Annotated in this window: 36 protein-coding genes; 26 read left to right on the top strand and 10 right to left on the bottom strand. The window is 45.1% G+C overall.

The genetic code is table 11. From position 1 onward, the window contains the following. Both QUA77_RS03030 and ychF read right to left on the bottom strand, forming a co-directional pair. Positions 1 to 174, bottom strand: a 174-nt coding sequence (locus tag QUA77_RS03030; RefSeq protein WP_333449262.1) for a phage holin family protein, incomplete at its 3' end; no start/stop codon positions are given. Positions 175 to 195: 21 nt separating this feature from the next. Beyond that, positions 196 to 1,287: a redox-regulated ATPase YchF gene (gene ychF, locus QUA77_RS03025; protein ID WP_333449223.1), complete on the bottom strand. Its 1,092-nt coding sequence runs from the start codon at positions 1,285 to 1,287 to the stop codon at positions 196 to 198. Positions 1,288 to 1,408: 121 nt separating this feature from the next. On the opposite strand from ychF, the gene QUA77_RS03020 reads away from it, so the two are divergent. The 13 genes from QUA77_RS03020 to QUA77_RS02960 all read left to right on the top strand — a co-directional run bounded on the left by QUA77_RS03020 (position 1,409) and on the right by QUA77_RS02960 (position 17,894). Next, positions 1,409 to 1,765 (top strand): hypothetical protein, encoded by a 357-nt coding sequence (locus QUA77_RS03020; protein WP_333449222.1) that lies wholly within the window; start codon positions 1,409 to 1,411, stop codon positions 1,763 to 1,765. A 184-nt stretch (positions 1,766 to 1,949) separates the two neighbouring features. Continuing rightward, positions 1,950 to 2,177 carry a hypothetical protein gene (locus QUA77_RS03015; RefSeq protein WP_333038366.1) on the top strand — a complete coding sequence of 76 codons (228 nt, stop codon included), beginning with the start codon at positions 1,950 to 1,952 and terminating at the stop codon, positions 2,175 to 2,177. A 495-nt stretch (positions 2,178 to 2,672) separates the two neighbouring features. Then, positions 2,673 to 3,206 carry a hypothetical protein gene (locus tag QUA77_RS03010; protein ID WP_333449221.1) on the top strand — a complete coding sequence of 178 codons (534 nt, stop codon included), beginning with the start codon at positions 2,673 to 2,675 and terminating at the stop codon, positions 3,204 to 3,206. A gap of 85 nt (positions 3,207 to 3,291) precedes the next feature. Next, on the top strand, positions 3,292 to 3,999 hold the full coding sequence (locus QUA77_RS03005; protein WP_333449220.1) for a M15 family metallopeptidase: 708 nt from the start codon (positions 3,292 to 3,294) through the stop codon (positions 3,997 to 3,999). Positions 4,000 to 4,071: 72 nt separating this feature from the next. After that, positions 4,072 to 4,950 carry a glycoside hydrolase family protein gene (locus QUA77_RS03000; protein ID WP_333449219.1) on the top strand — a complete coding sequence of 293 codons (879 nt, stop codon included), beginning with the start codon at positions 4,072 to 4,074 and terminating at the stop codon, positions 4,948 to 4,950. Positions 4,951 to 5,115: 165 nt separating this feature from the next. Then, complete coding sequence (locus QUA77_RS02995; protein WP_333449218.1) at positions 5,116 to 7,251, top strand: caspase family protein; 2,136 nt, start codon at positions 5,116 to 5,118, stop codon at positions 7,249 to 7,251. A 218-nt stretch (positions 7,252 to 7,469) separates the two neighbouring features. Further along, positions 7,470 to 11,999: an nSTAND1 domain-containing NTPase gene (locus QUA77_RS02990; protein WP_333449217.1), complete on the top strand. Its 4,530-nt coding sequence runs from the start codon at positions 7,470 to 7,472 to the stop codon at positions 11,997 to 11,999. A 199-nt stretch (positions 12,000 to 12,198) separates the two neighbouring features. Continuing rightward, the gene (locus QUA77_RS02985; protein ID WP_333449216.1) at positions 12,199 to 12,942 is read left to right on the top strand and encodes a basic secretory protein-like protein; all 744 of its coding nucleotides are present in this window, start codon (positions 12,199 to 12,201) and stop codon (positions 12,940 to 12,942) included. A gap of 477 nt (positions 12,943 to 13,419) precedes the next feature. Then, positions 13,420 to 13,782, top strand: a complete 363-nt coding sequence (locus QUA77_RS02980) for a hypothetical protein (protein WP_333449215.1) — start codon at positions 13,420 to 13,422, stop codon at positions 13,780 to 13,782. 496 nt (positions 13,783 to 14,278) lie between these two features. Further along, on the top strand, positions 14,279 to 15,850 hold the full coding sequence (locus tag QUA77_RS02975; RefSeq protein WP_333449214.1) for an aminotransferase class I/II-fold pyridoxal phosphate-dependent enzyme: 1,572 nt from the start codon (positions 14,279 to 14,281) through the stop codon (positions 15,848 to 15,850). Between the two features lie 99 nt (positions 15,851 to 15,949). After that, complete coding sequence (gene cbiT, locus QUA77_RS02970) at positions 15,950 to 16,543, top strand: precorrin-6Y C5,15-methyltransferase subunit CbiT (RefSeq protein WP_333038379.1); 594 nt, start codon at positions 15,950 to 15,952, stop codon at positions 16,541 to 16,543. Between the two features lie 280 nt (positions 16,544 to 16,823). After that, a complete protein-coding gene (locus QUA77_RS02965; RefSeq protein WP_333038381.1) occupies positions 16,824 to 17,741 on the top strand; it encodes a phosphatidate cytidylyltransferase in 918 nt (305 codons plus the stop codon). A gap of 6 nt (positions 17,742 to 17,747) precedes the next feature. Then, complete coding sequence (locus QUA77_RS02960) at positions 17,748 to 17,894, top strand: hypothetical protein (protein ID WP_333038384.1); 147 nt, start codon at positions 17,748 to 17,750, stop codon at positions 17,892 to 17,894. Here the strand turns inward: QUA77_RS02960 and QUA77_RS02955 are convergent. Together QUA77_RS02955 and QUA77_RS02950 are read right to left on the bottom strand one after the other, a co-directional pair. After that, a complete protein-coding gene (locus tag QUA77_RS02955) occupies positions 17,891 to 18,682 on the bottom strand; it encodes a DUF2993 domain-containing protein (protein WP_333038387.1) in 792 nt (263 codons plus the stop codon). The genes QUA77_RS02960 and QUA77_RS02955 overlap by 4 nt on opposite strands. Positions 18,683 to 19,031: 349 nt before the next feature. Beyond that, a complete protein-coding gene (locus tag QUA77_RS02950; protein ID WP_333038389.1) occupies positions 19,032 to 19,190 on the bottom strand; it encodes a hypothetical protein in 159 nt (52 codons plus the stop codon). A 109-nt stretch (positions 19,191 to 19,299) separates the two neighbouring features. On the opposite strand from QUA77_RS02950, the gene QUA77_RS02945 reads away from it, so the two are divergent. Beyond that, positions 19,300 to 20,094 (top strand): pseudouridine synthase, encoded by a 795-nt coding sequence (locus QUA77_RS02945; protein WP_333038391.1) that lies wholly within the window; start codon positions 19,300 to 19,302, stop codon positions 20,092 to 20,094. Next, positions 20,091 to 20,972, top strand: a complete 882-nt coding sequence (locus tag QUA77_RS02940; protein ID WP_333038392.1) for a RodZ domain-containing protein — start codon at positions 20,091 to 20,093, stop codon at positions 20,970 to 20,972. Before QUA77_RS02945 ends, QUA77_RS02940 begins: the two co-directional genes overlap by 4 nt. 378 nt (positions 20,973 to 21,350) lie before the next feature. Here the strand turns inward: QUA77_RS02940 and malQ are convergent, their stop codons facing one another. The 4 genes from malQ to QUA77_RS02920 form a co-directional block, all read right to left on the bottom strand. After that, a complete protein-coding gene (gene malQ / locus QUA77_RS02935; protein ID WP_333449213.1) occupies positions 21,351 to 22,859 on the bottom strand; it encodes a 4-alpha-glucanotransferase in 1,509 nt (502 codons plus the stop codon). A gap of 463 nt (positions 22,860 to 23,322) precedes the next feature. Next, the gene (locus tag QUA77_RS02930; protein ID WP_333038396.1) at positions 23,323 to 23,448 is read right to left on the bottom strand and encodes a photosystem II protein Y; all 126 of its coding nucleotides are present in this window, start codon (positions 23,446 to 23,448) and stop codon (positions 23,323 to 23,325) included. A 175-nt stretch (positions 23,449 to 23,623) separates the two neighbouring features. After that, on the bottom strand, positions 23,624 to 24,382 hold the full coding sequence (locus QUA77_RS02925; protein WP_333038399.1) for a MinD/ParA family protein: 759 nt from the start codon (positions 24,380 to 24,382) through the stop codon (positions 23,624 to 23,626). Between the two features lie 74 nt (positions 24,383 to 24,456). Continuing rightward, positions 24,457 to 26,241 carry a CHASE2 domain-containing protein gene (locus QUA77_RS02920; RefSeq protein ID WP_333449212.1) on the bottom strand — a complete coding sequence of 595 codons (1,785 nt, stop codon included), beginning with the start codon at positions 26,239 to 26,241 and terminating at the stop codon, positions 24,457 to 24,459. Between the two features lie 336 nt (positions 26,242 to 26,577). Between QUA77_RS02920 and QUA77_RS02915 the strand changes: the two genes are divergently transcribed. The 6 genes from QUA77_RS02915 (at position 26,578) to QUA77_RS02890 (ending at position 31,713) form a co-directional block, all read left to right on the top strand. Beyond that, positions 26,578 to 27,318 (top strand): DUF928 domain-containing protein, encoded by a 741-nt coding sequence (locus QUA77_RS02915; RefSeq protein WP_333449211.1) that lies wholly within the window; start codon positions 26,578 to 26,580, stop codon positions 27,316 to 27,318. A gap of 142 nt (positions 27,319 to 27,460) precedes the next feature. Continuing rightward, on the top strand, positions 27,461 to 28,195 hold the full coding sequence (locus QUA77_RS02910) for a DUF928 domain-containing protein (RefSeq protein ID WP_333449210.1): 735 nt from the start codon (positions 27,461 to 27,463) through the stop codon (positions 28,193 to 28,195). A gap of 245 nt (positions 28,196 to 28,440) precedes the next feature. After that, complete coding sequence (locus QUA77_RS02905; RefSeq protein WP_333449209.1) at positions 28,441 to 29,235, top strand: HAD family hydrolase; 795 nt, start codon at positions 28,441 to 28,443, stop codon at positions 29,233 to 29,235. A gap of 405 nt (positions 29,236 to 29,640) precedes the next feature. Continuing rightward, positions 29,641 to 30,858, top strand: coding sequence for a DNA double-strand break repair nuclease NurA (locus QUA77_RS02900; RefSeq protein WP_333449208.1), 1,218 nt, complete (start codon positions 29,641 to 29,643; stop codon positions 30,856 to 30,858). A gap of 144 nt (positions 30,859 to 31,002) precedes the next feature. Continuing rightward, positions 31,003 to 31,221 (top strand): hypothetical protein, encoded by a 219-nt coding sequence (locus tag QUA77_RS02895; RefSeq protein ID WP_333105450.1) that lies wholly within the window; start codon positions 31,003 to 31,005, stop codon positions 31,219 to 31,221. Positions 31,222 to 31,401: 180 nt separating this feature from the next. Next, positions 31,402 to 31,713: a hypothetical protein gene (locus QUA77_RS02890; protein WP_333449207.1), complete on the top strand. Its 312-nt coding sequence runs from the start codon at positions 31,402 to 31,404 to the stop codon at positions 31,711 to 31,713. 124 nt (positions 31,714 to 31,837) lie between these two features. On the opposite strand, the gene QUA77_RS02885 is transcribed toward QUA77_RS02890, so the two are convergent. Continuing rightward, positions 31,838 to 33,892, bottom strand: a complete 2,055-nt coding sequence (locus QUA77_RS02885) for an ABC transporter ATP-binding protein (RefSeq protein WP_333449206.1) — start codon at positions 33,890 to 33,892, stop codon at positions 31,838 to 31,840. A 445-nt stretch (positions 33,893 to 34,337) separates the two neighbouring features. Here QUA77_RS02885 and QUA77_RS02880 point away from each other — a divergent pair, with 445 nt between their 5' ends. Further along, entirely contained in the window at positions 34,338 to 34,856 is a 519-nt protein-coding gene (locus QUA77_RS02880; protein ID WP_333449205.1) for a GNAT family N-acetyltransferase, read from the top strand. A gap of 73 nt (positions 34,857 to 34,929) precedes the next feature. Here the strand turns inward: QUA77_RS02880 and QUA77_RS02875 are convergent, their stop codons facing one another. Beyond that, the gene (locus QUA77_RS02875) at positions 34,930 to 36,264 is read right to left on the bottom strand and encodes a tetratricopeptide repeat protein (protein WP_333449204.1); all 1,335 of its coding nucleotides are present in this window, start codon (positions 36,262 to 36,264) and stop codon (positions 34,930 to 34,932) included. A 21-nt stretch (positions 36,265 to 36,285) separates the two neighbouring features. Between QUA77_RS02875 and QUA77_RS02870 the strand changes: the two genes are divergently transcribed. The 4 genes from QUA77_RS02870 to hisC all read left to right on the top strand — a co-directional run bounded on the left by QUA77_RS02870 (position 36,286) and on the right by hisC (position 40,416). After that, positions 36,286 to 37,545, top strand: a complete 1,260-nt coding sequence (locus tag QUA77_RS02870) for an esterase-like activity of phytase family protein (protein WP_333449203.1) — start codon at positions 36,286 to 36,288, stop codon at positions 37,543 to 37,545. A gap of 177 nt (positions 37,546 to 37,722) precedes the next feature. After that, positions 37,723 to 38,574 (top strand): alpha/beta hydrolase, encoded by an 852-nt coding sequence (locus QUA77_RS02865; protein ID WP_333449202.1) that lies wholly within the window; start codon positions 37,723 to 37,725, stop codon positions 38,572 to 38,574. Continuing rightward, complete coding sequence (locus tag QUA77_RS02860; protein WP_333449201.1) at positions 38,571 to 39,284, top strand: glycerophosphodiester phosphodiesterase family protein; 714 nt, start codon at positions 38,571 to 38,573, stop codon at positions 39,282 to 39,284. Before QUA77_RS02865 ends, QUA77_RS02860 begins: the two co-directional genes overlap by 4 nt. Before the next feature lie 73 nt (positions 39,285 to 39,357). Next, positions 39,358 to 40,416: a histidinol-phosphate transaminase gene (gene hisC / locus QUA77_RS02855; protein WP_333449200.1), complete on the top strand. Its 1,059-nt coding sequence runs from the start codon at positions 39,358 to 39,360 to the stop codon at positions 40,414 to 40,416. Positions 40,417 to 40,477: the final 61 nt, after the last annotated feature.

Raw genomic sequence — 40,477 nt, 5'->3', positions numbered from 1 at the left:
AAAACCCAAAACCACAAAAAGCGGCCGCACCAAAGCATTCAGCAATCCAAAAACCGCCGCCGAAATCATCGCTTTTCCAAAAGTGTCAATGTCCACCCCGATGGGCAACTTGGAAATAATAAAAAAGCTCACCGAAGTTACCAGCCAAGCAATTGCCAGCGAAACGATATCCATGTGTTCATCTCCTTAAAAAAGCTAAACATTAAATCGGAACAACAGCACATCCCCCTCTTGTACAATATACTCTTTTCCTTCACTGCGAACTAAGCCTTTTTCCTTAGCTGCATTCATCGCGCCCGTAGCAACCAAATCTTCATAACTCACAGTTTCGGCCCGGATGAAACCCCGTTCAAAATCAGAGTGAATCACCCCCGCAGCTTGCGGTGCTAACATTCCCGCGATAATCGTCCAAGCGCGAGTTTCTTTTGGCCCGCTAGTAAAATAAGTCCGCAAACCCAATAATTCGTAAGTAGCTCGAATCAGAGATTTCAAGCCCCCTTCTTTTACCCCTAGAGATTCTAGGAAATCCGTTCGTTCTTCCTCGGATAACTCCACCAATTCTGACTCAACTTGCGCCGAAACTATGACAACTTTAGCATTTTCTGCTTCTGCTACTTCCCGCACTTGTTCGACATAGCTATTTCCCGTTGCTAAATCGTCCTCAGACACGTTAGCCGCATAGATAATTGGTTTGTTGGTGAGTAATTCTAAACCTTTAACTAATTCAGCTTCTTCATCTGTGAAATTGTACTGCCGCGCCGGTTTCCCAGCATTCAAAACAGCGACCAATTTTTCGAGCACATCCACTTCTGCCTGAGCTTCCTTGTTGTTGCGGGCAAGCTTGCGAGTGCGATCGAGCCTGCGTTCAATTTGAGCTAAGTCTGCTAAAATTAATTCGAGATTGATAATGTCAATATCTCGGATCGGATCGACAGAACCCGCAACGTGAATGATGTCGTCATTTTCAAAACAGCGGACAACATGGACGATCGCATCTACGGCCCGAATGTGAGACAAAAACTGATTTCCCAGTCCTTCCCCCTGACTCGCCCCCTTCACCAAACCCGCAATATCGACAAATTCCATCCGCGTCGGCACAGTTTGCACGGAATTGGAAATATTGCTCAGCACCTTCAACCGTTCGTCTGGCACTGCCACGATACCCGTATTTGGCTCGATCGTACAGAAAGGAAAATTAGCAGCAGTCGCCTTGGCATTAGCAACCAGAGCATTAAACAAAGTAGATTTGCCAACATTAGGCAGTCCGACAATTCCGGCAGTAAGCATAGCTATTTAGAAACATATCACTGTTTCAAAATATCATAAGCAATAGCAATATATCTGACTTGTCCCTTCTAACTTCTACAGCTAAGCTTGAATAAATATCGAACTTGAGGTAGATGGCTCCATGGTTAACAAGTTGTTAAGCAAAGTAACGCTCGCTGTGGGGCTGTCGCTGCCCCTGTTAGCGCTGACAGCAGCTAGCGTTTTCGCTCAGATGGTCAAAATTTCGGTGGTTAACAACAGCGGTAAGACGATGACAGCAGTCTATATGTCTCCTCCCGATAAGGATACTTGGGGAGAAAACGAGCTAGAGGCCCCCATTGCCGATCGGGAAAAGGCAGATTTTGAGTGGAATCGAGCTGACTACGGTGGGTCGGAGGCGGGCTGTATTTTTGATGTCAGGGCCGAATACCTTGACGGCAAATCCACTGATTTGGAGGCTGTTGACCTTTGTAAAGAGACTGCGCTCAACTTCAATTAATCGATAATTTAGGCAAAAACCGAGTTTTTTCAAGTCTGATATTCAACAAAATGATTGGGGACTTGGGAGAAACCGGTTTTTGCGATCGACCTCACAAACAATCTTAAATTTCGCGATCGACTAAAACATAATTTAAACAGGTTCAGGGATTGTCTGAGGAATCGGCCCCGGAACTGTTTGAGGAATGGGAGAGGGTACAGTTTCCGGCACCGGTTCGGGAATGGGCTGCGGAATTGGCGCAGGTACCGGTTCCGGTACTGGCCCGGGAATGGGTTCGGGAACGGGGCCCGGCACTGGTGGCGATGCGGGTATAGTCGGCAGCCCCGGTTCGGTGCTGGGAATCTGCGGGCCGGGAAATGGAGTAGGGTTGGGAAAAATCACGACAATTCTATTAATAACTCGATACAATTAGCGTAGATAAAAAACTAAAAATACGGCATCTATCTAAATAGTGAAAATTTATTAAAGTTGATATTTTGCACCATTTTTAATCAGCTTTTTGGAGTAGACGAAAGCAACCGGGTTTATCTGTATTTAATTTTTTATGCTGACCGAAACAAATTTGGTCACAGGCTCACGGTACAGGCCGTGAACCCTTGAAAAAAGCATAGCGTACTCATCACCTGCGATCGCTACAGCCCGTGGGAGCCATTCTTTAATCTAAAATCTAAAATCTAAAATCGCGCAATCGATCGCCCTCCGAAAAGCCTTGCCAGCCTGTAGTTTTGGACGACACCTAGCCAAAAGTACAGGTTCTGTCCCGTACTTTCGGCCAGTTGGGAGCTGGCCTTTTGGCTAATTTAAGACTGAACTAAAAGCTAGGAACTTTTTGGGGACTGCTCTCTTAGAATCAAACCACGACCAGCCCCAAAATTTAGTTGAAATTCAACAACTAAAATTAAGCTTTATGACACAGAGTGATGAATTATATCAAAAGCTGTTAGAGCTTGATGAAGATAGTCTCAAGGCGCAGCTTGGAATCAGAGTTCAAGAAATAGCGAGAGATCCAACGGCAAGATCGGCTTCTTTAGAAAGTCTTGATGAGGCTCTAAGTGCTACTCCGAGAGGTGGAAGTCCCGATCGTGCTGATGTCAATTTTGGCGATCGCTATTTCAAGCAGCTAAACGTCAAAACTCATAACTTAATGTGTGGCGAACTGTTTGACGATCAAGAACTAAAAGCTAAAGTTCTGGCAAGCTTTAAAGAAAATTCTGATCAAGGAGTCGCACTTTTAGCGCCGATTTTAGCGAGTCACTTCAATATAGCTTTGTCCCTCGCTGTACTTGCTGCTACGTTGATTATCAAAACGCTTTGTTCAGCTACTTCTACAATTGCTTCGGCAACTTCAGAGACAATCTGCGGAGTTTGGAAAGAAAACTTAGGTGATGAAAAGGATACGCCAGACAGCAAGGAATTGCCAGTGGCAAATAGCCTTGCATAGAAACTGGTAAATTGAAGGGCGATCGCTTTGCTCTTTGGGTTGAAATGAGACAGCAAAAATATTAACTTTTTAAGGGTGCATGAACATGAATCAAGATAGTCTTTTAGTAACCACGCCTGCATACATTGAACCGTGCGATCGCATCAATGAAATAGATAATGACCCAGCTCAACGGCGAGCATTGGAAGAAGTAGGCGCTCGCGGTACAGTTAAACTTCAGGAGGCTCCCGGCTGTTCCACGGCTGTAGTCCGCCTGCTCGACAAGCAGCTCATCGAAGAGATGAACAAAATAGTCCCAAATTGCCTTGTAAGTTTCGCGGAGCTCAACGTAGATATGGGTGAAGGTGTTCATCCATTTCTTCAGTTGCCTGCACAAGAAGCTCTCGCTCGTGCTATTAGCGATCGGGGTGAAAAACTGATTGTAAACTCAGCTTATCGAACGATTGCTCAACAACTATTTCTCTACAACTGCTATCAAGCAGGACTGTGTGGGATTACTGCTGCTGCACCTCCAGGTCAAAGCAATCACCAAAGTGGATTAGCAATAGATATCGAAGACCCCGAAGCCTGGATAACCGATTTGGAAGCTCACGGCTGGCGGTGGCTGGGTGAATGGGATCGACCTCATTTTGATTTTGTTGGTGATGGCTTGCGGGACATTGGTGGTACTGCTGTGTTAGCGTTTCAGCGGCTTTGGAATCGACACAATCCCAACGAAAAAATTGACGAGGATGGTGCTTATGGGTCGCTCACTGAAGAAAAACTTAACAAATCACCTGTAGAGGGTTTTTGAATAGTTGAGAATCTCAATGAGAGTTGAGATTTGAGAATTGAGTCCACCTACAAAATGCCAGGATAAATCACGATGGAACGGGTGCTGGAAATCTTCCCTGATGGAAGTGTTTATGAAATAGAAGGCGAGGTAGCAGTAAAGGCGATCGCCACCAAAAGACAAGTGAAATTGCTCTCAAAAGCTTTGCGATTCACATTAGCTAAAACATTTAGTATTGCTCCTCCCGATAAAGTTCCTCCTCAAGTTATGGAAATAGCCGCTCGCGGAGGGATGACAATCAATCAAGACGGGGTGAATTTGATTAAATCCTTTGAGGGAATGTATCTGGATGCCTATCTTGACCCCGTTGGCATTCCAACGATCGGATACGGACACATCAAAGATGTAGAAATGGGCATGACAATTACCGAAGCAAAAGCTGAGGAGTTTTTGCGACAGGATTTGGCAGATGCTGAAGCTGCTGTATCATCAGATATTGTCCAAGTTTCTCTGGATAGCAATCAATTTTCTGCGTTAGTCTCTTTTACTTTTAATGTTGGGTCGCAAGCTTTTGCTGATTCAACTCTTTTAAGGCTTTTAAACCAAGGAGACTTTCAGGGAGGGGCTGACCAATTCCCGCGATGGAATAAGGGAGAGGGCAACCAAGAATTGGCGGGACTGACGCGACGGAGAAAAGCTGAGAGAGCTTTGTTTTTAGGGCAAGATTGGAAAGTTTTTGCAGATTTTCAAGAAGTCACAATTAGGTTATTGCAACTCAAGCAACCTCCCATGCAGGGAGATGATGTCCTTGGGGTTCAAAAAGCTTTAGCAGCATTAGGTTTTAGCATTGTAGCCGATGGAGTCTTTGGCGCAGATATGGAAAAAGCTGTCAAAGAGTTTCAACAGAAAGAAGGCTTGGCTGTCGATGGAATTGTCGGAGCCGGAACTCGGCAGAAACTAGGATTCCTGTGAAGTTATTTTAATAGTCGATCGAATTTAAAAATTTTTCGCAGTCAGGAATGCACGTCCTTTCTTAGATATTTGGGTTCTATGCTGACTGAAGTCCTAACTACAACCTTTTTTTGAATTTTGCAATAATAGCGATCCTTAAACACCCATAAACAAGTTGAGAAAATTATGACTGACGCATCTACTTTAATTGCATCTAATTTCCACGCCTTACTGATAGGAATAGACTGCTACCTCCCCAACAAACTATCTGGTATTGCTCCCCCCAAGACTTTACAAGGGTGCGTGCGCGATATTAACCATGTAGAAGCTTTCCTGAAAAATGCGTTGAAAATACCAGAATCGCAAATTTTGAAGCTAACGGCTTCTAATGCTAAAGGTTCAAAAGAACCAACAGAACCTCAAGAGCAGTTGCCTACTTACGAGAATATTGTAGCCAAGTTTAACGAACTTATTGAGAAAGCGCAACCGCAAGATCGAGTGTACATTCATTATTCTGGTCATGGGGGACGTGCGACCACAATTTATCCCCATATCAAAGGAGAAAATGGTGTTGATGAAACGCTGGTTCCCACGGATATTGGCAATTTAGAAGGTCGCTATGTACGAGATATTGAGTTAGCCTTTATCCTCAGAAAAATGGTAGATAAAGGGTTGGTTGTGACAGTGGTTTTAGATAGCTGTCATTCGGGAGGGGCTACCAGAAAAATTGGAGATGAATCGGGAATTCGCGGTGCACAAATGGGAATTATTGACACAATACCGCGACCTACAGATAGTTTAGTAGCGCCAGCCGAACAATTGATTGAAACCTGGAAAACTTTGACAGAAGGCAACAACAATACTCGCAATATTATCAGTAGTGGATGGCTGCCAGAACCAAAAGGTTACACTTTATTTGCAGCTTGTCGGGATGATGAGTCGGCATACGAACGAATTTTTGAGGGCAATGAAAAAAACGGTGCGTTGACTTACTGGCTGTTAGATTCGCTGAAAAAGTTGAGAACCGAAGTTTCTGCTAAAGTTATTCACGATCGCATTCTGGCTAAAATTCACAGCGTTGAAGAGCGGCAAACACCCATGCTGCAAGGAGACATCGAGCGCAGTTTTTTCGGCAGTAACTTCGCTGTTTCTCAGTTAACTGTACCTGTAATGCAGGTCGATGGTGCCAAAAATTGGGTACAGTTGCACGCAGGTCAAGTGCATGGTTTGAGCAAAGGATCGGAGTTTGCTATCTATTCATTGGGAACTGCCGATTTAACCGAAGTTGAAAAGCGATTAGCATTGGTAAAAATTACCCAACTCGGTGCAGTAAATTCTTGGGCGACAATCACCCAACTGTTAGGAGAAAGCTCGATCGAAGATATCGAAGATGGCGCACCAGCTTTACTGCTTTATCCGAGTGTTAAACTTGTCCGCAAGGTACGGTTGTTATTGCCCGAAGCAACAGATAAACCTCCAGCAGTCGATCAGGAAGTTGCGCTGCAAGCGATTGAGTCTTCAATGCCAGAAAGTAAGGGTTGGGTAGAATTAGTGTCGGGCGATGAAGTGGCTGATTATCTGGTATCTGTCAATGCAGCGGGAGAGTATGAAATTTTAACGCAAACAGGAACGCCCATTGCTAATTTGCGACCGACATTAAAAGCAACCGATCCCAATGCTGCTGTTAATTTAGTGAAACGTTTGGTTCATTTGTCTAAATATCATAGCACATTGGATTTAGAAAACCAGGATTCTGCGTCGCCTCTCAAAGGAAAAATTAAAGTCGAGTTATGTGCGTTACCGGAGGATTACGAACCGGGAGATAAGGAGGAATTACTACCCTTTAATACTCCCGGTAATATACCCACTTTAGATGTCGATCGATTTGCTGTTTTGCGTATCCGCAACGAGTCTTTCCAAACGCTTAATATCGCTGTTCTGGCAATTCAGCCCGATTGGAGTATTAAAAAAGGATATCCAAGTGGTGCAGCATTTCAGCCTTTAGATAAAGGAGGCGAGATTAAGTGGCGCATCAAGACAAGTCTGCCCGCAGGTTATGAAGAAGGCGCAGATATTTTGAAAGTTTTTGCCACAGTTGACGGAACTAGCTTTGACTGGCTGGAATTGCCTGTTTTAGATAAGCCAATTGCAGGGAAAGATGCGAAAAAAGCTACGACAAATTTAGGAAAGTTTTTAGCTGCTTTTTTTGCAAGTGATGGCGCTCCTCCTAGAAAAAATGTCAATTCTGCTGCTCATGCTAGTGAAGAATGGACGACCGAACAGGTCAAATTAATTGTGAAAAGAGGGGCGAGCCACCTCTAAATTTTACCAGCCGTAATTTTTGATTTTGAGGCATCTCACTTGGCTGATTTTTCAAGAGATCGAACTTACGCATAGAGGTCGAGAAACCGGGTTTTTGCGAAAATACTTCGTCGCAGCCCGCAGATTAGGTAAAAAACCCGGTTTCTGCGATCGGAAGGAACGAGCGATTTTGAGATGTTTTCTAATTTTACTATTTCAAGTACATGGGAGAAGAAGTAATGAGTTGGAGTTTAGACAGAACTAATTTCGATCGCAACATAGCCGTTGTCATTGGCATCAACAATTACCATCATGGAATTCATCGGCTGAAAACGGCTGTTAATGATGCTACAAAACTGGCAGATATTTTAGAAGAAGAATACAAATATCAAGAAGTAATTCGCTTGTTTCCTCCTCATTGTGAAGCGACGCTGGCACAACTTCAGGAAATTTTGTGGGAAAAGTTGCCCAAACAACTTCAGCCGACGGAGGGCGATCGCTTGTTATTTTACTTTGCCGGACATGGCATTGCCCGTAATAGTGAAGAGGGGCCAGCGGGCTATTTAATTCCTCAAGATGCTCAGTTGGGACAACTGGAAAGTTTTCTGCCAATGCGAGATTTAGACAAAGCACTTTCTGCACTCGATTGCCATCATTTATTAGTGGTGTTAGATTGTTGCTTTGCCGGACAGTTTCGCTGGTCGAAGAGAAATGTAATTCCAGTTCCAGAAACAATTCACCGGGAGCATTACGATCGCTATATTCGCTGTTCTGCATGGCAATCTATCACTTCTGCGGCGCACAATCAAGAAGCACTTGACTTTTTAAGCGATTTGAGAGAGGACTCTAACAATTCCGATCATTCACCTTTTGCTTTAGCGCTGATTGAAGGATTAAAAGATATCAAAGCGGATTTGACAGGAGATGGGGTAATTACAGCGCCGGAACTTTCTTTATATTTGCGCGATTGTTTGGTCGGTAAAGATGGAGTCGAATTGCAAACTCCTCAGCTTTGGCCTTTAGAAAAGCACGGTCGAGGCGAATTCATTTTTACCTTACCGGGTTTTCAGCCAGAAAATTTAAAACCAGCACCCGAATTGAATCCCGATAATAATCCCTATCGGGGTTTGCAATCCTTTGAGGAGAAACACGCACGTTGCTTTGGTGGCAGGACGGAATTGGTAGATGAACTATACCAGCGAATTTGCAAGTTTGAGCCATCGTCTAGCAAACTAATTGCGGTTGGGGGAGTTTCTGGATATGGTAAATCTAGTTTGGTGAAAGCTGGGTTAATTCCCTATATGCGAAATAACCATGAAAAAGAATGGCGAATTCTCAAACCGATGCGTCCTGGGAAATCTCCTTTTGCTGCATTGGCAAAGACTGTATTGCCGATCGCTAATGTTTTACCAGATGCAGATCGGGAGTATTTAAAGCAGTTATTTCGAGAGACAAAAGATAACCATCAAGGGTCGATAGACCTAGTTATGAAGTGGTTAGTTGATATTGTCACGGCTTGGAGCAAAGCTAATCCTGAAGTCAAATTGCTACTGACGATCGACCAATTTGAAGAGTTGATAACAATGAGTCGGAAGACAATTCGCGTGCGTTCGGACGCGGAATCAGAATCGACGAGGGAGAAGCCGGAAAACTGGTTATTTATAGTTTTTCGCCGCGATTCAAAAAGTAAAAATCCGGCTCCTTCACCACAAAAAGAGGAGGTTCGGGAAGAGTGGGAACAGTTTGTGCAACTACTGGCGATCGCGCTGAAAAATTGCCCGCAACTGTACATTATTTTAACAGTGCGATCGGATTTTAAGTCTCTATTTGACAAATCAGCTTTCCAAGAATATTGGGATTTGGCGCATTTTCCAGTGCGACCCATGCGATCCGATGAATTGCGGGAAGCGATCGAGAAACCGGCATCGGAAATGGCACTGTATTTCAAGCCGGATAATGCGGTCGAACGACTGATAACCCAAGTCAGTCAGACGCCGGGAGCCTTACCGCTGCTATCTTTCACCCTCAGTCAATTCTACATTAAGCTGTACGAAGCATGGCAAAAAGACGGTAAGGACGATCGGGCTTTAGAGATAAATGATGAATTTTATCAGCGGGGAATAGCGAGTTCTCTGTCCGATCGAGCAAACAAAATTTATGATGATTTACCGGATGATGCTAAAGCTACCATGCGTCGGGTGATGCTGCGAATGGTGGAAATTCAGGGGGGAGTCGCTGTTAGGCGACAGATTCCTGAGTCAGAACTTGTTTATAGGGATGATGAAGAAAACAATAGAGTACACACAGTCATTACCAGTCTTGTCGATGCTCGCTTAATCGTTAAAGGGAAGGAAACTGAAGAAGCTTATTATGAGCCGGCTCATGATTTTTTGGTGCGGGGTTGGGATCGGTTAAAAAACTGGCAAGAACAAGCACAAAAAACTCTACCTATTGAGGTAAAAAGACGTTTAACTCAGGCAGCAGTTGATTATCATAACAGAATTAATAATCAACCCCAAAAAACCGCTCGGCGATGGAATATCGATCCGCGTTCTAGTTTGTTAAAGCAGAGTGGACTTTGGCATGATGACCCCCGTTTAGCTCAAATAGAGCCAATGCTCCCGGCAGATGCAGAACAGCAATGCCAGGAGGAAAATAAATTGCGGTATTGCTTTCGACAGATTGGCAAATGGATTTATCATCGGATATTACAACCGCGAATTGAAATCACTGAAGAACCTCATCAGCTTAACCGCCGAGAAATAGATTTTGTGATCGGGAGCGTAAATCTCAGAAACGAAAACCTCGGGCGTGTAGCTGGAGGTCTGGCTTTGATACCAGTCGTTTTAGCGGTAATAATAGCTTTGATTGGAATTGGTCTGAGAAATGCACAAGTTGGTCAAATTAGAAGTTCTCGGCAAGCCGCAGAAGCCAACTTGCGATCGAACCAGAATTTAGATGCGTTGATTGAAATCTTGAGAGCAGGGAAGATTATAAAGTATTCGCCCTTAGTTAATCTTTCCAATCCTTTAGCATTAGTTAATGGGGATAATCCGCTGAAAAATCAAGTGAAAGAAACCCTACAAAAGTCAGTTTATGCCGTGAGAGAACGCAACCGCTTGAAACATTCAAAGGACGCTACCTATGTCATTGTCCGTTTTAGCCCTGATGGTCAGCGACTAGCTACAGCAGGGGATGATGGCACTATTGCTTTATGGAACTTGCAGGATAAGTCAGCGCCAAAAATGCTAAGGCATGAAGGCGAAATCAGGAGTGTGGATTTTAGTCCCAAGGATGAGCTATTAGCAACAGCAGGAGAAAGAGGCATGGTTCGTTTGTGGAACTTTCAGGGTCAGGAGTTGAACGCATGGGATGCTCGGATTGGTTGGATTAGAAGTATTAGTTTTAGCAGGAACGGACAGCTATTGGCGACTGCTGGAGAAAAAGGAACTGTTATCTGGAATTTGCAGGGTCAACCCTTGAGACAATTAACAGAGCAACTAAGAGTCTGGAGCGTTGATTTTAGCCCCAACGGTCAGTTTCTAGCTACCACTGGAATTGACAGTACAGTCCGCGTGTGGAACCTGCAAGGCAAGGAATTAGCAAAATTGGAAAGACCTCTAAGTCCACTCAGGAGTGTCAGTTTTAGCCCCGATGGTCGATTAGTTGCTTTTACCGGAGATTTTGAGCCAGTTCGTTTGTGGGACTGGCAAGCTAAGTCTGTTAAAGAGTCTGTTAAAGAATTAAATCAAGGTGGCCGGCATTGGGTGGTCAGTTTTATGAGTCAAAACAATAACTTACTAGGTATTGTAGGAGGTGGCGATGTAGCAAAAGAACAGGATAGTACGATCAGCTTTTTCGATTGGCAATCATTGAAGCAATTGACTGAGTTTCCACTGGTTCGATTGCTTATTAAACACATTAGTTTTAGTCCGAATGGCAACTTGCTAGCTACTTCAAGAGATGATAATTTAGTTCAATTGTGGGACTTACAAGGTCAGCATTTAGTTGAATTAAAAGCTGCTGGCAATCGGGCCAAGAGTGTTAGTTTTAGTTCAAACGGTCAGCTACTAGCAACAACAACAGATGACGGTACTATCCACTGGTGGAATTTGCAGGGGGAAGCAATCAAAGATCGCAAAGAAAATCTACCTTCTAACAACAGTTGCTATTTCAAGGATAAGGATTTGCAAGTGAAGATAGGTGAACAGAATACTATGGCTAACAAAGCATTTTTACAAAACTTGCAGGGCGAAAATTTGGCAGAAATATCAAAAGGGCATGACAATGGAATCAAAAGTATAAGTTGTACTTTGGATGGTAAGCTGTTGGCGACTACAGGCTCTGATGGTAAAGTCCGCCTCTGGGATTTGCAGCATCAGGAATTGAAAAATCAGAATCAACAATTCCTAAAATTAGTCAACGAATGGTCAGGAGAGCAAGGTTGGATCGATCGCGTGCAATTTAGTCCAGATGGCAAGCAACTGGCTACAGGGGGAGACGGGAGCGTTCGCTTGTGGAACTTGCGGGGTGAGCCTTTAGCAACATGGAAAACGGGTCAAGGTTGGATCAAAAGTATTAGTTTTAGCCCGGATGGCAAGCTACTAGCTACCGCAGGCGATAAGGGAAATCCTAAATTGTGGCGAATTGAATCATTTGATGAGTTGATGGAGCGAGGTTGCAATTGGGCGCGCGATTATCTGGCTACCCTTGATGAGAAGAATAGCGATCACCACCTCTGCGATGGTATCGGCAATTCTCAGCAGTAGATATCAATTCTTAGAGCGCGACACCTAGCCAAAAGTACAGGTTGTCCACCCGACTGAAGTTCAGTTCTGAGCTGACCATTTGGCTAACTTAATACTGAACTAAAAACTAGGAATTTTTGGGAGATGATTCTCTTAAGATTGAACTAGGGTAAGCAAGATAAGCTCAGTAAAGATGTTAATTCTAATTTGGGAGTGCTTCATGAACAAATATATCGCTTTAGTGTTAGCTGTTATGACGGTATCTCTGAACACTACATCCTCTGCTAAAATGTTCGACACCCCATCAAAAACTTCTACCGCCAATACCAATAATTCTCATCTGGCTTCTACAGATAATGTCCATTGTGAAATAGATAGGACGGCAGCCGATAAAAATGGCGATACAAAGCTGGTTACTTTCGCAAAAAATCTACCTGAATTATGTAAAAAAAAATATCCAGAGATTAAAGGTTTACTTGTTCAAGATGCTTACCAAGCTCCAAACAATATACAGATTGTCTTCGAGAATGGTGAGGGTTTTGCTCATACCGTAGGGAATAAAATAACTCTCTTTATCCCCTACTTTCAAGAGCACTCAGATGATTATGGGGCTGTAGTTCACGAGATGGCTCATGTAGCGCAGAATTATCAAAAATCCGTACCAGGATGGCTTGTTGAAGGCATAGCAGATTATATTCGATTTCGGATGGGTTACAGTGATTCGTCGAAACTCAGTTGTCGCAATAATCTACACTATAGTTCAAGCGTCTATTCGTGCGCCCCTGCATTCGTAAACTACATAGAGAAGACAAATAATGGAGTAATTGCCAAGTTGAATGCGGCTCTAAAGCAAGAAGGGTATAAAGATGAGCTATTTTCCAAATACACTGGCAAGACTGTGGAACAGCTATGGCAGGAATGTAGAAAAAAAGATTGTCAAGGCGGAGCTCAGAAGGCTCCATAACTTCCTCCTTCACAACAGCAAGCTGTAGCCAAGACGAGCGCCCCGTTTACTCTAGATCAATTCTGAAATTGCGGATAGATAAGACCTTTCATCCGTTCTTGAAAGAAGTGTTTGCCCGCCTGTAGTTTAGGGCGACCCCTAGCCAAAAGTACAGGTTTTTACCCAGACCGAGAATTAGTTATAAACTAACTATTTGGCTAAGTGAAAACTAAACTAAAAGAGAGTATTTTTGTCAACAGGATTCTCATAGGATAGAAGTTGTGCATAGAAGAGAGAATTTCCAAGCTGAATTTGGAGGGTTGAACAGATGCAGACAGTCACATACGGTTCATGCAGACAACAGGATTCCACCGAATATTCCTGCCTTGTGGGAATCAATCCCTCTTGAATAGCAGATCGCTAATCTTGTAGGTTGGGTTGACGTGAGAAAACCCAACCTCTACTTACACTATCGCTTAATCATTAAGGATCTCAACTATGAGTGATCATCAGCAGAAACAAGAAGCAACTGGTAGCCGTAACCAGATTATATTGGCAGTGATATCTGTCGTCGGTGTTCTTGGTGGATCTCTGTTTGCAAATTGGGATAAAATACACCCTTCCTCTTCTAAAACTCCGTTAACAAATTCGGATAAAGTAATCCATTCCTCTTCTACAGAGGTTCCAGCAGGAAACTATCTACTTACTTGTCCAAATAGGTCTGTAAAAGACGATATTTTGACTGCTAGTTGTTACAATCTGGAAAATAAGTTGCAAGAAAGTAGTTTGGCAAACCCCAAGCGTTGTATATTTGGTATTGAGAACAGCAAGGGTACATTAGTATGCAGAGAAGATCGTTGATTTTGTAGATTGGGTTTCCTCACGTCAACCCAACATCTTCTTCAGTCCTAAACTGCGATCGCCAAGGTACTAACCCCAGACTCGTATAAACAAAAGCCGATCGCCCTCCAAGACGCGCTCGGGCGATCGGGCCCAGTCAAGAAAGCAGCCGATATTATCGAACAGGTTGTATTGACTCGAAAGCCAGTCTTGGCTGAAAAATAGCCGCAGACTGTGGTATGATTTTATGCTTCAACTGAAACCACAGCCCCTACACAAACCATCAGTAAAGCAGTAGCCAGGATTTTCAACTGTTTGGGTTTCACACTTAAGCAGTCCATATTCAGTCATTTTAGAGACATTTGAAATTGAGACGGTGTTGCTTGTGGGCGATTGCAACGAAAAAGGAAGCAGTCGATGCGATCGCGGAATTGCCAGCAATGGTTTCAGCAATTAATAACGTCCAGTGAAACCTCGGCGGTTGCTATAATTCCAAATAATCAAATCAGGATTAAGCGTGTCACCAGCAAACTCTCAACAACAAACGCCTCTATTAGATGCCTTGCGCGATCGCACAAATCATCCGCACGCCCCATTCTACGCCCCCGGACACAAAGGCGGACAAGGAATCTCTCAACCCCTAATTGACTTATTCGGTGCAGCAGTATTTCGATCGGATTTGCCGGAATTGCCGGAGTTAGACAATCTCTTTAACCCAGAAGGTGCAATTGCCGAAGCTCAAGAATTAGCCGCCACAGCATTTGGAGCCCAATCAACTCGGTTTTTGGCAAACGGTTCGACTTGCGGAATAATCGCCGCCATCTTAGCAACTTGCGGCCCCAGCGATAAAATTATCTTGCCTCGAAATATCCACACCTCGGCGATTTCAGGTTTGATTTTATCCGGTGCAATTCCAATTTTTGTCAATCCAGAGTACAACCAGGATTGGGATATTGCCAACAGCATCACCCCAGAAGCCACAGCCGCAGCATTAGAACAACATCCCGACGCCAAAGCAGTAATGATAGTTTACCCAACCTATCACGGCGTTTGCGGGGATTTGCGGGCGATCGCCCAAATTACCCATCAATACAACATACCGTTATTAGTAGACGAAGCCCACGGCGCACACTTTAACTTTCATCCAAACTTGCCAGAACCAGCACTATCAGCCGGCGCCGATTTAACAGTACAATCAATCCACAAAACCCTCGGTGCAATGACACAAGCATCGATGCTGCACGTCAAGGGCGATCGCATAGATATCCAAAAAATAAATAAAGCATTGCAGCTAGTACAATCTACCAGTCCCAGCTACTTATTATTAGCATCCCTAGACGCAGCCCGCCAACAATTAGCACTCCACGGCAAAGAGTTAATGGCGCAGACTTTACAGCTAGCAGAAAAAGCGCGATCGCGCATCAGTCAAATTCCCGGCTTATCAGTTTTAGAACCGTTAAACACACCGGGTTTTGCAGCATTAGACCGCACCAGGCTAACAGTAAAAGTATCAGATTTAGGAATCACAGGATTTGCCGCCGATGATATTCTGCACTCTCAACTCGGCGTCACCGCAGAATTACCAATGCCGCAACATCTAACATTTATTATCAGCTTGGGAAATACAGAATCAGATATTGACAATTTAGTTAAAGCTTGTACTTTTTTAGAAGGAAGAAGTCAGAAGGAAGAAGGAAGTTCGGCAACGAGCACTGTACAAGATGTAACGGATGTAACGAATGTCAGGAAGAAGGAACAAGTCCGAGAGAACAAGTCCGAGAGAAGAAGTCCGATGTCTGAGGGAAGATTGGCCCACTCTCCCACTCTCCCACTCTCCCTCTCTCCCCCTCTCCTCTCCCCCCGTGAGGCTTTCTTTTTTCCAGCGGAAACAGTACCCGCAGACAAAGCAGTCGATCGCCTGTGCGCCGAACTCATCTGTCCCTATCCCCCAGGAATACCAGTCCTGATGCCCGGTGAAATCATTACCCCAGCAGCCGTTGACTACCTGCAACAAATCCTGGCCGCCGGCGGAAAAATCACAGGTTGCAGCGATCCCGGCCTCCAAACTCTCAAGGTTGTGCGACAGTAAATATTAAGGCTTGGGGGAAATTGGGAGAATTTCTACTTCTTCCGCGAGTTCCAACTTCGGTCTTCCTTCAATCAAAAATCAAAAATCAAAAATATAACTATGCTTTGGCCCTACGTCACTCCAGGCATCCCGGATGACTTATTTGAACGTTTACCGGGAATTCCCATGAGTAAGCGAGAAGTCCGACTGCTGTTAATCTCCCACCTGCGGCTGCAAGCAGATTCAGTGGTGTGGGACATCGGTGCAGGTACTGGTACGATCGCCGTAGAAACAGGTTTGCTGTGTCCCAAAGGTCGGATTATCGCCGTCGAAAGGGACGAAGAAGTAGCAAGCTTGATTCGCAGAAATTGCGATCGATTCGATCTCGACAACGTAGAAGTCATAGAAGGCAGTGCCCCGGAATGCCTGGAAAAGCTGCCCCAACCCCCCCACCGAGTCTGCATCGAAGGAGGTCGCCCCATTAAAGCCATTCTCCAAGAAGTCTGGCACTACTTGCAACCCCACGGTAGAGTGGTCGCCACAGCCTCGAATTTAGAAAATCTTTACGCCCTTTCCGAAGGCTTCGCCGAGTTACAAGTCCGCAACATCGAAGTAGTCCAGTCCGCCGTCAACCGCTTGGAGACTCGCGGCCTCAGTCAAACCTTTGCCGCCGTCAATCCCATATTTATTCTCAGCGGCGAAAAGCTGGATTAGAAGGAAGAAGAAGGCACGACACGAATTTTGACACGGATACACGAATTAATTCTGTAATTCTTAATCTTTTTTAAGTTCACTTAACCTTCATACTTAAGAATAGGGGCCACCATCGCTGGATTGACCGCCTGACTTGAGATATTGGATGACCGATGGGGATGGGGGTTAGTTGTGCAAGGGATCAACTCGTGCTCTAGAAAAATCCAAAATCTCAAATCCAAAATCCAACATCCAAAATCCAACATCGAATGATCCGCCGTCTGCAAGAGAAATTCATTTTATGCCTTGGTCTCGTATCCTGAGTGGAATAGTTGCGATCGCCCTTGCTTTGGGAATGATTATTATGGGCGGATGGTACTTCACCGTCGGCTTTGGAGTCATCGTCTACCTAGGCCAATTGGAATATTTTCAATTAGCCAGGGCTAAAGGTATTGCACCCGCTGCCAAAACTACCTTAGCCGTCAGTCAAGGGCTATTAATTACTGCCGCCCTAGCACCGGAACTCGTAGATGCCATGTTCCCCTTAGCGGGAACCTTAATCTGTTTCTACCTGTTATTCCAACCTAAATTATCGACGATCGCCGATATTGCCTCCTCAGTTTTAGGATTGTTCTACGGCGGTTATTTGCCCAGCTATTGGGTACGGCTGCGAGTCGGCCTCGACCCAGGCAATCTTGCTACAACCCAACTTTCGCAAGCAGTAGCAAGCAATTTGCCGATTAACATTTACCCGTCCCCGTCTTGGACAAATTCCAGCCACATATCTTTAGGATTGACTTCGCTGCTGCTGGCTTTCTTCTGCATCTGGGCCGCTGACATTGGGGCTTATTTTGTCGGCAAATTCTTCGGGCGCACTAGCCTATCCCACATCAGCCCTAAAAAAACCGTTGAAGGTGCCGTGTTTGGAGTTTGCGGCAGCATCGCCGTGGCAGCCGCTGGGTCTTGGTATTTACACTGGCCGGGGTGGCCGTATACTGGGGCTGCTTTTGGCTTGTTGATTGGGGTTGCTAGCCTGTTGGGAGATTTAACTGAGTCGATGATGAAGCGAGACGCCGGCGTTAAGGATTCGGGGCAGTTGATCCCCGGTCACGGCGGCATTCTCGATCGCACGGACAGTTATGTTTTTACCGCGCCCTTAGTCTACTATTTTGTGACTTTACTGTTGCCTGCGATCGACTCTTTTTTAATTAATCGGTAATTGGGCATGGGGAATTGGGCATGGGGAATTGGGCATGGGGAATTGGGCATGGGGAATTGGGAATTCGGTATATATTCCCAGGCTTTGCCGAGGACGCAGGTTAAAGTCAACTGTCAACTGTCAACTGTCAACTGTCAACTGTTAATTAACTAAGGCAAAACTCTAATTCCTCCCCGACAAACAATCTCCCCCGGACTCAAGATCAACTCTTCTATCTCAACTTCCGGCCCAAAATCAATTTTAAAACCATTGAAATCACTGCTCTTTAATTCTCCATCTATTTCGATTTCTGGTGATTCAAACATCAATTCGCGACCGCTGGCTATCCGCAAACCCGTCCGCAATACAAAAGGAATTTGCCTACCGCCAGCGCGCAAAATTGCAGCCGAAAGCGTCAACAAACCCGCCTCAATTATAATCTGCGAATTTTGCAACTTCAGCGACTTTTCCCTATCTGCCAGTGGCAGCATTGGCAGCAAAAATTCGCTCAAAGCATCAGCAAGCAAAGGCGCTTTCAGTGACGCATTCAAATCCGCTTGGCTGAGCCTCAAAACCCCTGTCACGGGAACGGATTCCAGGAGGCGCAGCGGTTGGCCTTTGAGAGCTTGACCGAGGTTGATGCGAATCCCACAGCCCTCTATGGCAACTTCTGTTAGGTGTAGTCCTTTATACACAGCACCGCGAGCTGCAGCCGTGACTTTGGGGATCGCACCGCTGAAGATTTGTCGATCGCTCCCCTCAATTTTCACCTTCAACTCGTCCACCTGCTGAACTTGCGATCGCAGCCACAACTGCACCGCCGGAGACAGCACCGCGCTCGCGATCCGGCTGCCTTGACTCGGCGAAGGTTTCCCCGGTTCCTCGCCCAGATTAACAGTCCCACCAGACCCAGCAGCCCCATCTCTATTGTCAAATTGAAGAGAGTTTCGATCGACAGTCATAAACAATTTCAGAAGATAAACCTTAATATTCAAGCACAGAAATTTAACTAGAACTTGCACATCCGGCCTCAAAAACCCGGTTTATGCACAGATATACCGCTGTCAACCTCTGATTTTCCTTAGAAACCGGGTTGATGTACACAAGTCCGATTAACTGCAAAACCAAGCAGAAATCTGGCATCAGCAAGGCCAGAAGCAGAAAAATTCTCACCTTTCCCCCCTTGGGATATTGGGGTAGTTCACGAGTTGTGCGATCCCGATGAAAAATTCGCGATCGAGCGTATAAATTTAACCAGCAGTACGGGATTTATGGTAGTGTTGGTTTATGGTCGGGTCAGACCCACACCTTTCAAACCAGCCGCAAACCAACGGTGCAAACCTGTGCCTGCCGCGAGTCTTTTCCTCGTAGTTTTTGCACAGCATTCAGGGTAATGCCATCAGGACAATCTGCACCGGGCACAAGGACAATCTTTGCCACGCCGGGCGTCCTGTAATAATTGGTCAGCATTATAATTTATTCCCAATCAGGAATTGAGCATTGCTAGTACGGTTAATCAATTAACCGTGTCGTGTTTCCTCCCCACCGTTCGCTCGTTGGGGATTTCCACACTCCCGTCATGTCTGATGAAAGGCTGCAAAAAATCCTCGCCCAGTGGGGCATTGCCTCTCGCCGTCTTGCAGAACAGATGATTGTAGCTGGACGAGTCCGAGTTAATGGCAATATTGTTCGCTTAGGAGAAAAAGCGAATCCCGATCGCGATCTTATCCAAGTCGATGGAGTCCCGGTGAAACCAACGGATCGACCCGCAAAGGTCTATCTGTTGCTCAACAAACCGGCAGGCGTAGTTTCTACTTGCAGCGATCCCAGGGCCCGATCGAAAGTTCTCGACTTGCTGCCACCCCAACTGCGCTCCGGTCAAGGCATCCACCCCGTAGGACGCTTAGATGCAGATTCCACCGGCGCCCTCTTACTTACCAATGATGGTAAGCTGACATTTTGTTTGACCCATCCGCGTCACTCGATCGCCAAAACTTATCAGGTTTGGGTGAGCGGCGATCCCCCGGAACCCATACTGGAAGCGTGGCGTCAGGGCATCATCTTGTCCGGCAGAAAAACTTTGCCCGCGAAAATTAAAGTTCTAGAACGCGCGCAAGACCAAACTCTGTTAGAAGTCATTCTATCAGAAGGCAGAAACCGACAGATTCGGCGAACAGCCGAGCTCTTGGGATATCCCGTGGTGCGCCTGCACCGCACAGCCATTGGCCCGATTCAATTGCAGCGGCCTGGTTCGCCAATATTGCCACCAGGCTGCTGCCGACCCCTAGAAGATGCGGAAATTATTTATTTATGGAATCTAGTCAACCTAACATCAATAAGCGTGCCAGTAAATTCCCAGGAGCACAGCATATGACAAAGAATTTATTGTTTTTATTCTTCAAAACAACTAAGCAGAAACTGCACTCCCAAGAGCCAGAAACAGCTCAGAAGAAGCTAGCGGAAATTGGAAATCAACTCCGTCAGTACCGCGAACAGCAGTCGATTTGTTTGGACAAAGTAGCCGTGGTAACAATGATTCGGCGGAATCTGCTACAAGCAATCGAGGACGGTCAACTCGACCAACTTCCCGAACCCGTCTACACTCAGGGTTTGATCAAGCGCTACGCTGAAGCCATGGGTTTGGACGGAAATCAGTTTGCCGAATTTTTCCCGATCGAACCGGCGCCCCGATCGAGAACCAAGCTATCTTGGCAAGATGGGCCTCAGTTGCGGCCGATGCACCTCTACCTCTTTTACACATTTCTAATTATCTGTTCGGTCAATGTCTTATCTCAGTTGATGAGCGGTTCTGTTACCGCAAAAAACGGTGCGGGAGCCGAAGAACAAGCGCTTGGGCAGCAAGAACAAGCTCGTTTAGCTGCTGAGGCATCGAGTTCCTCACAAAATCAGAAACCGGATAGTTACGAGGCTGTCGAAGCAGTAAGAACCGGTCAAAATTTAAATAAATCTGGCAATAAACCAGTAATGGTTAGCGTCACTTTTAAAGCCGAATCGTGGATGCAGGTTGAAGTCGATGGTAAAACAGAGTTTGAGGGAACTTTGCCGACCGGGACTGTTCGCACCTGGGGGGCTCAAAAGCAATTAGTAGTGGTAGCAGGTAACGCCGGCGGGGTAATGGTTGCTGTTAATAACGGACAAGCCGAACAACTAGGAGATCCTGGAGTCGCCAAAGAAGTTGTTTTTAAAGCCAACGAACTCAATCCTTCAGTACCACCCAAGAATGAAGGTTGAGTGTTAATTGGTAATTGTTAATAGGTAATAGGTAATAGGGGGCAGTCCACAGATTTTAATTAGAATGTCCGTCTTGATGCCCTCATTACCAATTACCAAATACCCATTCTATCAAACCCGGTTGCATCGGAATAGTCAACCGTCAACAATTCCCGATGGTGCAACCGGAATTGATCTAATTCATCTGCGTTAATCTGTGTTTATCTGCCTGTATCTGCGGTAAAAAAAAGAGAATGTATTAACCGCCCCGGACAAGGGATTGACGCTGATTCACGCAGATATAGAGTAGAGAGATAGGAATGATTCCGATGCTAACAGATTTGATATTACCCCTTAACAATTACCAATTGCCCACTACCAACTACCCCTTACCGACGCTCAATGTTTATTAGGAGCGCGCCCGGAGATGTAAGTCATAGTTTTGAGCCGATCGCGCACTTCCCAATTCAAAGCTTCGGGTCGATACCGCCATCCCCAATTTCCCTCTGGTTTCCCCGGAAAATTCATCCGCGCGTCAGTACCTAAACCCAACAAATCTTGAAACGGCACAATTGCCATATTAGCAATAGAAATCCAGCCCATGCGGATTAAAGACCAGTGAATTCCTTGGGGATCGATGCAGCCCAAATAACGCAAAACCTCATCTCTTTCGTAGTCTTGCAGTTGATTGAACCAGCCGACAGTCGTGTCGTTGTCATGGGTGCCGGTGTAGACTACCGAGTTGCGATCGTAATTGAAAGGCAAAAAAGGATCGCCAGGGCCCGCGCCAAAAGCAAACTGCAAAATCTTCATTCCTGGAAACTCGTATCGATCGCGCAAAGCTTCCACTTCTGGAGTAATTACCCCTAAATCTTCTGCGATAATCGGCAAGTTGCCAAACTTCTCGTTAATTAGATCCAACAAAGCTGTTCCCGGCGCTTTAATCCACTCTCCCTCGATCGCAGTTTCCTGTCCGCGCTTCACCGCCCAGTAAGCTTCAAATCCTCGAAAGTGATCGATCCGAGTCACGTCTACATAAGAGAAAATCGCTTCAAAACGCTGCACCCACCACTCGAAATTAGTTGCTTGCAACTTCTCCCAATTGTATACCGGGTTGCCCCACAATTGACCTGTATTGCTGAAGTAATCAGGGGGAACTCCCGCCATTAAAGCTGGTTCTCCGCTGGCTTCATCCAAGCAAAATATTTCTGGATGAGACCATACATCCGCGCTGTCGTGAGCTACATAAATCGGAATATCGCCAATAATTTTAATGTCCCGCATATTAGCATAGCGTTTCAACTCCGTCCACTGGCGAAAAAACTCAAACTGGACGTATTTGTAGTAATAAATCTCCGCATTTAGCTGCTGACGCCACTTCTCTACCGACTCTGGTTCTCGATGGGCAATTTCTGGTTCCCAATTGTTCCAGCTAACACCGCCAAAGTGATCTTTTAGTGCCATAAATAAGGCGTAATCTTCCAGCCAATTCTCTTTGCTTTTGCAAAAACCTGAGAATTCTTTTTGCTGGATCGGGGATGCTTTGGCTTTGAAGTTTTCGCAAGCTTTTTTAAGCAAAGGCACTTTCAGGGCGATCGCTCGCTCGAAGTCTACATAATCCAGCGGAAATTCTGGCAAATTAGCGAAGTCTTCATCTGCGAGCAATTGCTGGTCCCGCAGCAGTTCTGGGTTAATTAGCAGCGGATTTCCCGCCATTGCTGAATAGCACGAATAAGGAGAATTGCCGTATCCTGTGGGGCCCAGCGGCAATACCTGCCAGTATTGCTGGTCGCTCTCTACTAAAAAGTCAATAAAACGATATGCTTCTATTCCCATGTCCCCAATGCCAAATCGACTGGGAAAGGATGTGGGGTGGAGTAGCATGCCGCTTGATCGGGGAAAAAGCATAATCTATCTAAAGATATAGGAATTCAACATTGACAATTTGACCTATCTTCCCTACCAGTTAAACTTCGTAGTTTTTATGGCGATTGTTAGGGCAAATACTTTTGTGATTGTCTCATATTTTCTGCGATAACGTGGTTACAAAATATTTTTATAACACTCTACTCATAAATCCTGAGTAGAGTTCAAAACATCAAAATCCGAACTTACACGATCGCCCTGCTTTCACCGCTAGGTTTTTTTACCCAGGCTCGTTTGCTGCAACAAAGTATTTTGCTTGAGCGTACCTGGTTTCTGCTTAACCTTTAAATTTAACTTTTCTTGGGTTTTGACCCCATCTCTCTGCAGTCGTAAATTGCTCACCAAGAATCAGCCATCACTTAAGCTGAGCCAATGCACAAAATAGCCGGCTGTTTTGTATCTCAAAAAACAGCCGGCTGCGAAATTACTGGTGATAATGCTTAGTTCATGCTTGCTTGTTCAACAATTTCTGCACTTGTTTGAGAGCTATAGCACCGACGTTGTAAGCAGCCCAGCCGCCCGCCAACAATACGGGCATCAATACTATTAGTATGCGGAAGTCAAATTCCATGAGTTCTCCTCCTAAAGTTTTTTAACAAATTCTCATAATCTATTTGTATCTCATTTTGTCGCCATTCTCATGACTCTTTAACCAAATATTCGGGATACGCAGGAGGACATCGCTCCGCAAGAATTGAGAGCCAAAGCGAAACTGCTGGGCGGGCGATCGGCATTCCCTGCACCAATTATCCCACAATCTGTTTCGCAATCCCTTCGACCACCTTAGTTAGAGGGTCGTTAGGGAAATGCAGCGCAAACACTCCCTTGCTGGCAAGCAGCATCATCTTGTCGCTGTGGGGCAGTACCCCTGCCACTGGGATGTTGTAGATACTCTCTACTTGCTGCTTCAAATCCTCGAAATCCAGGGATTCTGGGGCTTTGTTAATCGTCATCAAAATCTTGGGAACTTCTAATTTGCGGGCCACATCTACCGTGACAGCCGTTCCCTGAAAATCTTGCTGATCCGGACGCAGAATCAGCAGCAGGATGTCGGAAATGGTGATGCTGAGGAGGGTTTCTTCGTTGAGCCCCGGGTGCGTGTCTATAAATAGGTAGTCTAAGTTCAAAACCTCGATCAGTTCTTGAAAGCCGTCGGTAAGCAGTCCCACATCGTAGCCTTCGCGCAAAACTCGCGCTATCTCCCCTGCTTTAATGCTCGAAGGAATCAGGTAGAGGTTGCCGTTACTGGCTAATTTTGGCAGCAGCGAACTCACATTGTAGGCCGTATCTGCGATCGGACATCGACCCCACAGGTAATCGTTCAGGCAGCGATCCATGTTGCTCTCGCTGAAACCGAAGAGCACGTGAATCCCCGGTGATTGAATGTCTGTGTCCACAATGGCGACCCGATTTCCGCCGCGAGCGATAATAGATGCCAGGTTTGCTGTCGTGTTCGATTTGCCAGTTCCGCCCCGGTAAGAGTGGACAGAGATGATTTTGGACATGATCTGCGTATTAGGGTAAGAAACGGCGAGAACCCATTATGATGCAATTCTCGATGATGCAGTCGAGTTGTCTGTCATTCTTCCTTGCCCCCCACATCCTCCTTATCTGTTAAACTATCAATTTTTTCATCTTTTATCATCTTTTGGGCGCCCCTGCGCTGCCGCATCTGTTTGGCTTTGGTTTGCAAATCGCTGAACTCGTCATGTTGAGTTTCGGCTGAACTAGCACCGCTGCCGGCATTGATCGCACCCGTTTGAGAGCCACTTTCCGATTCAGTCACGGTGGCGCGGTGCTTCTGCTGTTTGGCTTTTTCCTGCAACTGAGCTAGGTATTCGTCTGTCTGACTTTCGGCCTTGGGAAGCTCTGGGGTACTTGCAGTTATTTCTTGGGGTTCGGAAGGTGTTTTTTCAGAGGTTTCTTGTTTGCTAATCCTCAGTTTATCTTTCTTTTGCTGCAATTCTTTAAAGAAATCAGATTCGGTGATTTCGGCGACTTGCTGTTCTTTTTTGGCTTGGTCTATTTCGATTTTAAAGACTTGTTTTACTCGATCACTAATTGCTTTCCCGTATCCGGCTTTATTAAATCTCTCTGCTGAGACAATGCTACCGCCAGTTAAGATTAATGCTAACGCTGGCGCTGCCACAGGCACCCACCCTCCCAACAGAAAAATCCCAAAGCCGATCGCGCAACACCCGGACAGCATTGCTGCGAATGTCACCGTCAACTTCGCTGGGTGAGCCATCCGCGATGCCAAGGTTCCTCCGACAATTGACCATCCCGAAATCCACAAGATTTCTGCCCATTCCGACCAAAACCACAACATCGGTCTGTTGTCTAAAACTGCACTCAAAATTTGGCTGACTACTTGTGCGTGTGCCACGATACCAGGCATGAATTGGTTGCTTTGCTGTCGCCCACTGTAAGGAGTATAAAATAAATCTTTAACGGTTTCTGTGGTGTAACCGATGAGAACTATTTTATCTTTAACTAACTTCGGGTCAACTTTCCCTTCTAAAACATCCGTAATTCTGACTTGGTTGGCAACTTGCCGCCTGGAACGATAGTTAATTAATATTTGATATCCCCTGACATCGGTATTTGTGTATCCTCCGTCATTGCTTGCTAGTTGTTTTAATTTGGTTTTTCCCAGCCATAAAGATTGATCTGGTGCAAGTTGGGGAGAGATTTTTTGCCCTTGCAGGTAGCGGAGTGCTAGCTGGAGGTTGAAGGAATATAAAACTTGAGAGTCGTCATTGCAAAGATGTTTTTGGGCCGAGGAATTGCCCTTAATTGTCGGGGGTTTCATAAATAATAAAGCCCTGCGGAGTATGCCACCCGGATCGACTCCGAAATCTGCAAATCCCACCCGGTTTTCTGGCAGCCCCGGCGCAGGCGGAGAACCGGGATTATCCGGGCTGCCGTCGGTGACTAAACATACCCCGATAATGCGATCGCTTTTTTGTAAAAGTTTAGTTAATTCCTCGCGCCCGTCTCCTAAAGGTACGTCTCGCAGTACATCTAAACCGATGACTGCCGGCTGCATTTTGTCAAGTTTTTGTAAGATTTCAGCTATTTTGCGATCGGATATCGGCCACTGGTTCAATTTCTGAATATCTGCTTCGGTAATCCCCACAACTAGCAAACGCGAGTCTGGCTGTTCCTCGGGACGCCACCTCACCATTTGGTCGTAAGCGCTTAATTCTAATGGTTCGAGTATTCCTAGGTGTCTGGCCCCCATCAATGATAATGTTACTGCTGCGCTGGCAATTAATACAGACTTAGCCAATGCTAGTGATGGTTTATACATTTGACTCAATTGAGCCACTGCCGATCGAATTTTGTTAGATATTTTACTCATTATCCCAGCATAAAAGTTTGACTCGTTTCTGGAACAGCAGTTGTTTCACATTTCCCCCCTGCTGGAGACTTCCTCCATCTTAGAACACTCGGAAACTCCGACCACTTTGTTACAAAAATTTACAGTACGTGGCGACCAACTGTATCCAATGATACTTGCGGTTGAGGAAACCTGATTTTTCCGACAGAGAATCCCCTTGCCGCTCGAATTAATTAATGTTATTGATGATATGTCAAGGTATAAATTGTGTATCTGCACCCTCGACTAGCAGCTCAAAAATATTTGTCGCCATCAGCGAATGCCTGTGTTTGCAATTATAGTGAAAGGTACAACCAAATGAAACGTTTTCTACATCGGGCTACACTTGCGGTCGCCGTATCTGCGATAGCAGCTACCGTACCCAGTTCACTTGCACCGATGCGCGCACAATCCCAGCCGCTTCTGCTGAGTCAAAATGTTAATTTCAAGCCTCCCGACGTAACAGCCCCCGCCAACCGACAAGGAGGAACACATCGCGGCAACAAGCTTTGTCCAGCGGGTTTATCTATTACTCCTTTAGTACCTCCAACTAATATCGGTTTAACCCTAACAGAGTCTCCCACAATTTTTGTCTATGTTCCTCAAACCTCGGCAAAAATTGAGTTTACTGTCCTCAACGAGAAGGAAGAGGAAGTGGTCTACGAAAAAACATTTAAACTAGACAAATCTGGGATTGTTGGAGTTACCATTCCTGCTACCGTGGACAACAACAAATCCCTTGAAGTTGGCAAGCGATACGTGTGGTCATTTTCGCTAGTTTGCGACCCCGAAGACCGAGCTGCGGATTTAGTTGTTAAAGGGTTCGTGCAGCGAATTGAACCGCAGGCAACTCTCAAGAGCGAGTTGGCAAATCCCGACCCGATGACTAGGCTCAATGTTTATGCTCAAAATGGGATTTGGTACGAAACACTCGCTACTTTAGCCCAAATGCGGCGCCAGACACCGGGGGATGTGAAGCTCACAGCCAAGTGGACGCAATTACTGCAGTCCCAAGGACTGGAATCAGTTGCAGCTCAACCACTGGTTGCGCCGCTTTAAATCTCGCTATTTCTGAAAATTTTGTCGGTCGGCCGATGGCGATGTGAAAATTGACCCATTTACTCGATCGCGCCCGGGGCTAAAACTCCGGGTTAACATTTAGAGATGCGCTCTATAAATATTTCTACAAGTTGGTGGAAAAATGAAACGTTTTATACATTTTACTGCACTGGTGATGACTGTATTGGCGATCGCCGTTACTCTCCCCAGTTTGCTGACACCGATGCAGGCTGTGCCTGCACCCATTCTGCTGAGTCAGAATGTTAATTTCAAACCTCCCGATGTAACAGCCCCCGACAACCGGCAAGGGGGGACGCATCGAGGCTGTAAGTTACGGGATGGTTTATTCATTACTCCCTTAATACCTGAAAGCAATATGGGCTTAACGCTAACAGAGTCGCCAACATTTTTTGTATATGTATCTCAACCGGCGGCTCAAGTAGAGTTTATTTTGCTAAACGAAGATGAATCCGAAGTAGTTTACGAAACTACTTTAAAAAATGACAAAGCCGGAATTATTGGAGTTAGCCTTTCTGAGAAAGACCAGACAAAAAATATTGAGGTTGGTAAGCGATATGTGTGGTCGTTTGCACTAGCCTGCGATCCGCTGGAGCGTTCGGGAGATTATATTGTTAAAGGATGGATGCAGCGAATTGAACCCCAGGCAAATCTCAAGAACGATTTGGCAAATCCCGACCCTATGGCTAAGGTGATTGCTTATGCTAAAAATGGGATTTGGTACGAGACTGTTGCTACTCTAGCCGAAATGCGGCGCCTCGCACCCGATGATTCCCGGCTGACGACCGAGTGGACGCAATTGTTGCAGTCCCAAGGACTAGAATCGATTGCCGCTCAACCGCTAGTTCAGTCTTTTTAATAACCACTCTTCACCAATCATTGCTGAGTGTTTGCATAGTCAATTCTTCAATTCTTCAATCCAGTGACCGAAAGCAGCCAGGGTACAAGCCCCCGTCTTTATCCTGGCACAACCAAAAAATAGTATCCGATAACCAGTCCCCGGATTCATAAGTAATATCGCTTTCTTCAATTCTCAAATTGTTCAATTGTTCAATTCTTCAATCCCAAATCCCAAATCTAAAATCTAAAATCTAAAATCGATTGATGGCTAATAACTTTCCGACAATTCTAGCTCTTGATTTTGACGGTGTGATTTGTGACGGACTAATCGAATATTTCCAAACAGCTTGGCGTACCTACTGTCAAATCTGGAAACCAGTCGAAACAGTACCCGATCCAGATTTAGCTTTGAGTTTTTACCGAGTGCGACCCGCCATTGAAACTGGTTGGGAAATGCCACTGCTGATCCGCGCACTACTGACAGGAATTTCCCCCGAGCAAATTTTGCTGGAGTGGCCCCATATTGTACCGCATTTATTGATAGAAAATAATTTAAAAGCGCAGTCGGTCGGTGCTATGTTAGACGGATTGCGCGATAATTGGATTGCTGAGGATTTAGCTGGGTGGCTGTCTTTGCACCGCTTTTATCCAGGCGTAGCCGATCGCCTGCACTCGTTGCAGGATAGTTCGGTGAAAGTGGCGATCGTCACTACAAAGGAAGGTCGTTTTGTGCGAGAACTTTTGCAGCTAGCAGGCGTAGAAATGCCGTCAGAGTTGATTTTTGGTAAGGAATACAACAAGCCGAAACACCAAATTTTGCGGGAATTTTTGGCCGCGTCTGGCAAAGATTCGACTATTTGGTTTGTGGAAGACAGGTTAAAAACTTTGCTGTCGGTGAAGCAGCAGCCAGATTTATCTCAGGTGAGGTTATTTTTGGCTGATTGGGGTTACAATACTTTGCCAGAACGGGAATCTGTGGCTCAAAATCCACCAGTTCAATTGCTTTCTCTGTCGCAGTTTGCCGGAGATTTCGCAGATTGGCTACCGATCGACTATTGATGTTAGATTTGTTTACAGGTGTGATTTTTTTTCGCTTTTCAGAGTTAAAAAATCACAAAATTTTACATCTTTTTTGTTGACTTTTGCGGCGTAGACATGGTATTTAAATATAATGGAATGGTGAAAAAATAATATTTTTGTCACCATCCGATTATAAAATAAATATAACAAAAATCTATCAAAAAAGCAAGGTTATAGACAAAAAAAATGTTTTTTTTATAGACTATTGGAAGTAATGTTGACCTCCAAAACCGGGTTTTTTACTATTTCTATGGGCCGGGACGAAGTATTTTAATTGGTCAAACCACGTGTCTGACAAAAAACAAAGCTTCGCCACCAAAAAATTGAAAAGTATTTTGATAATTTCTCAGCTTGAAAGCTTTCTAATATTGAGACTTAAAACCGATGCTCGATTTAACTAAAGCAGCCAAGGCAATGCAGGGAATGAGCCAACATTTGAATGTGGAAGCTCACGCGGCTCGCCAACGTTTGGAAGTGGCTCAGAATTTGCTGGTAAAGGCTGCAGCGGAACAGGAAAAATTGGTGGAATTGCAAGAGAATTGGCGCGATCGCACTTTATTCAATGCTGCCACGCCGATCGAGCCATTGTCCGATCGCACCTACATCACCGCACCCCCCGCCGCCCACACAGTCTTTGCCACAGACGGCTCGCAAATTTCCCCCAACCATCACGAAATAGCCTACTGTTACCTGCTAAACGTCGGCACAGTCATGCTGCACTACGGACAAAGCCGCCACCCAGTTTTAGACAGCGTACCCGAAGTTTTCTACAAACCCGAAGACTTGTACGGTTCCCGTCAGTGGGGAATTAGAACCGAAGAATGGATGGGATATCGGCGCGCAGTTTCCGAAGCAATTGCCTTAGCAGAAATGGGCTGCAATTGGGCAAAAGTTAACGACAATAAATTGCCTGCACCAGCTTTAGCAATGGTAGACGGTTCCCTGATTTATTGGTTTTTGGAACAGTTACCCACAGATGCGCGCGATCAAATTTTGCTGCCAATTTTAGAATCTTGGGACAAGTTGCGTTTAGCAGGAATTCCGCTGTTAGGATACTTAAGCGCTTCTCGCAGCAGCGAAAGCTTATCTTTTTTGCGGTTTGAAGCTTGCACTCACGAAGTACCAGACTGCATGACAAATTGCCCGAACGTCGGATTTGCCGCCACAATTTCTTTCGCGGAAAAAGCACCTTGTCAAGAATTTGAACCTTTGCGAGATGCCATATTGTGGGCAACAATCCTCTCACCGGGACAAAGAAGCCCTTTGTGGAAATCTCAAGCTCGAATTTTAGATTTGTACGGTCTTAATTCCGTCTATTTCTGTTACGTTCACGTTGGCACAGAAATTGCTAGAATAGAAGTGCCGGAATGGGTAGCACAAGATACAGCACAGCTAGATTTAGCATTAGGAATGATGCTCGCTCAAGTACACAAAGGCGGCGGGTATCCGGTGACGCTAGCAGAAGCTCATAATCAAGCGGTAGTCACGGGGGGCGATCGAAGTCGCTTTTTCGCTTTGTTAGAGCAGCAAATGATTAAAGCCGGCTTAAAAAATGTCGGAATTTCTTATAAGGAAACACGGAAGCGCGGCAGTATTGCTTAAAGTAATAAGTAGAGTAGTCTTGGACGCAGAAACCGGGTTTTTACCGAAATACTGCATTTGAACCTTTAACATAGATAAAAAACCCGGTTTATTTGGTATTGCTGCGTAAGGTATGTAGAGTTTAAATAGAGTTAAAAATGTTATATGCCAATAGAAATAATTATTTTAATTGCTTCGTTACTTGTATCTTGGCTAGTCTTTAATTGGGCGTTTAAAGTGTTGAAAGCCAGCATCGGCACCGCGATTGGTTTAGCAGCAATTGTGCTGACGATGCAGTTATTATTTGGCATCGGCCCCAATCAGCTTTTCCAACATATAATTCACTTGCCGGAAACCCTGGGTAAAATGATTTCAGGCAAGTGAATCAATTTAAAATTTGCTATTTTAGATTTGAGATTGGAGGACAAATCTAATTGAATGTATGCTAGGTCTGCTGTGGTGGCACAGATGGCTGTCGCTCAAATAAGTGTCACTCAAAAAAGCGACTGCTCGATCGCTCGCTCCGATCGCCACAATAGAGCTAACGTATCGACATAAAAGCAAATGAATACAGCTTTATTAATTGCTTGGGCGATCGCCGGATGGTGCGGAACAATTCCAAGGGGGCCCTGGCGGTTTCCTCCTCCCCCTCCTCCTCCCGATCCGTTCCGAGAAATTGCCTTCCGAGTCTCTGGCCTAGCGGGTGGGATTGCTGGAGGCTTTCTCTACAGCAGCGCTTTTCCTATGCAATCGCTGGATGCAGTCAATGTGGGGGTGACAGCATTTGGGGCCTTCCTGAGTGGGATGCTGGCATCTGACCTGGTGGGATTGGCAATGGGGCTGGGCGCTCGGAATCCTCAGCTTAACGTGAAGTGAATCGCAGATAAAAAGTGCAAACAAAGGTTGAATAGAAAACTTGACGGGGTTCTTACCCCGTCAAGTCCTGTATCTCGGTATTCCGAAAATTTTCCCTCTTCCCTCTTCGTTCTTCCTTCTGATATTAACTTCCCAGCATTTGCAGCTTGTACAAACTGGCATACAACCCTTCTTGCTGCAACAATTCTTCGTGGCTGCCAGACTCTACTAATTGCCCGCGTTTGAGCACTAAAATGCGATCGACATTTCGGATAGTCGAGAGCCTGTGGGCAATAATTATCGCCGTTCTTTCCGCCATTAAACGCTCTAGAGCTTCTTGAATTAAAGCTTCCGTCCCCACATCCAAACTAGCAGTTGCCTCGTCTAGAACTAAAATACTGGGATTGCGAATGGCGGCGCGAGCAAACGCTAATAATTGCTTTTGTCCCCCCGAAAGATTGGTTCCCCGTTCCCGCAATTGCGTATCATAACCTTGAGGCAACTGTTCGATTAAACGGGCAACATTTGTCTTTTCTGCTGCTGCTTGAATTTCGTCAATCGAGTAACTTTCTCCCAGGCTGATATTGCTCTTCACGTCACCAGCAAATAGAAAGCCATCTTGGATAATTACGCCTATGTGCCTGCGTAACTCTGCTTGAGGCAAATCCCGAATATCGACATGATTAACCAGAATCCGTCCTCGCGTCGGCTCGTAAAGGCGGCACAGGAGACGGATAATCGAACTTTTGCCCGCACCCGTGGGGCCAACTAATGCTACTTTTTCGCCGGATTTGATGGTGAAATTGAGGTTTTGCAGGACATATTCGTCTTGTTTGTAAGCAAACCACACGTTGTCAAATTGGATTTCTCCAGATTCAGAATTCTGCGATTTGGCATTTTCACCCCCCCGAAGCTTGGGGGGGGTGGCGGGGGGTGATTGGGGAGTGTTAGCCAATAAACGATATTCTGAACTTGCTGGATTTTGATGATTATCTGCCAATCCTCGATCGAACGGAGCCAAGTTGTAAGCCGTTGTCTCTGGATGTCCAGTTATCAACAACGGTGAATAACCTGCCCTTCTTCCTTCTTCCCTCTTCCCTCTTTTTACCCAGAGCGAAGCCGAAGGATCTTCTTCCTTCTTCGCGCTAGTTGGATCTTTAATTTCGATCGGTTCGTTGAGAATATCGCTAATCCGTTCGACTGCCGTAAATCCTGCTTGAATTGCCGTAAATTTCTCCGCAAATTGCCGCAGCGGATCGAAGAGACGTTGAGCAAATAAAATAAATGCCGAGAGAGTACCGAAGTTAAGATTACCGGCTAAAACCCTTTGACCACCCATCCACAAAACCGCTGCGATCGCCACTAAAGCAATCCATTCTAATGTCGCAGATACGGCTGAGTCGTAAAATATAGTTTTGTCAACTGCTTTAATGTAGCGTTTATTCGTGACGCGAAACAATTCTGAGTTGAATCTTTCGCGGCGGAATAGCTGCACTACACCAATACCAGTCAGGTTTTCTTGCAGTTGGGCGTTGAGTTCGGAAAGTTCTTCTCTGGTATTGTAATTTGCTATGCGATATTGGTACTGGAAATAAACTATAACTGCGGTAATTGGTATCATCATCAGCACCAACATTAAAGCTAGTTGCCACTGCATGGTAAACATGAAAATGGCAATTACTAAAATTGAAAATAAATCGCTGACAATGCCGATCGCCCCAGAAGAGAAAACCTCTCCCAAAGCTTCCACATCGCTGGTGAGGCGAGTCATCAGTTTGCCGACAGGAGTGCGATCGAAAAATCTCACTGCTAGCGATGTGACGTGGGCGAACAAATCATTTCTAATATCTGTAGTAATTATTTGCCCTACTTTCGTGACTAAATAGCCTTGAACTGATTGCAGTGCTAATCTAAGTGTTATAGTTAGCATCAGCAAAATAGCCAAAATATTCAAGGCAGCAGATAGAGACAATCCCCGCAAGAATTCGTAGGTAGGTTCCGAGCGAATTACCGAAATTGCCTGTCCGATGAGAATCGGTTGAATTGCTCCTGAGACTGCTAGCGGTACTAATAGTGCGATCGAAATAATCAGCAAGCGTTTGCTGCGGGTTGCGTAAGATGCCAACCTCATGAATAACCGCCAGTCTGTTTCCTGGCCGGATTTGTTTTTGGTATCTGCTACTGGTGAGGAAGTTGTCATCCGATTTTAGATTTTAGATTTTAGATTTTAGATTGCAGAAGCTATTATGCTGCTAAATCCGGCGCCTTTTTCTGAGGATATCGAGCTTTTTTTCGCTGCGTGGCTTGTAGGGCGGGCGGGCGAGATCAGTTCGCTCAGCTTAGAGCAAAAAAGCTGTACAATATATCCAACTAATAATTGTAGCAAATAGAGTCAGTCAAATTAGGAAATATTCTACATAGCCAGCAAATTCTCCAACCATACAGCCCTCAGTCACCCATATTTATTACAATTGCGGATACCCGCTACTTGCCACTTTATGCCTTTAGACATAGAGTTTACTACTGGTTTTAGTTACTGTGTCAAATGCTGGGTTTTCAAAATGCAGTTCACTGGATTGAAGAGATTGATTCTACATTTCACCGTCGTCTTAATGAAAGTGTATTAGACTTTGTACTGATAAATTATGCACGAAATAGAGACAGCCCGATTGTATCTGAGACAATTTACGCCTGAAGACTTAGATGAGCTGTACCGTATTTACAGTGATGCAGAAGTAATGAAATACTTGAGAGGAGTTAAAACTAGAGAAGAAACACAAATCGCCATTCATACCATGCTCAAATGTTGGGCAGAAAACAACTTCGGAATGTGGGCTTTAGTACATAAAATAGACCGTAAATTGATCGGTCGCTGCGGACTGGTTTTTCTGGACCAAACACCGGAAGTTGAGCTGGGCTATGCGATTGACAAAGTTTATTGGAATCAAGGATTGGTTACAGAAGCATCTTTGGCTAGTCTCAACTATGGATTTCAAATATTAAATTTGGAGAGAATAGTTGCGATCGCCCGACCCGAAAATATCGCCTCCCAGCGGGTGATACAGAAAGTTGGCATGAAATATGAAAAAAATACTCGTTATTACGAAACTGATGTACTATATTACTCTATCTCGCGAGAAACCTACGAGTCAAAAGTAGTTTAGTAGGGTGTGCAATGCACACCTTACTGCATTTAAATTACTCACATTGCAAATTGTCATTATTGCCTGCTGACAACTACGAAGTTCTTTGCAATTGCTTGTTAACTTTTTGAATTTTTTTAGCAAAATACTCTTGTCTGTGTCCCAATTTTTTAGCCACGTCCAACCCTTTTTGATAGGATTCCAAAGCTTTATCGTAAGCCTTCATCTCTTGATAAACTTGACCGATATTGTCATAAGCGTTCATCAATCCGTAGAAATTGTAAGCCCGCTCTTCTAACAGCAACTGCATTTGATAAATCCGCAAAGTCTGCTCCCACTGCTTTTGCGCTCGATAAAGTAAAGCTAATTTATCTAAAGCTTCGCTAGCTTGGGCATACTGTTGAATAGGGACGGCTAAATTGTAGGCTTCCTGATAGTATTGAGCTGCTAAATTGATTTGACCTATGGTTTGGTAATCGCTGGCGATCGCAATTTTGAGCGGTGGTATAGCGCTGGGATTTTGCAGGTTGACATACACTGATGCTAGTTTTTCCCTGGCTGCGATCGCCTTTAGGGGTTGTTTCGACTGCTGGTAAACGTAGGCCAACTGTCTGAGAGTATCTACCTCTGTTGGAGGAGTTACAGGCTGCGGCGGCGCGCCGTTTCCCGCAACTACAGCAGAAGTGGGCACAGCAGAATTAGCAGCAAATAAAGCGCGGTTTTCCTGAATTAAAGTTGCCAATTCCTCATAGACGGGAGCAGCTTTATCGTAACTCAACCAATTGACGTGAATTAGCGCGATCGCCTTTAAAATCTGACCTTCAGCCAATATATCTTGGTTTTGGCGCGCATTTTCGAGAATTTCTTGGTAAACTTCTACAGTCGGGCCTTTAGCGCGCACCTGCTGAAAAGCCGCAGCGAAGACGGGGAGCAACTCAGTATTAAGTGGTACTTGGGATTTGACTTCTTTTTGAATTGCTTGCAACCGTTTGGTAATAAGCTGTAGTTCGAGGTTTTTACCGTTACTCCAAGCAACACTTCCCACCCGACTCAAAGCAGCAATTTCCGCCGCCGGCCCCAAATACCTCCGCAGCCGCAATTCTCGGAACCAAATTTCAAAAGCACCAGCGCCGTCTCCAGCTTGCAGTTTAGCCGCTGCTTCTAAGTTTAACTCTTCCAAAGCCGCTGTCAGTTCGTCCCGCTGAGTGCTGCTCAAAGATTCACTGGCGGGGGCTAGGGGATCGGGTGTGGTAATTTCTAGAGGATTAGGGGAAAATTGATCGAGGCCTGGTGGATTAGTTTGGGCGCTAGCAATAGAACCAGCACACAGCCACAAGAAAAGCAAGCACCCAATTGGCACAGAACTTCTCATTCTTAAAATTTGGTTGCCGCGATTCGGCATCTTTTCTGGAAACATCAAGTTTTGCATATCTACAAAACGGTATAAATTATGTCACAAAGATGGCACAAAAGCAAACTGTTCAACAAGAGCAACAAAATAAAAATTACCGTGCTGAGCAATTATGACCATTTAAAGACGCTTGGCGATCGCATTTTACGCTTATTTAGTCTAGCCCTAATTCTTTTAACTGTTTGCACAGCTTGCGCCCCCCCTCCCGCAGTTGCAAAGGACCGCTCTTTTCCAGAAATGTCTCTAGAATTTTTGGGCGAGTACCAATTGCCAAAAATCAATTTTGAAGGAGTACCAGTCGGCGGTTTGTCAGGAATTACCTACGACCCCAAAGGTATTAGCGCAGTCACTTCCAAAGCTTATCGCTTTTACGCTCTTTCCGACGACCCCAGCGAAAACGGAGAAGCGAGATTTTACAGTCTCAGACTCGACCTCACATCAAGCGATCCAGCAAATATTCGCCTGAAAAAAGTTACCGTTGAAGGCGTTACATCCCTCAAAAAAGCAGACGGTGAAACCTTCTCTTGGGGTTCCATCAATCCCGAAGGCATCGCCCTTTCTCCTCGCAACTCAGTATTTGTCGCCAGCGAAGGCGTTACTCATGTTGGCATCCCTCCTTTTATCGGTGAATTTGACCTCAAAACAGGGCAAATGCGGGGAAATTTGCCGATACCCAAGCGCTATATTCCCGATGCCAGCGATGAAAAACAGCAGCAAGGAGTGGTTGATAATTTAGGTTTTGAATCTTTAACCATCGACCCAGAAACCTTTAGTCCGGGCGGTCTAGATCCGTTTCGTTTGTTTGCAGCTACGGAAGCGCCGTTAATGCAAGATTTAGACCCGGAACAGGAAAATAAACTCCGTCTTTTACATTATGTCATCGTCGATAAAACGCCGCAATTAGTATCGGAAAATCTTTACAAGTTAGACCAAGTTCCTATGACAGTTTTGAACGGTTTAACAGAATTAGTAACTGTCGGTGGCGGTCAGATTCTGAGTTTAGAACGTTCTTTTGGGCTGTCGGGATACGGCGCTAGGATTTATCAAGTAGCGGTTGGGGCGGCTACAGATACTTCGAGAATCCAGAGTTTTAAAGGGCGAGTGGCAGTCGAACCTGTTAAAAAAAAGTTGCTGCTCGACTTAAGCCAACTCGGAATTCCGCTGTACAATTTAGAGGGGATGACCCTCGGCCCGCGCTTGCCCGATGGCAGCCAGAGTCTAGTTTTGGTCAGCGATGACAATTTTGATGAAGCGCAGAAAACTCAGTTTATCTTGTTGAGTTTGAAGGGCAAAGGTTAAGTTAGAAGGGCGGGCTAGAAGCCCACCCCACCCCACAAGAAGATTTATTCTTTGTGAAACAGGGATATTGCCTGTTTATGAAAACAGTAGAAGAAAATTAACTCTTTGTGGAACAGGTATCTTGCCTGTTCATAAAAAACTTAAATCACATTTCTCTAACTATAAAAACCCCTAATCATGCCAATTCGTAACACTTTGCACCTGCCAGGAATGGAACTTTCATACCTAGAATGGAAGCCAGAAACAGGTAAAAAAGTTCCGCGTTTGCTGTTGTTACACGGTTTAGCAGATACTTCGTGTGTCTGGAATAGCTTGGGCAATTATTTCTCCAACCGCTATCATATTGTAGCGCCAGATATGCGCGGTCACGGAGAGAGTAGCAAACCGAAAACCGACTATACTTTTGAAAGTGCGATCGCAGATTTAGAAGCTTTGATGGCACATCTCAACTGGCCTGACGCCCACATTTTAGGCCATTCTTGGACGGGCAAACTAGCAGCGATTTGGGCGAGGCAAAATCCCGATCGCTTTTGCAGTATGATTTTAGTAGACCCCATCTTCATCACCAAAATGCCCGCCGCGATGAAACTCACCCTGCCAATTGTTTACCGAAAATTAGACTGTCTAAAATGTGTGGGCCCGTTTGCGACTTTAGCCCAAGCAGAAGCAGCAGCAAAACAATCGGGAGAATACGCAGATTGGAGTGACGTGCAGCAAATGGTATTCCAACACCAAATCGAACAAAAATCCGACGGAACTTGGGGCAGTAAATTTGCGATTGCAGCCAGAAATCAGATATTTGCAGAAGTGATGAAAGTTGCCGGTTTAACTAAAAATATTGATATCCCGACTTTGTTTGTACAGCCGGAAAAAGGCGTAAATCGCATGGATTGGCAAATGCAACCCTACAATAGATACTTGAAAAATCTTACCGTTGCCAAAGTACGGGGGAATCACTGGTGTTTTTTGACTCAACCAGAAACTTTTAATCAAACTGTGGCAGATTTTTTAGAGGACACAAGACAGTGAATTTAGAAATTATCGCACATCGGGGATTTTCGGCGATCGCCCCCGAGAATACTTTAGCAGCTTTTGAACTGGCGAGCGCCCGTGGAGCTCATTCGATCGAATTTGACATCCAGCTATCCGCCGACAACGTACCAGTAATTTTTCACGACGCAACATTAGATAGAATCACTGGAGTTTCTGGCAAAGTTAGGGAAACAACCCTGTCTCAATTGCAAACACTTAATGCAGGAAAATGGTTTAGCGAGGAATTTTCACAAGAAAAAATTCCTACTTTAAAAGAATCATTAACCATACTCAAAAATGTTGGCAAATTTCTTTATTTTGATGTCAAACCTCACTGCGAGTGGTCTGACGCCGATGTCGCGGATTTTGTCAATACTTTGAAGGGCGAAGAAATCCAACACAAATGCGTTATTACCTCCTTTAACGCTGGATTTCTGGAACAAGTGCGGCGGCTATCTGGTGATTTGGCGATCGGACACATTGTTGCTAATCTAGAAGCGTACAAAACTCAATTAGCTCAAGCTGTGACCTATCAGGATAATTTGATTAGCAGCCAGTATCGCGTGTTGCTGGAAAACCCCGCACTAATTCAAGAAAGCCGGAGTCAAGGAGTTGACATTGTGGCCTGGACGGTGGACGATCGAGCAGATATGCAAAAGTTAATGGATTTGGGTATAACGCGGATAGTCACTAATTGTTTGATATAATTTGTTTAACTTGATATCTTGCACCATTATCAAGAACGGGCAAGATGCCCGTTCCACAAAACTCAATTAATAGATGAATTACTTTCGCAAAAGCATCCACGAAATGTCTGGCTATGTGCCGGGAGAACAGCCACCGCTAGGCACAAAAATTATTAAACTAAATTCTAATGAAAATCCCTATCCACCTTCTCCAAAAGCCTTAAAAGTGCTTCAGGAAATAGACGGAGAAATGCTGCGGCGCTATCCCGATCCAACTGGCAAAAGTTTCCGCATTGCGGCTAGTCAAGTTTTGGGAGTTGCTGATGATTGGATTGTTGTAGGTAACGGCAGCGACGATTTATTAAACTTGATAGTTCGCGCTGTGGGCGAATCTGGGAAACAGATTGTTTGTCCCGCGCCAACATATGTATTGTACCGCACTTTGGCACAAATTCAAGATGCAGAATTTGTTGAAGTTCCTTATCCCGACGACTACAAGTTACCAGTCGATTTGCTAATAGCAGCCCAGGGTGCAGTGACATTTGTAGCTTCGCCAAACAGTCCATCGGGAACAGCCATATCTATTGCAGATTTGGAGAAACTGGCTAAAGAGTTATCTGGCATTCTTGTCATCGACGAAGCTTATGTAGATTTCGCCGAAGACAATGCTTTGAACTTGACAAAAAAGTACAGTAACGTTATAGTTTTGAGGACGCTTTCAAAAGGTTATTCCCTAGCAGGATTGAGGCTGGGTTTTGCCATAGCAAATCCGGCGCTGCTGGCAGAATTAAATAAAATCAAAGACAGCTATAATGTGGATGCTTTAGCCTATGCAGTGGGCGCGGCTGCGATCGCAGATCAAGACCACAAAATAGCCAACGCCGAAAAGATTAAGGCTTCCAGAGCAAAACTAGCCGTTAGCTTCCAGGAATTAGGCTTTGACGTTTGGCCCTCGCAAACCAACTTTTTGTTAGTGCGGCCACCAAACGGCGATGCAGAAAGAATTTATCAAACACTCAAAGTACGGGGAATATTGATTCGATACTTCAATCAGCCGCGATTAGAAGACAAATTGCGGATTAGTTTAGGTACGGAGGAACAGAATCAACTATTACTTAAAATTTTGAAAGAAATTCTGGCATTGCTGAATTAGGGTATGATAAGTAAGGCGTGCAAGCGCCAAAAATAAAACTTCAAAAAATCCAGAGTTTATG

This window comes from Microcoleus sp. K5-D4 (assembly GCF_036704575.1).
GTDB lineage: Bacteria > Cyanobacteriota > Cyanobacteriia > Cyanobacteriales > Microcoleaceae > Microcoleus.
Note: the sequence above shows the minus strand (reverse complement) of the source record. Positions and strands in the feature narration are given on the sequence as shown.

Bases quoted from the DNA above. Each gene is read 5' to 3' on its own strand.
- QUA77_RS02905 (WP_333449209.1), top strand. From the start codon at position 28,441: ATGGCTAATAACTTTCCGACAATTCTAGCTCTTGATTTTGACGGTGTG.
- QUA77_RS02955 (WP_333038387.1), bottom strand. From the start codon at position 18,682: ATGACTGTCGATCGAAACTCTCTTCAATTTGACAATAGAGATGGGGCT.
- QUA77_RS02980 (WP_333449215.1), top strand. From the start codon at position 13,420: ATGAGTGATCATCAGCAGAAACAAGAAGCAACTGGTAGCCGTAACCAG.
- QUA77_RS03005 (WP_333449220.1), top strand. From the start codon at position 3,292: ATGAATCAAGATAGTCTTTTAGTAACCACGCCTGCATACATTGAACCG.
- QUA77_RS02895 (WP_333105450.1), top strand. From the start codon at position 31,003: ATGCCAATAGAAATAATTATTTTAATTGCTTCGTTACTTGTATCTTGG.
- QUA77_RS02870 (WP_333449203.1), top strand. From the start codon at position 36,286: ATGTCACAAAGATGGCACAAAAGCAAACTGTTCAACAAGAGCAACAAA.
- QUA77_RS02940 (WP_333038392.1), top strand. From the start codon at position 20,091: ATGACAAAGAATTTATTGTTTTTATTCTTCAAAACAACTAAGCAGAAA.
- QUA77_RS02925 (WP_333038399.1), bottom strand. From the start codon at position 24,382: ATGTCCAAAATCATCTCTGTCCACTCTTACCGGGGCGGAACTGGCAAA.
- QUA77_RS02950 (WP_333038389.1), bottom strand. From the start codon at position 19,190: ATGCTGACCAATTATTACAGGACGCCCGGCGTGGCAAAGATTGTCCTT.
- QUA77_RS03015 (WP_333038366.1), top strand. From the start codon at position 1,950: ATGGGAGAGGGTACAGTTTCCGGCACCGGTTCGGGAATGGGCTGCGGA.
- QUA77_RS02915 (WP_333449211.1), top strand. From the start codon at position 26,578: ATGAAACGTTTTCTACATCGGGCTACACTTGCGGTCGCCGTATCTGCG.
- cbiT (WP_333038379.1), top strand. From the start codon at position 15,950: ATGCTTTGGCCCTACGTCACTCCAGGCATCCCGGATGACTTATTTGAA.
- QUA77_RS02890 (WP_333449207.1), top strand. From the start codon at position 31,402: ATGAATACAGCTTTATTAATTGCTTGGGCGATCGCCGGATGGTGCGGA.
- QUA77_RS02930 (WP_333038396.1), bottom strand. From the start codon at position 23,448: ATGGAATTTGACTTCCGCATACTAATAGTATTGATGCCCGTATTGTTG.
- QUA77_RS02990 (WP_333449217.1), top strand. From the start codon at position 7,470: ATGAGTTGGAGTTTAGACAGAACTAATTTCGATCGCAACATAGCCGTT.
- QUA77_RS03020 (WP_333449222.1), top strand. From the start codon at position 1,409: ATGGTTAACAAGTTGTTAAGCAAAGTAACGCTCGCTGTGGGGCTGTCG.
- QUA77_RS02865 (WP_333449202.1), top strand. From the start codon at position 37,723: ATGCCAATTCGTAACACTTTGCACCTGCCAGGAATGGAACTTTCATAC.
- QUA77_RS02910 (WP_333449210.1), top strand. From the start codon at position 27,461: ATGAAACGTTTTATACATTTTACTGCACTGGTGATGACTGTATTGGCG.
- QUA77_RS02900 (WP_333449208.1), top strand. From the start codon at position 29,641: ATGCTCGATTTAACTAAAGCAGCCAAGGCAATGCAGGGAATGAGCCAA.
- QUA77_RS03010 (WP_333449221.1), top strand. From the start codon at position 2,673: ATGACACAGAGTGATGAATTATATCAAAAGCTGTTAGAGCTTGATGAA.
- QUA77_RS02945 (WP_333038391.1), top strand. From the start codon at position 19,300: ATGTCTGATGAAAGGCTGCAAAAAATCCTCGCCCAGTGGGGCATTGCC.
- QUA77_RS03000 (WP_333449219.1), top strand. From the start codon at position 4,072: ATGGAACGGGTGCTGGAAATCTTCCCTGATGGAAGTGTTTATGAAATA.
- QUA77_RS02875 (WP_333449204.1), bottom strand. From the start codon at position 36,264: ATGCAAAACTTGATGTTTCCAGAAAAGATGCCGAATCGCGGCAACCAA.
- QUA77_RS02960 (WP_333038384.1), top strand. From the start codon at position 17,748: ATGGGGAATTGGGCATGGGGAATTGGGCATGGGGAATTGGGCATGGGG.
- hisC (WP_333449200.1), top strand. From the start codon at position 39,358: ATGAATTACTTTCGCAAAAGCATCCACGAAATGTCTGGCTATGTGCCG.
- malQ (WP_333449213.1), bottom strand. From the start codon at position 22,859: ATGCTTTTTCCCCGATCAAGCGGCATGCTACTCCACCCCACATCCTTT.
- QUA77_RS02920 (WP_333449212.1), bottom strand. From the start codon at position 26,241: ATGAGTAAAATATCTAACAAAATTCGATCGGCAGTGGCTCAATTGAGT.
- ychF (WP_333449223.1), bottom strand. From the start codon at position 1,287: ATGCTTACTGCCGGAATTGTCGGACTGCCTAATGTTGGCAAATCTACT.
- QUA77_RS02965 (WP_333038381.1), top strand. From the start codon at position 16,824: ATGCCTTGGTCTCGTATCCTGAGTGGAATAGTTGCGATCGCCCTTGCT.
- QUA77_RS02995 (WP_333449218.1), top strand. From the start codon at position 5,116: ATGACTGACGCATCTACTTTAATTGCATCTAATTTCCACGCCTTACTG.
- QUA77_RS02985 (WP_333449216.1), top strand. From the start codon at position 12,199: ATGAACAAATATATCGCTTTAGTGTTAGCTGTTATGACGGTATCTCTG.
- QUA77_RS02880 (WP_333449205.1), top strand. From the start codon at position 34,338: ATGCACGAAATAGAGACAGCCCGATTGTATCTGAGACAATTTACGCCT.
- QUA77_RS02885 (WP_333449206.1), bottom strand. From the start codon at position 33,892: ATGACAACTTCCTCACCAGTAGCAGATACCAAAAACAAATCCGGCCAG.